The sequence below is a fragment of the Comamonas sp. SY3 genome (assembly GCF_041730275.1).
Taxonomy (GTDB): domain Bacteria; phylum Pseudomonadota; class Gammaproteobacteria; order Burkholderiales; family Burkholderiaceae_C; genus Comamonas; species Comamonas sediminis.
Window position 1 is genome coordinate 1 of sequence record NZ_JBGTYN010000023.1, and the last position, 55,728, is coordinate 55,728.

Annotated in this window: 56 protein-coding genes (1 of these 56 only partly in view); 10 read left to right on the forward strand and 46 right to left on the reverse strand. The window is 62.9% G+C overall.

Annotated elements, in window-relative coordinates; genetic code table 11:
* Positions 1-221: 221 nt before the first annotated feature.
* The 18 genes from rplQ to ACCQ08_RS21380 all read right to left on the reverse strand — a co-directional run bounded on the left by rplQ (position 222) and on the right by ACCQ08_RS21380 (position 10,808).
* Positions 222-608, reverse strand: coding sequence for a 50S ribosomal protein L17 (gene rplQ, locus ACCQ08_RS21295; RefSeq protein ID WP_021028321.1), 387 nt, complete (start codon positions 606-608; stop codon positions 222-224).
* 104 nt (positions 609-712) lie between these two features.
* Positions 713-1,708 (reverse strand): DNA-directed RNA polymerase subunit alpha, encoded by a 996-nt coding sequence (locus ACCQ08_RS21300; RefSeq protein ID WP_021028320.1) that lies wholly within the window; start codon positions 1,706-1,708, stop codon positions 713-715.
* A 119-nt stretch (positions 1,709-1,827) separates the two neighbouring features.
* Positions 1,828-2,451, reverse strand: a complete 624-nt coding sequence (gene rpsD, locus ACCQ08_RS21305) for a 30S ribosomal protein S4 (RefSeq protein ID WP_133855831.1) — start codon at positions 2,449-2,451, stop codon at positions 1,828-1,830.
* A gap of 82 nt (positions 2,452-2,533) precedes the next feature.
* On the reverse strand, positions 2,534-2,935 hold the full coding sequence (gene rpsK / locus ACCQ08_RS21310; RefSeq protein ID WP_021028318.1) for a 30S ribosomal protein S11: 402 nt from the start codon (positions 2,933-2,935) through the stop codon (positions 2,534-2,536).
* Between the two features lie 18 nt (positions 2,936-2,953).
* Complete coding sequence (gene rpsM / locus ACCQ08_RS21315) at positions 2,954-3,319, reverse strand: 30S ribosomal protein S13 (protein WP_239810520.1); 366 nt, start codon at positions 3,317-3,319, stop codon at positions 2,954-2,956.
* 22 nt (positions 3,320-3,341) lie between these two features.
* On the reverse strand, positions 3,342-3,455 hold the full coding sequence (gene rpmJ / locus ACCQ08_RS21320; RefSeq protein ID WP_003050535.1) for a 50S ribosomal protein L36: 114 nt from the start codon (positions 3,453-3,455) through the stop codon (positions 3,342-3,344).
* A gap of 93 nt (positions 3,456-3,548) precedes the next feature.
* Complete coding sequence (gene secY, locus ACCQ08_RS21325) at positions 3,549-4,868, reverse strand: preprotein translocase subunit SecY (RefSeq protein WP_239810519.1); 1,320 nt, start codon at positions 4,866-4,868, stop codon at positions 3,549-3,551.
* A gap of 21 nt (positions 4,869-4,889) precedes the next feature.
* Positions 4,890-5,321 carry a 50S ribosomal protein L15 gene (gene rplO, locus ACCQ08_RS21330; protein WP_239810518.1) on the reverse strand — a complete coding sequence of 144 codons (432 nt, stop codon included), beginning with the start codon at positions 5,319-5,321 and terminating at the stop codon, positions 4,890-4,892.
* A gap of 11 nt (positions 5,322-5,332) precedes the next feature.
* Complete coding sequence (gene rpmD, locus ACCQ08_RS21335; RefSeq protein WP_066475638.1) at positions 5,333-5,515, reverse strand: 50S ribosomal protein L30; 183 nt, start codon at positions 5,513-5,515, stop codon at positions 5,333-5,335.
* A gap of 11 nt (positions 5,516-5,526) precedes the next feature.
* Positions 5,527-6,045: a 30S ribosomal protein S5 gene (gene rpsE / locus ACCQ08_RS21340; RefSeq protein ID WP_239810517.1), complete on the reverse strand. Its 519-nt coding sequence runs from the start codon at positions 6,043-6,045 to the stop codon at positions 5,527-5,529.
* Positions 6,046-6,060: 15 nt separating this feature from the next.
* Complete coding sequence (gene rplR, locus ACCQ08_RS21345; protein ID WP_021028312.1) at positions 6,061-6,426, reverse strand: 50S ribosomal protein L18; 366 nt, start codon at positions 6,424-6,426, stop codon at positions 6,061-6,063.
* Positions 6,427-6,437: 11 nt separating this feature from the next.
* Positions 6,438-6,971 carry a 50S ribosomal protein L6 gene (gene rplF, locus ACCQ08_RS21350; RefSeq protein ID WP_027011216.1) on the reverse strand — a complete coding sequence of 178 codons (534 nt, stop codon included), beginning with the start codon at positions 6,969-6,971 and terminating at the stop codon, positions 6,438-6,440.
* 26 nt (positions 6,972-6,997) lie between these two features.
* Positions 6,998-7,393 carry a 30S ribosomal protein S8 gene (gene rpsH, locus ACCQ08_RS21355; RefSeq protein ID WP_021028310.1) on the reverse strand — a complete coding sequence of 132 codons (396 nt, stop codon included), beginning with the start codon at positions 7,391-7,393 and terminating at the stop codon, positions 6,998-7,000.
* An 18-nt stretch (positions 7,394-7,411) separates the two neighbouring features.
* Entirely contained in the window at positions 7,412-7,717 is a 306-nt protein-coding gene (rpsN, locus tag ACCQ08_RS21360) for a 30S ribosomal protein S14 (protein ID WP_021028309.1), read from the reverse strand.
* An 8-nt stretch (positions 7,718-7,725) separates the two neighbouring features.
* Positions 7,726-8,274: a 50S ribosomal protein L5 gene (gene rplE, locus ACCQ08_RS21365; protein ID WP_133855838.1), complete on the reverse strand. Its 549-nt coding sequence runs from the start codon at positions 8,272-8,274 to the stop codon at positions 7,726-7,728.
* A 10-nt stretch (positions 8,275-8,284) separates the two neighbouring features.
* Positions 8,285-8,602 (reverse strand): 50S ribosomal protein L24, encoded by a 318-nt coding sequence (gene rplX, locus ACCQ08_RS21370; protein WP_133855839.1) that lies wholly within the window; start codon positions 8,600-8,602, stop codon positions 8,285-8,287.
* Between the two features lie 12 nt (positions 8,603-8,614).
* Positions 8,615-8,983, reverse strand: a complete 369-nt coding sequence (gene rplN / locus ACCQ08_RS21375) for a 50S ribosomal protein L14 (protein WP_027016133.1) — start codon at positions 8,981-8,983, stop codon at positions 8,615-8,617.
* Between the two features lie 226 nt (positions 8,984-9,209).
* Positions 9,210-10,808 (reverse strand): glycerol-3-phosphate dehydrogenase/oxidase, encoded by a 1,599-nt coding sequence (locus ACCQ08_RS21380; protein ID WP_239810516.1) that lies wholly within the window; start codon positions 10,806-10,808, stop codon positions 9,210-9,212.
* Between the two features lie 346 nt (positions 10,809-11,154).
* Here ACCQ08_RS21380 and ACCQ08_RS21385 point away from each other — a divergent pair, with 346 nt between their 5' ends.
* Both ACCQ08_RS21385 and glpK read left to right on the forward strand, forming a co-directional pair.
* A complete protein-coding gene (locus ACCQ08_RS21385; protein WP_239810515.1) occupies positions 11,155-11,928 on the forward strand; it encodes a DeoR/GlpR family DNA-binding transcription regulator in 774 nt (257 codons plus the stop codon).
* 67 nt (positions 11,929-11,995) lie between these two features.
* The gene (glpK, locus tag ACCQ08_RS21390; RefSeq protein WP_239810514.1) at positions 11,996-13,489 is read left to right on the forward strand and encodes a glycerol kinase GlpK; all 1,494 of its coding nucleotides are present in this window, start codon (positions 11,996-11,998) and stop codon (positions 13,487-13,489) included.
* Between the two features lie 70 nt (positions 13,490-13,559).
* On the opposite strand, the gene aqpZ is transcribed toward glpK, so the two are convergent.
* Entirely contained in the window at positions 13,560-14,261 is a 702-nt protein-coding gene (gene aqpZ / locus ACCQ08_RS21395; protein WP_239810513.1) for an aquaporin Z, read from the reverse strand.
* Between the two features lie 146 nt (positions 14,262-14,407).
* Between aqpZ and ACCQ08_RS21400 the strand changes: the two genes are divergently transcribed.
* The 3 genes from ACCQ08_RS21400 (at position 14,408) to ACCQ08_RS21410 (ending at position 18,236) form a co-directional block, all read left to right on the forward strand.
* Complete coding sequence (locus ACCQ08_RS21400; RefSeq protein WP_373450925.1) at positions 14,408-15,670, forward strand: esterase-like activity of phytase family protein; 1,263 nt, start codon at positions 14,408-14,410, stop codon at positions 15,668-15,670.
* A gap of 136 nt (positions 15,671-15,806) precedes the next feature.
* A complete protein-coding gene (gene proC / locus ACCQ08_RS21405; RefSeq protein ID WP_312416895.1) occupies positions 15,807-16,640 on the forward strand; it encodes a pyrroline-5-carboxylate reductase in 834 nt (277 codons plus the stop codon).
* Positions 16,641-16,955: 315 nt separating this feature from the next.
* Positions 16,956-18,236 (forward strand): aspartate carbamoyltransferase, encoded by a 1,281-nt coding sequence (locus tag ACCQ08_RS21410; RefSeq protein ID WP_133855846.1) that lies wholly within the window; start codon positions 16,956-16,958, stop codon positions 18,234-18,236.
* Between the two features lie 258 nt (positions 18,237-18,494).
* On the opposite strand, the gene ACCQ08_RS21415 is transcribed toward ACCQ08_RS21410, so the two are convergent.
* The 6 genes from ACCQ08_RS21415 to ACCQ08_RS21440 form a co-directional block, all read right to left on the reverse strand.
* The gene (locus tag ACCQ08_RS21415) at positions 18,495-23,558 is read right to left on the reverse strand and encodes an ExeM/NucH family extracellular endonuclease (protein ID WP_373450926.1); all 5,064 of its coding nucleotides are present in this window, start codon (positions 23,556-23,558) and stop codon (positions 18,495-18,497) included.
* 118 nt (positions 23,559-23,676) lie between these two features.
* Positions 23,677-24,561: a 4-hydroxybenzoate octaprenyltransferase gene (gene ubiA, locus ACCQ08_RS21420; protein ID WP_312416890.1), complete on the reverse strand. Its 885-nt coding sequence runs from the start codon at positions 24,559-24,561 to the stop codon at positions 23,677-23,679.
* 45 nt (positions 24,562-24,606) lie between these two features.
* On the reverse strand, positions 24,607-25,425 hold the full coding sequence (locus ACCQ08_RS21425) for a phosphatase PAP2 family protein (RefSeq protein WP_373450927.1): 819 nt from the start codon (positions 25,423-25,425) through the stop codon (positions 24,607-24,609).
* A 176-nt stretch (positions 25,426-25,601) separates the two neighbouring features.
* Positions 25,602-26,570: a LysR substrate-binding domain-containing protein gene (locus ACCQ08_RS21430; protein WP_021028298.1), complete on the reverse strand. Its 969-nt coding sequence runs from the start codon at positions 26,568-26,570 to the stop codon at positions 25,602-25,604.
* A 501-nt stretch (positions 26,571-27,071) separates the two neighbouring features.
* Positions 27,072-29,267 carry an ATP-dependent DNA helicase RecG gene (recG, locus tag ACCQ08_RS21435; RefSeq protein ID WP_373450957.1) on the reverse strand — a complete coding sequence of 732 codons (2,196 nt, stop codon included), beginning with the start codon at positions 29,265-29,267 and terminating at the stop codon, positions 27,072-27,074.
* Positions 29,268-29,423: 156 nt separating this feature from the next.
* Positions 29,424-30,980, reverse strand: a complete 1,557-nt coding sequence (locus ACCQ08_RS21440; RefSeq protein ID WP_373450928.1) for a glycine betaine ABC transporter substrate-binding protein — start codon at positions 30,978-30,980, stop codon at positions 29,424-29,426.
* A 158-nt stretch (positions 30,981-31,138) separates the two neighbouring features.
* Here ACCQ08_RS21440 and queA point away from each other — a divergent pair, with 158 nt between their 5' ends.
* Positions 31,139-32,284: a tRNA preQ1(34) S-adenosylmethionine ribosyltransferase-isomerase QueA gene (gene queA, locus ACCQ08_RS21445; protein ID WP_373450929.1), complete on the forward strand. Its 1,146-nt coding sequence runs from the start codon at positions 31,139-31,141 to the stop codon at positions 32,282-32,284.
* Between the two features lie 97 nt (positions 32,285-32,381).
* Here queA and ACCQ08_RS21450 read toward each other — a convergent pair whose 3' ends face one another.
* From ACCQ08_RS21450 to ACCQ08_RS21465, 4 genes are read right to left on the reverse strand one after another with little or no spacing between them, the layout of a single operon-like run.
* The gene (locus tag ACCQ08_RS21450) at positions 32,382-33,137 is read right to left on the reverse strand and encodes an ABC transporter ATP-binding protein (protein WP_373450930.1); all 756 of its coding nucleotides are present in this window, start codon (positions 33,135-33,137) and stop codon (positions 32,382-32,384) included.
* A gap of 15 nt (positions 33,138-33,152) precedes the next feature.
* A complete protein-coding gene (locus tag ACCQ08_RS21455; protein WP_230778754.1) occupies positions 33,153-34,151 on the reverse strand; it encodes an iron chelate uptake ABC transporter family permease subunit in 999 nt (332 codons plus the stop codon).
* Between the two features lie 10 nt (positions 34,152-34,161).
* On the reverse strand, positions 34,162-35,193 hold the full coding sequence (locus ACCQ08_RS21460; RefSeq protein ID WP_373450931.1) for an ABC transporter permease: 1,032 nt from the start codon (positions 35,191-35,193) through the stop codon (positions 34,162-34,164).
* 36 nt (positions 35,194-35,229) lie between these two features.
* Positions 35,230-36,180, reverse strand: coding sequence for a siderophore ABC transporter substrate-binding protein (locus ACCQ08_RS21465; protein WP_239810505.1), 951 nt, complete (start codon positions 36,178-36,180; stop codon positions 35,230-35,232).
* A 470-nt stretch (positions 36,181-36,650) separates the two neighbouring features.
* Here ACCQ08_RS21465 and ACCQ08_RS21470 point away from each other — a divergent pair, with 470 nt between their 5' ends.
* The gene (locus tag ACCQ08_RS21470) at positions 36,651-37,595 is read left to right on the forward strand and encodes a DMT family transporter (protein ID WP_373450932.1); all 945 of its coding nucleotides are present in this window, start codon (positions 36,651-36,653) and stop codon (positions 37,593-37,595) included.
* A gap of 83 nt (positions 37,596-37,678) precedes the next feature.
* On the opposite strand, the gene ACCQ08_RS21475 is transcribed toward ACCQ08_RS21470, so the two are convergent.
* Both ACCQ08_RS21475 and ACCQ08_RS21480 read right to left on the reverse strand, forming a co-directional pair.
* The gene (locus ACCQ08_RS21475; protein ID WP_373450933.1) at positions 37,679-39,280 is read right to left on the reverse strand and encodes a gamma-glutamyltransferase family protein; all 1,602 of its coding nucleotides are present in this window, start codon (positions 39,278-39,280) and stop codon (positions 37,679-37,681) included.
* A 74-nt stretch (positions 39,281-39,354) separates the two neighbouring features.
* Entirely contained in the window at positions 39,355-40,374 is a 1,020-nt protein-coding gene (locus tag ACCQ08_RS21480; protein WP_373450934.1) for a Bug family tripartite tricarboxylate transporter substrate binding protein, read from the reverse strand.
* A gap of 238 nt (positions 40,375-40,612) precedes the next feature.
* On the opposite strand from ACCQ08_RS21480, the gene ACCQ08_RS21485 reads away from it, so the two are divergent.
* Complete coding sequence (locus tag ACCQ08_RS21485; RefSeq protein ID WP_373450935.1) at positions 40,613-41,542, forward strand: LysR family transcriptional regulator; 930 nt, start codon at positions 40,613-40,615, stop codon at positions 41,540-41,542.
* An 8-nt stretch (positions 41,543-41,550) separates the two neighbouring features.
* Here the strand turns inward: ACCQ08_RS21485 and ACCQ08_RS21490 are convergent, their stop codons facing one another.
* Both ACCQ08_RS21490 and ACCQ08_RS21495 read right to left on the reverse strand, forming a co-directional pair.
* On the reverse strand, positions 41,551-42,243 hold the full coding sequence (locus ACCQ08_RS21490; RefSeq protein WP_239810502.1) for a uracil-DNA glycosylase: 693 nt from the start codon (positions 42,241-42,243) through the stop codon (positions 41,551-41,553).
* A gap of 34 nt (positions 42,244-42,277) precedes the next feature.
* Positions 42,278-44,059 (reverse strand): enterochelin esterase domain-containing protein, encoded by a 1,782-nt coding sequence (locus ACCQ08_RS21495; RefSeq protein WP_373450936.1) that lies wholly within the window; start codon positions 44,057-44,059, stop codon positions 42,278-42,280.
* Between the two features lie 174 nt (positions 44,060-44,233).
* On the opposite strand from ACCQ08_RS21495, the gene ACCQ08_RS21500 reads away from it, so the two are divergent.
* Complete coding sequence (locus ACCQ08_RS21500; protein ID WP_373450937.1) at positions 44,234-44,626, forward strand: DUF5329 domain-containing protein; 393 nt, start codon at positions 44,234-44,236, stop codon at positions 44,624-44,626.
* 40 nt (positions 44,627-44,666) lie between these two features.
* Here the strand turns inward: ACCQ08_RS21500 and trpC are convergent, their stop codons facing one another.
* The 10 genes from trpC to ACCQ08_RS21550 form a co-directional block, all read right to left on the reverse strand.
* Positions 44,667-45,467, reverse strand: coding sequence for an indole-3-glycerol phosphate synthase TrpC (trpC, locus tag ACCQ08_RS21505; RefSeq protein WP_239810494.1), 801 nt, complete (start codon positions 45,465-45,467; stop codon positions 44,667-44,669).
* 26 nt (positions 45,468-45,493) lie between these two features.
* Positions 45,494-46,525, reverse strand: coding sequence for an anthranilate phosphoribosyltransferase (gene trpD / locus ACCQ08_RS21510; RefSeq protein ID WP_239810493.1), 1,032 nt, complete (start codon positions 46,523-46,525; stop codon positions 45,494-45,496).
* A gap of 23 nt (positions 46,526-46,548) precedes the next feature.
* The gene (locus tag ACCQ08_RS21515) at positions 46,549-47,208 is read right to left on the reverse strand and encodes a LysE family translocator (protein WP_373450938.1); all 660 of its coding nucleotides are present in this window, start codon (positions 47,206-47,208) and stop codon (positions 46,549-46,551) included.
* Positions 47,208-47,780, reverse strand: a complete 573-nt coding sequence (locus ACCQ08_RS21520) for an aminodeoxychorismate/anthranilate synthase component II (RefSeq protein ID WP_373450939.1) — start codon at positions 47,778-47,780, stop codon at positions 47,208-47,210. The genes ACCQ08_RS21515 and ACCQ08_RS21520 overlap by 1 nt, the downstream gene beginning before the upstream one ends.
* A gap of 2 nt (positions 47,781-47,782) precedes the next feature.
* Positions 47,783-48,112 (reverse strand): chorismate mutase, encoded by a 330-nt coding sequence (locus tag ACCQ08_RS21525; protein ID WP_239810490.1) that lies wholly within the window; start codon positions 48,110-48,112, stop codon positions 47,783-47,785.
* Positions 48,109-49,608, reverse strand: coding sequence for an anthranilate synthase component I (gene trpE, locus ACCQ08_RS21530; protein ID WP_239810489.1), 1,500 nt, complete (start codon positions 49,606-49,608; stop codon positions 48,109-48,111). Before trpE ends, ACCQ08_RS21525 begins: the two co-directional genes overlap by 4 nt.
* A 273-nt stretch (positions 49,609-49,881) precedes the next feature.
* Positions 49,882-50,292: an adenosylmethionine decarboxylase gene (gene speD / locus ACCQ08_RS21535; RefSeq protein ID WP_373450940.1), complete on the reverse strand. Its 411-nt coding sequence runs from the start codon at positions 50,290-50,292 to the stop codon at positions 49,882-49,884.
* 11 nt (positions 50,293-50,303) lie between these two features.
* Entirely contained in the window at positions 50,304-51,020 is a 717-nt protein-coding gene (gene gph, locus ACCQ08_RS21540) for a phosphoglycolate phosphatase (RefSeq protein ID WP_373450941.1), read from the reverse strand.
* 197 nt (positions 51,021-51,217) lie between these two features.
* Positions 51,218-51,568 (reverse strand): hypothetical protein, encoded by a 351-nt coding sequence (locus tag ACCQ08_RS21545; protein ID WP_339520158.1) that lies wholly within the window; start codon positions 51,566-51,568, stop codon positions 51,218-51,220.
* A 160-nt stretch (positions 51,569-51,728) separates the two neighbouring features.
* Positions 51,729-52,061: a transposase gene (locus ACCQ08_RS21550; RefSeq protein ID WP_373450942.1), complete on the reverse strand. Its 333-nt coding sequence runs from the start codon at positions 52,059-52,061 to the stop codon at positions 51,729-51,731.
* A gap of 236 nt (positions 52,062-52,297) precedes the next feature.
* Here ACCQ08_RS21550 and ACCQ08_RS21555 point away from each other — a divergent pair, with 236 nt between their 5' ends.
* Positions 52,298-52,513 (forward strand): helix-turn-helix domain-containing protein, encoded by a 216-nt coding sequence (locus tag ACCQ08_RS21555; protein ID WP_373450958.1) that lies wholly within the window; start codon positions 52,298-52,300, stop codon positions 52,511-52,513.
* Between the two features lie 146 nt (positions 52,514-52,659).
* Here ACCQ08_RS21555 and ACCQ08_RS21560 read toward each other — a convergent pair whose 3' ends face one another.
* From ACCQ08_RS21560 to ACCQ08_RS21570, 3 genes are all read right to left on the reverse strand, one after another.
* A complete protein-coding gene (locus ACCQ08_RS21560) occupies positions 52,660-52,857 on the reverse strand; it encodes an antitoxin Xre/MbcA/ParS toxin-binding domain-containing protein (RefSeq protein WP_373450943.1) in 198 nt (65 codons plus the stop codon).
* Positions 52,858-53,356: 499 nt separating this feature from the next.
* Entirely contained in the window at positions 53,357-55,246 is a 1,890-nt protein-coding gene (locus tag ACCQ08_RS21565) for a UvrD-helicase domain-containing protein (protein ID WP_373450944.1), read from the reverse strand.
* On the reverse strand, positions 55,243-55,728 hold the end of the coding sequence (locus tag ACCQ08_RS21570) for an ATP-dependent endonuclease (RefSeq protein ID WP_373450945.1). 1,845 nt of this gene lie beyond the right edge of the window; 486 of the gene's 2,331 nt are visible here — the last part of the coding sequence; the start codon falls outside the window, past its right edge; the stop codon is at positions 55,243-55,245. The genes ACCQ08_RS21565 and ACCQ08_RS21570 overlap by 4 nt, the downstream gene beginning before the upstream one ends.

Here is a 55,728-nt window from a genome sequence, read left to right on the forward strand (position 1 = left end):
CCTCCGACCTTTGGGTTATGAGCCCAACGAGCTACCAGACTGCTCCATCGCGCACTAGCATTATAGCGCGGGTTTTCCTTAATACGAAGCGCTTTGTCATCATTTGGAAAACTATTTGTGCAATCTGGCCTGGGGAGGGGTGTGGCAACGGCGGCCAAGGCCTCGCGAGCATAGAAAAAGCCCACCGAAGTGGGCTTTCTCAATGTGAACCTGCAGAGGGCTTATTCAGCTGCGGCATCACCGGCTTCTTCAGCGCGGTCCACCAGTTCAACATAGGCCATAGGCGCGTTGTCGCCCACGCGGAAACCCATCTTCAGGATACGGGTGTAGCCGCCAGGACGGTTGGCCGAGCGAGGACCCAGCACATTGAACAGCTTGGTCACGCTGTCGCGGCTGCGCAGACGGTCGAATGCCAGACGGCGGTTGGCAACGGTGTCCACCTTGGCCAGCGTGATCATGGGCTCGATCACCTTGCGCAGTTCCTTGGCTTTAGGAACGGTGGTCTTGATGGCTTCGTGCTCGATGAGCGAATTCATCATGTTTTGCAGCATCGCCTTACGGTGAGACGAGGTGCGGTTCAGTTTGCGGAGGCCGTGTCCGTGACGCATGGTGCTTTTCCTTTTAGATTGGTTCAATCAAACAGCCGTATCAGGTACTGTTCGACGCACTACGATTGAGCTCCCCCACCATTGGGAGAGCTCTCCATTATAACTTAACGCTTTTCCAAACCGGCTGGTGGCCAGTTTTCAAGCTTCATACCCAGGGTCAGACCACGGGAAGCCAGAACTTCCTTGATCTCGTTGAGCGACTTGCGACCCAGATTCGGGGTCTTGAGCAACTCATTTTCGGTGCGCTGGATCAGGTCACCGATGTAGTAGATGTTTTCGGCCTTCAGGCAGTTGGCAGAACGCACGGTCAACTCCAGCTCGTCCACAGGACGCAGCAGGATCGGGTCGAACGTGGCGTTGTTGCGCGCCTGGCCGCCTGGCTGGTCGAACACATCCAATGCGCCGCCTTCGAGCTGCGCAAACACGGCGAGCTGTTCCACCAGGATCTTGGCCGACGAGCGCACTGCATCTTCTGCAGCGATGGCGCCGTTGGTTTCAATCTCGAGAACCAGCTTGTCCAGATCGGTACGCTGCTCCACACGGGCGGATTCGACCGTGTAGCTGACGCGCTTGATCGGCGAGAACGATGCGTCCAGCACAATGCGGCCGATCGACTTGGTCGACTCGTCACCGTAGCGGCGCACGTTACCGGGCACATAGCCACGGCCTTTTTCCACCTTGATCTGCATGTCCAGCTTGCCGCCTTGCGACAGGTTGGCGATGACATGATCAGGGTTGATGATTTCTACATCGTGAGGCGTCTGAATGTCAGCTGCCGTCACTACGCCTTCGCCATCCTTGCGCAGGCTCAGCGTCACTTCGTCACGGTTGTGGAGCTTGAACACCACGCCCTTGAGGTTCAGCAAGATGTTGACCACATCTTCCTGGACGCCGTCGATAGACGAGTACTCGTGCAGCACACCTGCAATGGTCACTTCCGTCGCTGCATAACCCACCATCGAGGACAGCAGAACACGACGCAGCGCATTGCCCAGCGTGTGCCCGTAACCGCGTTCAAACGGCTCCAGCTCTACCTTGGCGCGATTGTGGCCCAGCTGTTCTACGTTAATTGTCTTGGGTTTCAGCAAATTGGTCTGCATGCAAACTTCCTCTCAATACCCCCGGCTCGTTACACCGGTAAGGCTGGTGAAGCACCAGAACCGCGATGCCTCGCGGTTCTGGGACGGATACACTTTCGCAGTCGAAAACGACCGGGAAATTAACGAGAATACAATTCGACGATCAGCGATTCGTTGATGTCAGCACCGAATTCATCGCGGTCTGGGGACTTCTTGAAGACGCCTTCAGCCTTGTCAGCCGACACATCCACCCAAGCGGGGAAGCCCACTTGACCGGCCAGTTGCAGCGACTCGATGATACGGGCTTGCTTCTTCGACTTTTCGCGCACAGCAACCACGTCGCCTTCCTTCACGGAGTACGAAGGGATGTTGACGGATTGGCCGTTCACGGTGATGGCCTTGTGGGACACCAGCTGACGCGCTTCGGAGCGGGTCGAGCCAAAGCCCATGCGGTACACCACGTTGTCCAGACGGCTTTCCAGCAGGCTCAGCAGGTTCGCGCCGGTGTTGCCACGGCGACGATCGGCTTCAGCGAAGTAACGGCGGAATTGCTTCTCCAGCACACCGTAGGTGCGCTTGACCTTTTGCTTTTCACGCAGTTGCAGACCGTAGTCCGAGGTACGTGTGCCGGAAGTACGGCCGTGTTGACCTGGCTTGGTGTCCAGCTTGACCTTATCCGCGATCGAGCGACGTGCGCTCTTGAGGAACAGGTCTACGCCTTCGCGGCGGGAAAGTTTGCCCTTGGGGCCAATAAAACGTGCCACTTGAATATCCTTTTTTCAGCTACCGCAAAAATGCGGGAGCCGCCAGAGCACCATGCACTGGCGGCGGTGGGCTTATGGTGAGTTAGATGCGACGACGCTTTTGAGGGCGGCAGCCGTTGTGCGGGACAGGCGTCACGTCGGAGATCGACGTGATGCGGATGCCCAATGCACCCAGAGCACGCACCGAAGACTCGCGACCTGGGCCTGGGCCCTTGATCTCGACGTCCAGGTTCTTGATGCCCTGTTCCATGGCAGCACGGCCGGCCACTTCGGAAGCAACCTGGGCTGCGAAAGGCGTCGACTTGCGCGAGCCCTTGAAACCCTGGCCACCCGACGAAGCCCAAGACAGGGAATTGCCTTGGCGGTCGGTGATCGTGATGATGGTGTTGTTGAACGAAGCGTGAACGTGTGCAATGCCGTCAGAAATGTTCTTGCGAACTTTCTTACGTACACGTGCAGCTGCATTGTTCTGAGACTTAGCCATTGTGTACCTTCAATCTCTTTATTTCTTCAAAGCCGCTGCGCCTTTGCGCGGACCCTTGCGGGTACGGGCATTGGTGCGGGTACGCTGACCACGCATGGGCAGACCACGACGATGACGGAAACCGCGGTAGCAGCCGATGTCCATCAAACGCTTGATGTTCATCGTGGTTTCACGGCGCAGGTCACCTTCCAGGGTCAGGTGAGCGATGGCGTCGCGGATCTTTTCCAGATCAGCGTCCGAGAAATCCTTGACTTTCTTGGCGTAGTCGATACCAGCAGCTTCGCAGATCTTGCGAGCGGTGGTGCGACCGATGCCATAGATAGCGGTCAGGCCGATCTCCGCATGCTTGTGCGGAGGGATGTTAATACCAGCAATACGTGCCATTTGTGTCCTCTAATACTTTAGATTAACCTTGGCGCTGCTTATGGCGCTGGTCGGTGCAGATCACGCGTACGACACCCTTGCGACGGATGATCTTGCAGTTACGGCAAATCTTCTTTACCGAAGCTGAAACTCTCATTTCATTCTCCTAAAACTTCCATCCGCTCCAGTCTGTGACGGCATTTCAAATATTTAGCCCGAACAGACTGGAGGGCACACTTTCCTGTCGATCTCAGTTTTTGGCTGAGGCCTTGAAGTTCGCCTTCTTCAGAAGCGACTCATACTGCTGAGACATCATGTAATTCTGGACCTGGGACATGAAGTCCATGGTCACCACCACGATGATCAACAAGGAAGTGCCACCGAAATAGAACGGAACGTTGTACTTCAGGATCAAGAACTCTGGCAGCAGACACACGAAGGTGATGTAAACAGCACCCGCAAGCGTCAAACGCACCAAAATCTTATCAATATAACGTGCTGTCTGATCCCCTGGTCGAATCCCGGGAATAAAGGCACCACTCTTCTTCAGGTTATCGGCCGTCTCGCGGCTGTTGAAAACCAAGGCCGTATAGAAGAAGCAGAAAAAGATGATCGCTGCGGCATAGAACATCACATAGATCGGCTGACCGGGGGTCAACGTGCTAGCAATGTCCCTGAGCCAACGCATCGATTCGCCAGCGCTGAACCAGTTCACAACAGTGGCAGGCAGCAAGATGATCGACGAAGCGAAGATGGGAGGAATCACACCAGCCATGTTCAGCTTCAGTGGCAAGTGCGAAGACTGACCACCATACACCTTGTTTCCAACCTGACGGCGCGCATAGTTCACCAGGATCTTGCGCTGTCCACGCTCGACAAACACGACGAAGTACGTCACGGCTGCCACTACGAGAACAATGAAGATCGCGGCAATGATGCTCATCGCACCAGTACGCACCAATTCGAGCAATCCACCGATGGAGCTGGGGAGACCCGCAGCGATACCGGCGAAGATCAGGATCGAGATCCCGTTGCCCAAACCACGCTCGGTGATCTGTTCACCCAGCCACATCAGGAACATCGTACCGGCGGTCAGGCTGACCACAGCGGTAAGACGGAACCCGAAACCAGGGCTGAGGACCAAACCGGCAGTGCCTTCCAGTGCCACGGCAATGCCGAGCGACTGAAACAGCGCAAGCGCCAGGGCACCGTAACGGGTGTACTGGGTAATCTTGCGACGGCCGGCTTCGCCCTCTTTCTTCATCTGTTCGAATGTCGGGACGACGTAGGTCATCAATTGCATGATGATCGATGCCGAGATGTACGGCATGATCCCCAGTGCAAACACGGTGAAGCGCGAGAGCGCTCCGCCCGAGAACATGTTGAACAGGTTGAGGATGCCACCCTGTTGGCTATTGAACAGCTGCTGCAACTGGTTGGGATCGATACCAGGCACCGGAATGTGAGCTCCGATGCGGTAGACGATCAGCGCCAGCAACAGAAAAACCAAACGACGACGCAGATCGCCGTATTTACCGGTCTTTGCAATAGTTGCGGTGTTCGTAGCCACTGATGAATCTTTCAGAAAGGGTTAGGCGAGGCTACCGCCAGCAGCTTCGATCGCAGCCTTGGCACCAGCGGTGGCGCCAATGCCGTTCAGCTTGACAGCCTTGGACAGTGCACCGGTGTTGATCACCTTGACGACCTTGGCGCGTTGGCCAACCAGACCAGCTTGCTTGAGCACTGCCAGATCCACTTCCGCAGCACCCAGCAGCTCGAGAGCAGCCAGGGACACTTCGGCGTTGAACTTCAACGTGGTGGACTTGAAACCGCGCTTGGGCAGGCGACGCTGCAAAGGCATCTGACCGCCTTCGAAGCCTACCTTGTGGTAGCCACCCGAACGCGACTTCTGACCCTTGTGACCACGGCCGGCGGTCTTACCCAGACCCGAACCGATACCGCGACCTACGCGACGCTTGGCGTGCTTGGCACCTGCTGCAGGCTTGATGCTATTGAGTTCCATCATCAATCCTTTCAGAGAACCTTCACCAGGTAGGCGATCTTGTTAATCATACCGCGCACTTCGGGGGTGTCCTTCAGTTCGCTGATGCTGTTCAGCTTGCGCAGACCCAGACCACGCACAGTGGCGCGGTGGTCTTGCTTGGTACCAATCGGGCTACGCACCAGTTGGACCTTCACAGTTTGTTGCGTTGTCATAGTGACTCCGATCAGACGAACAGGTCTTCAACCGACTTGCCACGCTTTGCAGCCACTTCCGCAGGGGTCGTGGAATTGTTCAAAGCGTCGAAAGTGGCGCGAACCATGTTGTAGGGATTCGACGAACCATGGCTCTTGGCCACGATGTCGGTGATGCCCAGAACTTCGAAAACGGCGCGCATGGGGCCGCCGGCGATGATACCGGTACCCTTGGGAGCAGGAGCCAACATCACGTTGGCAGCGCCATGGTGACCCATCACGGTGTGATGCAGGGTGCCGTTCTTCAGCGACACCTTGATCATGTTGCGACGGGCTTCTTCCATAGCCTTCTGCACGGCAGCAGGCACTTCCTTGGACTTGCCCTTGCCCATGCCAACGCGGCCGTCACCGTCGCCAACCACGGTCAGTGCAGCGAAGCCGAGAATACGACCACCCTTCACAACCTTGGTGACGCGGTTGACCGCGATCATTTTTTCGCGCAAACCGTCGTCACGACCTTCGTCTTGCACTTTGGGGGAAAATTTAGCCATTTCTATCCACTCCGCTTAGAACTGCAGGCCGGCTTCGCGGGCTGCATCAGCCAGAGCCTTGACGCGGCCGTGGTAGGCAAAACCTGCACGGTCGAATGCAACCTTCTCAACGCCAGCTGCCTTCGCCTTTTCAGCGATGCGCTTGCCGATGAGAGTAGCTGCGGCGGTGTTGCCACCCTTGCCAGCTGCGCCCAGGTTGCTGCGCACTTCGGCTTCTGCCGTAGATGCGGTTGCAATCACCTTGGTGCCGTCGCCGGAAATGATCGTGGCATAGATATGGAGGTTCGTACGGTTCACCGTCAAACGCGCAACGCCTTGGTTGGCAATGCGGATACGGGTTTGCAGGGAACGACGAAGACGCTGCTGTTTCTTGTTCAACATGATGCAGCTCCTTATTTCTTCTTAGTCTCTTTGATCGTGACCTTCTCATCCGCATAACGGATGCCCTTGCCCTTGTAAGGCTCGGGAGGACGAACGGCACGAATCTCGGCTGCCAGCTGACCAACGCGTTGGCGGTCAGCACCCTTGATCACCACTTCCGTAGGGGTAGGGGTGGCCACGGTGATGCCAGCAGGCATTTCAAAGTTGACTGGGTGGGAATAACCAACGCTCAGGTTCAGCTTGCTGCCAGAAGCAGCGGCCTTGTAACCCACGCCGACGAGCGACAGCTTCTTCTCGAAGCCCTTGCTCACACCAACCACCATGTTGTTCACCAGCTGACGCATGGTGCCGCTCATGGCATTGGCTTCACGGGAGTCATTCACCGGCTCGAAAGCCAGCTTACCGTCGTTGTTGGAAACCTTGACCAGGGCGTTGGGGGTCAGCAGCAGCGTGCCGCCGGCGCCCTTGACGCTGATTTGGTCTTCCTTGATGGAGACATCCACACCTTGGGGGATGCTCACAGGCATTTTTGCTACACGGGACATGTCAGTATTTCTCCTTCAATGCCGCGTTAAGCCACATAGCAAAGCACTTCACCGCCGACACCGGCAGCGCGCGCTTTACGATCGGTCATCACACCCTTAGGCGTGGTCACGATTGCAACACCCAGACCGTTCTGGACTTGAGGAATTGCAGTGCAGCCCTTGTACACACGCAGGCCAGGACGGCTCACGCGCTCGATACGCTCGATCACTGGGCGACCAGCGTAGTACTTCAAGGTAATTGCGAGTTCAGACTTGCCATCTTCGGTCTTCACTTCGAAGCCATCGATGTAACCCTCGTCCTTCAAAACCTGTGCAATGGCAACCTTCACTTTGGAGGAAGGAACCAGCACGGTGGCTTTGGACACCATTTGTGCGTTACGGATACGGGTCAGCAAGTCAGCGATTGGATCACTCATGCTCATGTTTAATCTCCTGACTGCTTACCAGCTGGCCTTGGTCACGCCAGGGATGGCGCCGACGAATGCCAGTTCACGAATCTTGGCGCGGCCCAGACCGAATTGACGGAAAGTGCCACGGGGACGACCCGTGATTTCGCAACGTGCACGTTGACGAGTGGGGTTTGCATTGCGAGGCAGCTTTTGCAGGCCCAGACGGGCTGCATCACGCTCTTCGTCGGAACGCTTTGCGTCGCCGGCGATGGCCTTCAGTTCTGCATACTTGGCTGCGTACTTGGCAGCCAGCTTTTCACGCTTCAGTTCGCGTTGGATCAGTGCTTGTTTAGCCATGCATCACCTCAGTTCTTGAACGGGAAGCGGAAAGCCTGCAACAGTGCCTTGCACTCGTCGTCATTCTTCGCAGTCGTCGTAATGCTGATGTTGAGACCACGCAGTGCGTCGACTTTGTCGTACTCAATTTCAGGGAAGATGATTTGTTCTTTGACGCCGATGTTGTAGTTGCCACGGCCATCAAAGGCGCGGCCAGAAATACCACGGAAGTCACGCACGCGGGGCAGAGCCACGGTCACGAAACGGTCCAGGAATTCATACATCTGAACGCCACGCAGGGTCACCATGCAGCCGATAGCTTGGCCTTCGCGGATCTTGAAACCGGCGATAGCCTTCTTGGCCTTGGTCACCACAGGCTTCTGACCAGCAATCTTGGTCAGGTCAGCCACGGCGTTGTCCATCACCTTCTTGTCGGAAACGGCTTCGCTCACACCCATGTTCAGGGTGATCTTGGTCAGGCGAGGCACTTCCATCGAGGAGGTGTAGCCGAACTTCTTCATCAGTTCGGGAGCAATTTGCTCACGGTATTGTTTTTGCAGTCGTGCAACGTTTGCCATGTCTTACTCCTTAGGCTGCGATATCAGCGCCATTGGACTTGAACACGCGAACACGTGCGCCGTCGGCGTTCACCTTGATGCCCACGCGATCAGCCTTGCCGGTTGCCGCATTGAAGATAGCCACGTTGGATTGGTGGATAGGCATGGCCTTTTCCACGATACCGCCGTTGGTGCCCTTCATGGGGTTTGGCTTGACGTGCTTCTTCACCATGTTGATGCCTTCGATCACCAGGTGGGAGTCGTCCGCACGCAGCGTCACAACGCCACGCTTGCCCTTGTCACGGCCGGTCAGCACGATAACTTCGTCGCCCTTGCGAATCTTGTTCATAGTGCTATTCCTTTAGAGAACTTCGGGGGCCAGCGACACGATCTTCATGAACTTTTCGGTACGCAGTTCACGGGTCACGGGGCCAAAGATGCGGGTGCCGATAGGCTCCAGCTTGGCGTTGAGCAACACAGCGGCGTTGCCATCGAATTTGACGAGCGAACCGTCAGCACGGCGAATACCCTTTGCGGTACGCACCACCACAGCACTGTAAACCTCGCCTTTTTTGACGCGGCCACGTGGAGCAGCTTCTTTCACGCTCACCTTGATAATGTCACCAACGCTCGCATAGCGACGGTGCGAACCACCCAGCACTTTGATGCACTGGACAGACTTCGCGCCGGTATTGTCGGCAACCTCGAGTCGAGATTCTGTCTGGATCATTTCAATATTCCCAACTTGCACCAGCAGACCAGACAGCCCAATAAGAATTAATCTTCATGGACAGCCAAGCAGCCAGTCAGTCTTGGGCCCGTCGTCCACACCGCAACCATTTACGATGCTTCTCCTGGGCAGAAACCTCGCGCATTAAACGCGAAGCCCTCTATTCTGGCAGAGCTAGCACACTCCGTCAAGAGTGCGCAACCAAACCAGTGGTAAATTGGTATTTTTACGCCACTTTTTCGCCGGCGTACTGCTGCGCCAGCACCAGGAAGGCCGTCAGCGCCGTATCCGACCCCAATTCTTCCTGCAGGATGGCAGCCACGCGCGGTGCCAGCTTGGCCGCCAGGCGCGCATCCAGAAACAGCAACCGGCTGCGGCGGGCCAGCACGTCTTCCACCGTGCGCGCATATTCATAGCGTGCAGCAAAGCGCACCATCGCCTCGCTCAGGCCATTGGCCAGCCAGACATCGGCGCCTGGCAAGGCTGCAACGAATTCCGCCTCGCTGCCATAGGAATGCATGCCCTGGGCCATGTGCATGCTGTGCTGGGCGCGGCCCGACGCTGGCGTGCCGACCAGCGGCAGCTTGACCGTCACCCCACCGGGCTTGCGGGGCAAGCGCTGGGCATCAAAGCAGGCCTCCAGCACGTCTTCGGCCATCGCGCGGTACGTGGTCCACTTGCCGCCGGTCACCGTCACCATGCCGGACTTGCTGGTCAGCACCGTGTGCTCCCGGCTGATGCCCTTGGTGTTCTCGCCATCGTCATCCTGCGGCTTGACCAGCGGGCGCAGGCCGGCCCACATGCTGCGCACATCGGCCATGGTCGGCGCACGGCTGAGGTACTTGCCGGCTTCGCTGAGAATGAACTTCAGCTCTTCGTCAAACGGACGGGGTTCGCGCGCCAAGTCATGGCGCGGGGTGTCGGTCGTGCCCAGGATCACCTTGCCCAGCCACGGCACCGCGAACAGCACGCGCCCATCGGCGGTCTTGGGCACCAGCAGCGCGTGGTCGGACGGCAGGAAATCCCGGTCCACCACCAGATGCACCCCTTGGCTGGGCGCCACCATGGGCTTGACGGGCTTGCCCATCAGCTCCGCATCCTGCTGGCGCAGGTGGTCGACCCAGGGCCCGGTGGCATTGACCACGCAGCGGGCGCGCACGGTATAGCGCTGGCCGGACTCCGCATCCTTGCAAATGACGCCGGCGACGCGGCCGTCCTCCTGGATCAACTCCGTCACCGGACAGTAGTTGACCAGCAAGGCCCCCTTGGCCGCAGCGGTGCGGGCCAACGCAAGGGCCAGGCGGGCATCGTCGAACTGGCCATCCCAGTATTTGACCCCGCCCTTGAGGCCCTTGTCCTGCACGGTCGGCAACAGGCGGCGCGTGGCGCCTGCCGAGAGGAACTGGGTGGAGCCCAGGCCCGCCTTGCCTGCCAGCGCGTCATACATCTTGAGGCCGACGCCATAGAACGGCGTATCCAGCAGCTTGTACGAGGGCATCACAAAGGCCAGCGGCTGGGCGATATGCGGCGCATTGTTCAGCAAGGTGGTGCGCTCGTGCAGCGCCTCACGCACCAGCGCGATATTGCCCTGGGCCAGGTAACGCACGCCGCCATGCACCAGCTTGGTAGCCCGCGACGAGGTGCCCTTGGCGAAGTCCATCGCCTCGAGCAGCGCCACCTTGAAGCCGCGCGCAGCGGCATCCAGCGCCACCCCCAGGCCGGTGGCCCCTCCTCCGACCACCACCAGGTCAAACACCGGCGTGGCGCCCAGACGGGCCAGCAGATCGGTACGGTGAACGGACAGCGGTGCAGCAGCAGTGGACATGCGATATAGAAATGTAGGTCTGAGAGTTGCCCCGCTCCTGAACCGGCCAGGCCTGAGGCAAGGTGCCAAAGCCTGGAAGCGAGATTCGCTTTTGCGCTTTTGTCTCTCAATTTTATTCGTTTTTGATCTTTTTTGTTCGTTATCGCCAAATTTGCTGGCGCGGAACGCCCGGATATCAGCGCTGCAGCATGCCAGCGTGTCGTGCCAGCTTGATGACAAAACCTCGCGCCAGCCATGGGCTGCTGCGGTAGCTCCACACGGTGCAGGCGGCCGCCCTGCTGCGGAACTGTTGCGTTTTGCACTATATTGGCGGGAGTTTTCGTTTTCATTCGTTTCGGATCCCGCCATGACGGAGCTCAACAACAGCAACCCCCGCCAACTGCTGCTCTTGCAGGAAGTGCAACGCCGCAGCGCGGCCACCGTCGAGGAGCTGGCCGCTTTCCTGGGGGTGACCTTGCAGACCGTGCGCCGCGATGTGCAGCGGCTGTCCGAGGCAGGGGTGCTCACCCGTTTTCATGGCGGCGTGCGCGTCCCCAACTCCACCACCGAGAACCTGGCCCACCAGCAGCGCGAAGCCCTCAACGCCGATGGCAAGACCCGCATTGCGCAGGCCGTCGCTGCCCAGGTGCCGCACAACTGTTCGCTGATCCTGAACATCGGCACCACCACCGAGGCCATTGCCCGCGCGCTGATGCAGCACCGGGGTCTGCGCATCATCACCAACAACCTCAATGTGGCAGCCACGCTCAGCAGCAACCCCGATTGCGAAGTCATCGTCGCCGGCGGCGTGGTGCGCGGCCGGGACCGGGGCATCATTGGCGAGGCGGCGGTGGACTTCATCCGCCAGTTCCGCGTGGACATCGCATTGATCGGCATATCCGGCATTGAATCCGATGGCAGCCTGCGCGACTATGACTTCCGCGAAGTGAAAGTGGCCCAGACCATCATGGACCAGGCACGCGAAGTCTGGATGGCCGCCGACCACAGCAAGTTTGGCCGCCCGGCGATGGTGGAAGTCGGCCCGCTGTCGCGCATCGACCGGCTGTTTACCGATGCGCCGCCGCCCGATCCCTTCCCCCGGCTGCTGCAGGAAGCCCATGTGCGCTGCACCGTCGCCTGACGGCCAGGCACCTTCCGAAGCATTTTATTGAACTGACTGATCTACCGGCTCAGACCGGCTTTGAGACATGACCTATCTGCTCGCTCTGGACCAGGGCACCTCCAGCTCCCGCACCATTGTGTTTGATCGCCACGGCGCCATCGTGGCCCAGGCGCAGCGCGAGCTGCCGCAAATCTACCCGCGCCCCGGCCATGTGGAGCACGACCCGATGCAGATCTGGGGCACACAGCTGGCGACGGCGCAGGAAGCGCTGAAAACCGCAGGCATCAGCGCCAGCCAGGTGACCAGCCTGGGCATCACCAACCAGCGCGAGACCACCATCGTCTGGAACCGCAAGACCGGCCAGCCCATCCACAACGCCCTGGTCTGGCAGGACCGCCGTGCCGAGCCCGTCTGTGCCCAGCTGCGCGCCGATGGCCATGCCGAGCGCATCCAGCAAAAGACCGGCCTGCTGGTCGATGCCTATTTCTCGGGCACCAAGCTGCAGTGGCTGCTGGACCATGTACCGGGCGCCCGCGCCGCTGCCGAGCGTGGCGAGCTGGCTTTCGGCACGGTCGACACCTGGCTGGTCTGGCAGCTGACGCAGGGCCAGCGCCACGTCACCGACGTGAGCAATGCCAGCCGGACCATGCTCTTCAATGTGCACAGCAACACCTGGGACCAGGATCTGCTCGATCTGCTGAACATCCCGCGCTCGCTGATGCCCGAGGTGCAGCCCTCCGCCAGCCATTTTGGCGATACCGCCGCCCAGGTGCTGGGCGCGGCGATACACATCGGCGGCATGGCCGGCGACCAGCAAAGCGCGCTGTTCGGCCAGGCCTGCTTTGCGCCGGGCATGGCCAAGAACACCTATGGCACCGGCTGCTTCATGCTGATGCATACCGGCACCCAGTTCCACCCCTCGCGCAATGGCCTGCTGAGCACCAGCGCCGCGCAGACGGACCGCCAGCCCCAGTTCGCGCTCGAAGGCAGTGTCTTTGTCGGCGGCGCGGTCGTGCAATGGCTGCGCGATGGCCTGCGCGCGATCGAGCACAGCGGTCAGGTGCAACAGCTGGCCGAGAGCGTGCCTGACAGCGGCGGCGTGATGATGGTGCCCGCCTTTACCGGCCTGGGCGCCCCCTACTGGGATGCCGATGCCCGCGGCACCATCACCGGCCTGACCCGGGGCACCACGGTGGCCCATATTGCGCGGGCTGCGCTGGAATCCATTGCCTACCAAAGCGCGGCACTGCTGCAGGCGATGAGCCTGGATGCCGTCGCCAACGGCGGCCAGCCGGTGAGCGAGTTGCGGGTCGATGGTGGCGCCAGCGTCAACAACCTGCTGATGCAGTTCCAGGCCGATTTGCTGGGCATTCCGGTGGTACGCCCCGCCTGTGTGGAGACGACGGCCCTCGGCGCCGCCTACCTGGCAGGCCTGACCACCGGCATCTACCAGAACAGCGAAGAGCTGTCGGCGCTGTGGAAGGCCGAACGCCGCTTCATGCCCACGCAGGACAAGGCGCGCGCCGATGCGCTGATGGCACGCTGGGAGCAGGCAGTGCGCCAGACCACGGCACGATAAAGCCGCCGCGCTTCAAAACGACAACAGGGGCCGCAGCCCCTGTTTCTGTCTATGCCTTCAAGGCGTTGGCTCAGTCCTCATCGCCACGCAGCAAGGCGCGGTGGATCAGTGCACCAATCACGGCACCCACGATCGGGGCCAGCCAGAACAGCCACAGCTGCTCCAGTGCAATCGACGGGCCAAACAGCGCCGGGCCCGTGCTGCGCGCGGGGTTGACCGAGGTATTGGTGACCGGAATCGAGATCAGGTGGATCAAGGTCAGGCACAGGCCAATGCTCATGCCGGCAAAGCCCACGGCAGCCTTCTTCGTGGTCGAGCCGAGAATCACCAGCAGAAACACGGCCGTCAGCACCACTTCGGTCAGCAGCGCTGCCAGCATCGAGAACTTGCCTGGCGAGTGCTCACCAAAGCCATTGGTCGCCAGATCGGTCACCTGGGCACCCGCCTTGCCGCTGGCAATCAGGTACAGCAGGCCAGCGGCCACGATGGCGCCCAGCACCTGGGCAATGATGTAGCCCGGCAGATCTGATGCCTTGAAGCGCCCGGCCACCGTCAGGCCCACCGAGACTGCCGGGTTGAAATGGCCACCCGAAATCGGACCAAAGGCATAGGCACCCGTCAGCACCGTCAGACCAAAGGCCAGCGACACGCCCAGCAGGCCAATACCCACCTCGGGAAAGGCAGCGGCCAGCACGGCGCTGCCGCAACCACCAAACGTCAGCCAGAACGTACCCAGGCACTCCGCCGACCATTTCTGCAGGTTGGATGTCATTGTGTTTACCCCTTCATCAGTCAGACCCGCGGCATGCAACGCACACACATACAGGTCTCAGTAGCCGAGATGATAAGGAGCGAGTCGCGTTTGAAAATGTCAACAATTGCCGGTGCAACAGGCGCGCTACACTTGCAAAAAATGCTATGAAAATCAATATCCAAATACATTATTCGTTCGGTCTATTCAAGGCCCTGTCACTCTCCGCTCTGGTGCTGTTGGTAGCGGGCTGCAAGACCTCTCCGGAACCCGCCCAGGCACCGCTCTCCCCCTCGATCCCGTCCACCGGCGCCGCCGCCTGCCACACCCCGGACCGCCCGGCCCTGCAACTGCTGGGCGAGCAGCGCTGGCCGCTGGATACGCTTTGGGCCGGCACACAGGTCGGAGGCCTTTCGTCGATTGACTACCGTCCGGCCGATGACAGCTACTATCTGGTGAGCGACGACCGCTCGGCCAAGGACAGCGCCCGTTGGTACCGGGCCCGCATCCGCTATGACGCCAGTGGCCTGCAGCAGGTCAGCATCGTCGAGCAGCAGTACCTGCGCACGCCGGCGGGCGCGCCCTACCCCAGCAGCCGCACTGCCACGGCCGATACGCCGGTGCCTGACCCCGAGGCACTGCGGCTGCTGCCCGGCGGGCGCAGTGTGGTCTGGAGCAGCGAAGGCGACTTTGCGCGGGGCTTTGGCCCCTCCTTGCAGCAAGCAGGGCTGGATGGCAGCTGGCAGCACACCTGGCCCCTACCCGCGCAGCTGCAAGGCCCGCTCCAGCCAGAGACGGGCCGGGGCCCGCGCAACAACATGACCTTGGAAGGCATCGCGATCAGCGAGGACCAGCGCAGCCTGTGGCTATCGATGGAGGGTGCGTTGCGCCAGGACGGCCCGCTACCGCGCCGTGGCCAGATCGGCGGGCCGCTGCGCATCACCCAGTACGACCTCGCCAGCCAGCAGCCGATTCGGCAGATTGCCTACATCCCCGACGCGCTGCCCAAGGACAACCTGCTGCTGCCGCTCATTGCCATCAATGGCGTCAGCGAGATCCTGGCCGATGGGCCCGACCATTTGCTGGTGCTGGAGCGCGCCTATGTGCTGGGAGCCGGTTTTTCCGCGCGCCTCTACCGCATCAACACCCAGGAGGCCAGCGACACCTTGGCGATCGATGCGCTACACAACGCCGCATACACTCCCGCCCACAAAGAACTGCTGCTGGATTTTGCGCAGCTGGGGCTGCGAACGGTGGACAACCTCGAAGGCATGACCTGGGGGCCGCGCCTGGCCAGTGGCGAGCGGGTGCTGCTGCTGGTCAGCGACAACAACTTCAACCCGGCCCAGGTCACGCAGTTCCTGGCGCTGGTCGAAACACCGGCCTGCGCGGCCCCTGCGGGCAGCGCAGGCCAATCGCATCGCAATTGAAATTGATAGCAAAACCTGTGCGCCCCGCATGGCTTGCCATGCAACCGGTTTGAGCTTTGGGCAGGCCCCCGCTATAGTGGCAGCCACGCCAGCCGCGCTGGCTCTGCCCACCCTTTCTTTGCTTGCACCTGCCGCCATGTCCACTACCGATCTGTCCCAATTCCCCGCCATCGCCTTCATCGGCGGGGGCAACATGGCCAGCGCCATCATCGGCGGCCTGATTCGCCAGGGCCTGCCCAAAGACCGCATCCAGGTGGTCGAACCCTACGAACCCCAGCGCCAGACCCTGCAGCAGCAGTTTGGCATCACCGCGCTGCCGGCCGCCGACAGCAGCCTGGCGCAGGCCCAGGTGGTCGTCTGGGCCGTGAAGCCGCAAACCTTCGCCCAGGCAGCGGCCGCCGTCGCCGACCACAGCCGCCATGCGCTGCACCTGAGCGTGGCCGCCGGCATCCGCAGCGACAGCATTGCCCAGTGGCTGGGCAATGACCAGATCGTGCGCGCCATGCCCAACACCCCGGCCCTGGTCGGCCAGGGCATGACGGGCTTGTTTGCCCGTCCACAGGTCAGCGCCGCCCAGCAGCAGCTGGCCGAGCAGATCATCACCACCACGGGCCAGCTGGTCTGGGTGCAGCAAGAGTCGCAGCTCGATGCAGTCACGGCCCTGTCGGGTTCGGGCCCCGCCTACGTCTTCTATTTCCTCGAAGCCATGCAGCAAGCCGGTGTCGAGATGGGGCTGCCCGCCGAGCAGGCACTGCAGTTGGCGATTGGCACCTTCAGCGGCGCCTCCGCGCTGGCGGCGCAGTCGGGCGAAGCGCCAGCGGTGCTGCGTGAGCGCGTCACCAGCAAGGGCGGCACCACCTTTGCCGCGCTGGAGCATATGCGCGGCGCCGATATCGCCGCCCACTTCATCGGCGCGATGCACGCTGCCGAGCGCCGCGCCAAGGCCCTTGGCGACGAGTTCGGCGGCTAAGAGCCAGCGCCTTTGCGGCCGCCCGGGCAGGGGCGGTCTGCGTTGTTGCAGCGCTTGCCAATAGCTGGCTATTGGCTGCGCACTGCGCGGCTGGGCGCCCCCCCTAGCAACCCATCCGCAAAGACACTGTCGCGGTCCGAGGAGAACAGATTTTCAAACTCCTGGAGCGGCAGTCTCAAGCTAAATACGAGTGCGCCCCACCTGCGGCTGCAACTTTGCACAAATGCAATCACGCATTGCGTATATTTCACACAAAAGTCAAACGCAAAGCGTATAATTCGGCCGCATTCATTCCTCTGCATCGGAGCACGGCCCATGGACAGCCAACAGGATTTTCTTCGCGACGCAATGCGCCGTTTGAACTTGACGCGCGACGCCTTTGCCGAGCGCCTGGGCGTGCGCCGCCGCACCCTGGATACCTGGTTGCTGCCGGAGGCTTCTGGCGAAGCGCGCGCCATGCCCGATATGGCGCAGAAGTTCGTCTCCGAGATTCTGTACCGTGAAGCCGCAGGTCATGATGCCCAGAAACACCACCGTCCGCTGGCCGAGCGCATGTCTGCCGATGGCCGTCCGCAACTGCTGTCGGTGGCCCAGCTGGAGCGCGAAAGCCTTGAAGAGCTGTTCCGCATCGCCGATGTGATGCAACCCATTGCCCGCCGCCACAAGGTCTGCCGCGTGCTCGAAGGCGCCGTCATGGGCAGCCTGTTCTTTGAAGCCAGCACCCGCACCCGCGTGAGCTTTGGCGCCGCCTTCAGCCGCCTGGGCGGCTCGGTTTGCGATACCACCGGCTTTACCTTCTCGTCGATGGCCAAGGGCGAATCGATCTATGACACCAGCCGCGTGATGGCCGGCTATGTCGATGCGCTGGTCATCCGCCACCCCGAACAAGGCTCGGTGGCCGAATTTGCGCGTGCGACGAATATCCCCGTCATCAATGCGGGCGACGGCCCCGGTGAGCACCCCAGCCAGGCGATCCTGGACATGTACACGATCCAGCGCGAGTTCTCCCGCTTGGGCAAGCTGATGGACGGCGCGCATATCGCCATGGTCGGCGACCTCAAATATGGCCGCACGGTGCACTCGCTGATCCGCCTGCTGTCGCTCTACAAGGGCATGAAGTTCACCCTGATCTCGCCCAGCTCGCTGGAGATGCCTGCCTACCTGATCGAGCTGGCCTCGACCAACGGCCATGTGGTGGAGGTTTCCACCTCGCTGCAGGACCTCAAGGGCGCCGACGTGGTCTATGCCACGCGCATCCAGAAAGAGCGCTTTGCCGGTGAGAACATCGAGGGCTACACGCCGGAGTTCCAGGTGCAGAAATCGCTGGTCGATGCCGTCTGCAAACCCGACACCATCATCATGCACCCGCTGCCGCGCGATGCCCGGGCCGGCGCCAATGATCTGTCGACCGATCTGAACCTCGATCCACGCCTGGCCATCTTCCGCCAGACCGACAATGGCATCCCTGTGCGCATGGCTTTGTTTGCCGTTTTGATGGGTGTGGAGAACCAGATTGCCCGCAATTTGCGCGATGTCACCTGGCGCTCTCCGGCTTTTGTAGGCCCGGATGATGCAGTGTTTGACACTTTGGATTAAACTCTACCTTACACAACACCATGATTTGAGACATTTTTTCGAAGCAGTCCACCCTGCTTCGGAAAATTGAACGTTTTTTTCCTGCGACTCCAGTGTTAGCGGCCATCTATCGATGGCCGCTTTTTTGTGTGCCGCTCTCCCGCTGCACCCCGGCCTCCGCCTCACACAGGCCTGCAAACGGGCATCAAAAAAGGACCTGCAAGCAGGTCCTGGAAGGAGAGCAGCGTCCCTGCTCCGCGCCGCAACGGCGCGCTGCGCTTAACGCGCCAGACCGAGACGGCGGCGGCCGGCAGCCAGCCAACCCAGCAGCCCGCTCAGACCCAGCAGGCTCCACAGGCCCATCGCCGGCACGGGCCGTGCCTGGCCCACGCCCGGAGTGCCTGGATCCACCGGCACATCGGCCAGCCAGCCGGCGCCACCGGGATCGCTGATCTGGCCGTTGGCGACCATGTCGTCATCCCCATCCCCACCGTCTACGATCTGCACGGACAGCGTATTGCCGTTCACGGTCGATGGCAGGCTGTACCAATGTGGAGTCGTGTTGGCCTTGGTGGGGCCGAACTTCCAGTACTTGGCATGGGCCGGCAGGGCCGATGGGTAACGGATGCGCATCGTGCCACTGCCACCCATGGCGCAGCCCGTGGCTGTCCACTGCAGAGCGCCGTAAGGCACGCTCAGCCCTTGGGGCAGCGCACCCAGCGATGCAGCAGCCACGGCCACGGGCGCCTGGGCCAGACGGCAGGCATCGGCACTGCTCCACTGCACTGCAGCACTGCCGCCACCGCCGGACGCTGGCAGCGCCACATCAAAGTTCTGCTCCGGCTCCGGACCGACCGGCGCGCCTTCCAGGTTCAGGCCCAGCACAATCGGATTGTGGTCGCTGGAGCGGTAGGCATCGGCCGCATAGAACGACGAGACCTGCGCGGCGCTCTTGAAGTTGGTGTTGTAGTCGAGGACCGGCGGCTCTTCTGCGTTGATCTGCCACTTCACCACCTGGCCCACCTGGCTGGCGAGCGCCGAGCTGACCAGCACATGGTCCAGCGATCCCCACAGGGTCTGGAAGCCGTAGGAATACTGGCCGGCGCCCAGCTTCTGGTAGCCATGGCTTTCCAGGAAGGAGATCGGCTCTTCCTTGGCATAGGCGTTGAAGTCGCCCATCAGCACGTTCTTGCCATTGCCCGCTTGCGTCGGGTTGCCCGCCAGCCAGGTTTGCAGTTGCTCGACGGCACGCTTGCGCGACTGGTTGTTGGCACCCTGGCCGTCACCGATGTCCGGGTCGTTGACGCTGCCCTTGGACTTCAGGTGGTTGACCACCACGGTGAACTGGTCCTTGCCGCCGCTAGCCAGCGTCTTCTCGAAGGTCTGGGCCAGCGGCACACGGTTGCCATAGGTGGCATTGAAGGCATCGTACTGCGCCTCATCAGGCACCGCAGGCACGCCCACGGGATTGACACGGTCCTTGCGGTAGATGACAGCCACCGAGATGGCATCATGGCCAGCCGCCACGGCCGTCTTGGCACCACCGGCATTGAAGGGGCCCTTCACATAGTCATAGACCTCGCTGCCATGCTTGGCGTTCAGGGCCCGGGTCAAGGTCGCCAGCGCGCTGGTCGTGTCAAAGCCATTGTTCTGGATTTCCATCAGGCCGTAGACATCGGCGTCCAGACCCAGCAGGTTGCTGACGATCTTGTCGGTCTGGCGGGTCAGCTCGGCCGCATTGTCGGCACCACGGCCTTCCAGCGAATCGCCATAGGGGTTGTTGAACTTGGCCGTGCCCAGGGTGCTGAAGAAGTTCAGCACATTGGCCGAAGCAATCTTGACCGTCGGGCTGCCAATGGCCTGCTGGAGGTCAGCCACCGTCGGGCGCGCTGCACCGGTAAAGATCGGCTTTTGCAGCGGTTGCACGCGGTAGCTGGTCTGGTGTGCGCCAGCCGCCGTATCGATGAATTGGTCCAGAATGCCTTCGATCGCGGCGGTGCTGTCACCTGCCCGCAAGGTGTTGCCGGCACTCAGGTCCAGGCCGCCCCGGCCCAGCAAGGCGTCCGGGTTTTGCTTGCTGCTGCCATCGTCGAGAATGATCTGGCTGCGCTTGACGGTGTCCAGGTAGGCGGCATTACCCGTCATGCTGGGCACATGCAGTTCGGTGTACTGCACCAGCTTGTCCTTGTCACTCAAGGTGACCATGCCATAGCGGCCGAGGTAGTAGTTGTCCGTCACCACCAGCGGGCCGGTGCTGCCGGTGATGCGCACACGCATGCCTTCGTAGCGTTCCCAGTTCGCATAGGCGGGCATCGGCAGGCTCAGCGCCACCACGGCAGGCAGCGCCTGCTTGGCGCCACCATGGAGCACGCTGAAGTTCAGGATGCTGCCGCCCAGCTGGGTCAAGCCCTTGTACTCGCTGACCGTGGCGGTCAGCTGCACAGCCTGGCCCACGCTGTCGGCACTGATGCCGGCAATGGGCGTGCTGCCGTAGTACACAAACACGGCCTCGGAAGTCTCGGCGTTGTGGTCGTCGTCTTCGGGCAGCGACTGGATGTAGAAACCGCTGAGGTCCGGAAGGTAGGCGGTCACGATGCCGCGCACCGTCACGCTCTGGCCCACCAGTGGCGAGGCGTCACCCGAACCCTGCACGGCCGAGATGGGGGTGGTAGCGACCGGTGCCAGGTTCTGCGCCAAGCCGGGCGAGCCGATATTGGCACCATTCGAGGGCTGGGCAAAGCCATCGAGCACACCGACCGCCGCAGCGGTGTAGCGCGGCTCTGCAGTGGACTTGCCATCCCAGACGGCGGACACGCCATTGCCCACGGTTGTGCCGGCATTGCGCACCGCAGCGCCCGCGTGGTCGCTGGTGGATACCGCTGTGCCGCTCGGGTTCTTCGCCGGCGCCACGGTCGAGCCATCGGTCGCCTTCAGCGCCTTGCTGCCATAGTTCATCGCCGCAGCCAGGTAGCCATTGGCGTCATACACCAGCACCGCATCGCCCTTGCCCAGGCCTTGGCCGGCCACCAGGATGACGGCAGTACTGGCCTGCAGACCCCAGGCCGTGCGGAAGGCTTCCGGCGTGGTCTCGTTCAGCACCACCAGACGTGCGCCTGCTGCCAGGCTGGTGCCCGCAGGGAAGGCGCTGGGCAGCGCGCCGCTGCTGTCGGTCCAGCCCCAGCCACTCAGGTCCACGGGGGTCGTGCCGTAGTTGAACAGCTCAAAGAAATCGCCGCCATCGGCGTTGGAGTTGACCTCGGAGACCAGCACCTTGGCGCTGGCTGCCACCGCGCTGCTGACGGTAAAGTCCAGCTTTTGCTCGGCCGCCAGTGCGTTTCCAGCCATGTCCAGCACCGCAGCGGCGGGCAGCACCAGGCTGTAGCGCTTGCCGGGTTGGTAGCCACCGCTGCGCGTAAAGCGCACTGCGCTGCCATCGATGGCCACTTGCGCATCGGTCATCGGCACGGTGGCGATCAGGTTGCCGTCTTCCAGCAGCGACAGGCTGCCGCTGCCGCGCTGCACCGTTTCGCTGAACTGCAGGCGCACCACGGCGGTCTTGCCGACGTCCACCGCATTCTGCAACGGGCTGCTGCTTTGCAGCACGGGGGCGGTGGTGTCGGCAGCGGCGGGGCCACCGAGCTTGACGGTATTGCCCTGGAACTGCTGGTCCGCAAAAGGCAGGTCCTTGGACACCGAGCCCTTGCCAGGCCAGATGGTGTCGCCGTTGTCCTGCAGCAGCTGGACGGTCGTGCCCTTGGCCGTGCTGAGGGGGCTGACCAGGGTCTCGAAGCTGCCACCGGTGGTGCGCAGCAGGTTGTCCAGCACATTGTCCAGTTGCTGCACCTCGGTGGTACCCGGACCGTTCCAGACAAAGAAGGCAAAGTTGGTGTTCACGGCCGCATCGGCCTTGCCGGGTGGGCCCGCCAGGATCAGGAACTTGCCATCCTCGGTGCGCTGCATGTCGCGAATGCCGCGCCCGCCCAGGTTCAGCTCAATGGCGGCACCCAGCACCGGCGCGGTGCCCGCCACCATCGCAGCAGGGTTGGTGATCGGGATGACGAGCGCGCGGTTGCGCAGCTGCGCGCTGGCCAGCGGCGCACGGAAACCCAGCAGCAGCTGGCCGTCTGCGGTCGCCGCCATGCCTTCGATCGAGAAGCCGGCTGGCGACTCGGGCGGCACCTTGTCCGCCGACGAGGCGACGAAGCCGTAGTAGTTGGCACCTTTGCCATGGGCATTGCTGCTGTCCCAGGTGTTCAGCAAGCCCTCCAGACCGCCGTAAGACCCCTTGAAGCTGAATTCCGTCGTGGCGCCGGTGCCCGCCACATCGACGGCAAACAGGTGCTCGCGGTTGTCTGCCTCGCTGCCATCGGACTTGTTGCTGTGCGAACCGGTGAAATACAAGGTGTTGCCAATGCGGGTGCCCGCCTCCAGGTCGAGCTCCTTGCTCAAACCCAGCAGGCTGCCAAATTCCCATTCCTTGACCGCCACGCCGCCGCCGCGGGGGTAGACGCGCAGCACATTGCCTTCGTCATCGCCGACGACCATGTAGCGGTCGTCGAGCGCGATGGCGGCAGAGGCGTCCGAGCTGCCCGCCTGGGTCGCCGGCAGCGGGGTGAACATCGCCGTCTCGCCGGCACCTGGATCGATGACGGTCAGGGCCGCCGGTGCGGTGCCATTGCCCGTCCAGTTGGCGGCTTGGCTGATCGCAGCCAGCAGCTCGGCCGCCGTGCCCTCGATGGCGCCCTTGGTGCTGTCGTAGGCCACATTGTTTTGCTTGACCAGCGCAATGGCGGTACTGCCGTTGACCAAGCCAGGCGGCAACGCCGAGGTGTTGGAGTTGCTGGCATTGCTGTCCCAGCTGCCAGCGGTCACATTGTTCAGCGCGAACACGAACTGCGGTGCCGCTTCTGAGCCCTGGTAGACCAGCACACTGTCGCCGCCGGCGGCCAGATTGAAGCTGCCCGAGGCGCTGACCGTTCCATGGTTGGCCGCAGGCTTGGTGTCAGCCGCGCTGATCTTAACGACCGTACCGGCAGACAGCGCCTCCGTGGCCTGCCAGATCAGCACACCTTCACCGGTGCGAAACGCGCCCGCATTCGTCCAGCCATTGTCGGTGACGCGAATCTCGGTGCCCGCTTCGATATCGCGCAGCAACACCAGGCTGACGGAGTCCGGCGTGTCCGAGGCAAAGCCGACGACAGCGACGTCTCCGGCCGCCAGCGTGGTCTGGGCCGACGCGGGCAGCACGCTGGCCGCCAGCAGCAAGGCAGCTGCCAGTGACAGACCCTGGAACGCCCGCACGCTGGCGCGGCAGGCAGACGAAATGGAGCGAAGAGCAAACATGGCAGCAATAGAGGGAGTGGCAAACAACCCCTCTTTGTCGCCGCTGGCGATGAAAGCTCCGTGTCAGAATCTGTAAGCGTTCCCAAAAACTGACACCGCCGCCACTGTCACAGCCCGGTCACAACGCAAAGGCAAGCGCCACACCGGCAAACAGGCTCACGCCAATCCAGTGGCTTTTGCTGAACGCAGTAAAACAGCCTTCGCGCGTGCGCTGGCGGATGAGGCTGTAGTGCCACAGCATCTGCGCTGCAGCCGCAGCCACGCCCAGCCACCAGGGCCAGGCCAGCTGCAGCGGCGCCAGCGCCAGCACCGTCAGAACCAGGCACACCCCAAAGAAAGCCATGATCGCGGCAACATCAAAACGGCCCAAGGTGATGGCCGAGGTCTTCATGCCGATCTTCAGATCGTCATCGCGGTCCACCATTGCGTACTCGGTGTCATAGGCCAGCACCATGCACATATTAGCCAGCCACAGCAGCCAGGCCATCATCGGCACCTGGCCCTGCACCGCGGCAAATGCAATCAGCACACCAAAGTTGAACGCAATGCCCAAAAACGCCTGCGGCATCGCAAAGAAGCGCTTGGTAAAGGGGTAGAGGATGGTGAACAGCACGGCCGGTACCGACCAAGCCACCGCCTCCCAGCGCGTGGTCAGCACCAGCGCCAGCGACAGCAAGGTCAGAACCACGCCGACCATCGCCGCCTCGAACACCGAAATCTTGCCCGTCGTGATGGGGCGCTGCGCGGTGCGTTTGACATGGCGGTCGAACTTGCGGTCGGCAATGTCATTGATGCAGCAGCCGGCGCTGCGCATCAAAAAGGTACCCAGCACAAACACCAGCACCAGGTGCCAGCCCGGAAAGCCCCCCGACGCCGCCCACAGCGCCACCAGGGTGGGCCAGACCAGCACCAGCCAGCCGGCAGGCCGGTTGAAGCGAATCAGATCCAGGTACAGCGCAAAGCGCTCGGACAGAGAGAGGGAGGGATGGGCAGCAGCTGACATGGCAGCAAGCATAGCGTCACAGCGCTACCCTGTGCCCTCTCTTTGTCAATTTGCGCGCCCGCCCCGCCCCAGCACCAGGGCCGCCAGTGCACACCAGGCCAGGCCCAGCAGCGCGCCGGCCAGCACATCGCTGGCAAAGTGCGCCTGCAGCAGGATGCGGCTGAGCGCAATGACGGCGACCAGTCCCCCACAAAGCCAGGCGAGGACGCGGCGCGCAGCGGGCGAGAGCCGGCCGCGCAGCACCAGCCATAGCAGGCCATAGACAACGACGGCCCCAGAGGTGTGGCCGCTGGGGAAACTGGCACCCGACGTCAGCATCTCATGCAGCACCTCGGGGCGGGCGCGGTCCAGCAGATTCTTCAGCAGGCGTACCGCCAGGCCATTGAGGCCGATAAAGAACACCCAGGCCCACAAGGCCTGCCACCGCCCACCCAGCGCCAACCCGCCCGCCACGAGCAGCACCAGGACCGCCAGCCAGCGCACATCGCCGGCAGCGGTCAGCACATGCAGCAGCTCCCGCCCCGGCGCCGAGACATGGTCTTGCGCCCATTGCTGGGCCGCTGCATCGGCGGCCAACAAGCGGGCATGGCCCGAATGCTCCGGGTAGACGACCACCCAGGCCAGCATCGCAAACAGCAGCAAGCAGCCGGCAGCCACAACCAACGGCACCCCCACAGGCTGCCTGGTGGCATACAGCACCGCCGTCTGCCTGCGCGGCAGCCAGCGCCAAACCACCGCGCCGGCCAGCAACCAGACAAGCAGCAGCACCGGCATCCAGGCATCCAGCATGGCCAAGGCTTGAAAGACGATGCGCGATCCCCCAGCCAGGTCCCGGCTTTGCGCCAGCGCTTGTTCCGTACCCAAAAGCCCCAGCACAACCCAGCACAGACTCTGGCGGCACAGGTCCCGGCCCGCCGCCAACGGCGGCAGCCGCCGCAGCGGCAACAACACAGACAACACGTCACAACACCCCAAAAAAATACAAAACCCCATGCAGGCATGCCATGCATGGGGTCCAAAAAGAAACCTTGCAGCGAGACTTAGGCTTGCAGCATCGTCACGCCGGGCAGGTTGCAGGCGAAGATCGCATTGCGCAATGCGGCGATGGCTTCGTAGCGGGTAAAGCTGCGGCGCCATACCAGCACCACGCGGCGCTTCGGTGCTTCGTCGTTGATCTCGTCGGTCAGCGGAATGTAGCGGATGTGGGTCTCGTCCGACTTGCGGCGGCGCACACCCTTTTCCAGCGCATCCTTGGGCACCGACAGGCGGGGCACCAGGGTCACACCCATGCCGGCGGCCACCATGTGCTTGATGGTCTCGAGCGACGAGCCTTCAAAGGTGCGGCGGATGCCTTCAGTGTTGCTGGAGTAGCGGGCGAACTCGGGGCAGACTTCGAGCACATGGTCACGGAAGCAGTGGCCAGCGCCCAGCAGCAGCATGGTTTCGTTCTTCAGCTCGCTGGCCGAGATGCTGTCACGCGTGGCCAGCGGGTGCACGCTGGGCACGGCCGCAAAGAAGGGCTCGTCATACAGAGGGGCCATCGCCAGACCGGTATCGGGGAAAGGCTCGGCCACGATGGCGCAGTCGATCTCACCGGTACGCAACATCTCCAGCAGCTTGGCGGTCATGTTCTCGTTGATCATCAACGGCATCTGCGGCGTGCGCTCGATCGACTGGCGCACCAGCTCAGGCAGCAGATAGGGACCGATGGTATAGATCACACCCAGGGTCAGCACACCTGCCAGCGGGTCCTTGCCGCGCTTGGCAATTTCCTTGATCGCAGCGGCCTGGTCCAGCACGATTTGCGCCTGGCGCACGATCTGGTCACCCAGACTGGTGACCGACACTTCCGAGGCACTGCGTTCAAACAGCTTGACCTCGAGTTCTTCCTCCAGCTTTTTGATGGCGACAGACAAGGTAGGTTGCGACACGTAGCAGGCATCAGCGGCGCGGCCGAAATGCCTTTCACGGGCGACAGCAACAATATATTTGAGCTCTGTAAGTGTCATGTCAGTTTTTAGTGCGAATCGCGTATTGTGCATGGCCTGTGGACCACCTGGCTATAGCGCCAGAGGCCAAAGTGCCACACTGTGTTTCATCAGAACCGCAAGCTATGAGTTGTACTCTATTCCGAAGCACCATGGGTGCCAATGCGCGACTACAAAAATAGGATTAATCTATTATGCGTCAAATGCAAGCGCTCGCTCACCGGGAATGTAGGTAAATATGGATGCGAGCATTTACACAAAGCTACATAATTATCGACGCCTCACTCCGCTACCTCCCTGTTAAATAAGGCTTATTTGCCATTGGAGTGGCCGCAACAAGCTATAAATCTAGTTACAGAATGCGTTTTATATCCTCTATTTGAACAACACGATTAACATTCTGCGCAACAGCCATAGCACGAATCAATCGATATTTACCAAGATTTCGTATCATTTTTGCAACTTTTAAATCTTGTTTGCAATGCTGCCATGCAACGTGGCGGTGAGCTATGCGCTAGTTTTTCAGGCCTTGAGGTATTCCGCCTTGCCGCCCAGCCAGCGCAGCACATGGCTGGCAGCCAGGTCTGGCCAGCGGTCCAGCATCGGCGGAGCCAACTCACGCGCCCATTCCAGCAGGTGCTTGTCGGCTTCCAGATCCGCAAATCGCAACAGCGCCGCACCCGACTGCCGCGCCCCCAGAAACTCGCCGGGCCCCCGAATTTCCAGATCGCGCCGGGCGATCTCGAAACCATCGGAGGTCTCGGCCATCGCCCGCAGCCGCTCCTTGGCCGTCTCGCCGAGCTTGCCGTTGTCACCTACCGCATACAGCATCACACAAGCCGATGCCGCAGCGCCCCGCCCCACCCGGCCGCGCAACTGGTGCAGCTGGCTCAGACCAAAACGTTCGGCATGCTCGATCACCATCAGGCTGGCATTGGGCACATCAACGCCCACTTCAATCACCGTGGTGGAGACCAGCACGCCCATCACCCCTTCGGTGAACAAGGCCATGACGGCCTTTTTCTCAGCCGTGGGCATGCGCGAGTGCAGAAGACCGACCATGACCCCGGGCAGCGCCTCGCTCAGGTCCGTATGGGTGGCCGTGGCGTTGGACAGATCCAGCGCCTCGCTCTCCTCGATCAGCGGACAGACCCAGTACACCTGGCGCCCCTGGGCGATCTGGTCGGCAATGCGCGAGACCACCTCATCGCGCCGGCTGTCACTGATGAGCTTGGTCACCACCGGCGTGCGTCCCGGCGGCAACTCGTCGATGGTGGAGACATCCAGGTCGGCGTAGTAGCTCATCGCCAAGGTACGCGGGATCGGCGTGGCGCTCATCATCAGCATATGCGGCTCCATGCCGGTGGAGAGCAGCTTTTGCCGCAGCGCCAGGCGCTGGGCCACACCAAAGCGGTGCTGCTCATCGATAACGGCCAGCCCCAGCTGCTTGAACTGCACCTGGTCCTGGATGACCGCATGCGTGCCGACCACCAGCGCGGCCTCGCCACTCTCGACCAGCGCCAGCATCTCGGTGCGCTGCTTCTTCTTTTGCGCACCGGCCAGCCAGGCGACCTTGAGGCCGCGCGGCGCCAGCAACGGCTCCAGCCAGCCCACCAGCTTGGCAAAGTGCTGCTCGGCCAGAATTTCGGTCGGCGCCATCAGCGCGCACTGCCAGCCCGCATCAATGGCGATCACCGCCGACAGCGCCGCCACGATGGTCTTGCCCGAGCCCACATCGCCCTGCAGCAGGCGGTGCATCGGTATATGGCGCCCCAGATCCCTGGCAATTTCCTCGCAGACCCGGCGCTGCGCCCCGGTCAGCGCAAAAGGCAGGGCGGCCAGAAACTGCTCATGCAGGTTCAGGCTGCCGTCGGGATGGCGCTGCGCTGCCAGCGCGGGCGCGCGCAGGCTGTCGCGCTCGCGCTTGGCCGTCAGCTGCGACAGCTGCTGGGCCAGCAGCTCTTCGGCCTTGAGGCGCTGCCAGGCCGGGTGGCTGTGGTCTTCCAAGGTGGCTACCGCGACATCGGGCGTGGGGTGGTGCAGAAACTGCAGCGCTTCGCGCAAGGTGTAGGCCCTGCCCAGGCCGCCCGCTCCCAGGTACCGGGCATAGGGCAAGTCCACGCCGGGTGGCAGGGTTTCGCTCAGATCAGCACGCTGCAAACCGCCGATCACCGCGCGGCGCAGATAGGGCTGGGGCAGCCCGGCGGTGGTGGGATACACCGGCGTCAACGACTGGGGCAGTTCGCCACCCGCCAGCCGGAAGGCCGGGTGCAGCATTTGCCGCCCCCAGAAGCCGCCCTTGACCTCACCGCGAATGCGCAAGGTGTTGCCCACGGACAGGGTCTTCTGGTGGGAAGGGTAGAAGCTGAAGAAGCGCAGTTCGCAGCCGTCTCCGTTGGCATCTTCGACCCGCACCACCAGTTGCCGGCGAGGCCGCAGCTGCACATCGGCAGACACCACGGTGGCTTCGATCTGCGCCACCTCGCCATCGCGCGCATTGCGCAGCGCAATGATGCGCGTCTCATCTTCATAGCGCAGCGGCAGATGCAGCGCCAGATCGATGTCGCGCGTCAGCCCCAGTTTGACCAGCGCTTGCTGGGCCGGGTTCTTGGCGGCAGTCTTTGCTGGCGCGGGGGGGGCGCCAGCGGCAGGGGCCGCGCCCGTTGCTGCCCCGCTCGCCTTGCGCGGGCGGCCAGGTTTGCGCCCCTTCGAGGGCATCGCATCATCAGCAGAAGAAGCAGGCGTGGCAGCAGACATGGAGGCAGTTTCAGCAATGCTGCATTCTGGCATGCTTTGCCGCACGACTGGTTAAAAAGACAGTGCCTGCCAAAACCTGTCCAGCCTCTCTACGCAGCCGCGCTGGAGTCCGCCGCATCAGCGTCGCACGCGGCGCCGGCGCAGATAGCGCTCCCAGAGCTCAAACAGCAGCTCGGACAGCAGTGCCAGCGCGGCTGCCGGCAACGCGCCCGCCAGCATCAGCGCGCTGTCGTTCAGCGCCAGACCGGTCACAATGCGCTCGCCCAGGCCTCCTGCGCCGATGAATGCGGCAATCGTCGCGGTGCCGATGCCAATGGCGCAGGCCGTGCGGATACCAGCGACCACGGTGGGCATCGCAATCGGCAGCTCCACCCAGCGCATGCGCTGGGGCCGGGTCATGCCCAGCGCAGAGCCGGCGCTGCGCAAGCCCGGCGACACCTCGGCCAGGCCCGCACAGGTATTGCTCAGAATCGGCAGGATCGAATAGGCCGTCAGCGCCACCAGGGCCGGCAGCCGGCCGATCACGCCGAACCAGGCAATCAGCACCGCCAGCAGGGCGAGGGACGGAATCGTCTGCAGCACGCCGGCCGCGCCCAGTGCCAGCGCCCGCGAGCGAGGATGCGGAAAGAGCAGAATGCCGGCAGGCACTGCGATCAGCGCCGCCACACCGACGGAGACCAGCACCAGCGCCAGGTGCTGCGCAGTCAGCCGCCACAGGTCAGGCGCCACCAGGCGCGTCCACAGCCGCGCGCCCAAGCTCGGCTGGCCCGCTGCCTTCGCGTCCACTGCGGCCTTGCCATGGGTCTGCGCAGCCCCGCCTGCCAGAAATTGCTTGGCAATCTCGGCAAAGCCCTGGCCCTGCAGCTCGGCCTGGGCATTCATGCCAATCATTGCCGCTTCGCTGATGCGGCCCTGCAGCTGTTGCAAAGCGGCCCAGGCCACCGGTTTCTGTGTGGGCAGGTCCTGCCGGTAGAGCAGCAGCGCGTCATAGCGCGGAAAATAGGCCTGGTCATCCTCGAGCACCCACAGCCCCAGGTGGTCGATCTTGGCATCGGTGGTGTAGATGTCCATCACATCGATGTGCTGCTGGGTGATGGCCTCATAGGCCAGCCCATGGTCCAGCCCCTGGGGCTTGGCCTGCAGGTTGTAGCGCTTGGCCAGGCCGGGCCAGCCATCGCCCCGGCCGATGAATTCGTTCGACAGGCCAAAGCGCAGTTCGCTGTGGCGCGCCAGGTCGCTGAGGCTGCGAATGCCCAGCGCCTCGGCCTGCTGGCGGCGCATCGCCAGCGCATAGCCGTCGTTGAAGCCCAAGGGCACACCGACGGCCAGGCCCAACGGCGCCAGCGCCGCATTCAGCGATGCCAGATCGCTGCCCTGGGCATGTTTGGCAATCTCCAGCGCAATGGTGCCGCTGTATTCGGCATAGACATCGATCTGGCCGGATCGCAACGCTTCATAGACGATGGCCGTGTTGCCCAGGCCCTGGCGCACCTGGGTCTTGACCCCGGCGGCCTGTGCTTGCTGCGCCATGATCTCGGCCAGCACATAGGATTCGGTGAAACGCTTGGAGCCCACGCGCAGGGTTTCCTCCTGCGCGGCCCCGGCAGCAGAGGCGGCCAAGAGGCCCAGAACCCAGACCAACGCGAAGCGCATCAAGTGGTGAAGACGTAGCATCGGGCCACTATAGCAACTGCGCTTCCCAGGCACGTAGGAGGCGGCCCCCAACCGCGCCAAGCCCGCGCGGCCTGCTGCGCCTCTGCCACAGTGGCACAATCGCCCCCTTGTTTTGATCCCTGTGAGCTGCAGGTGTGTTCCGCCTGCATGAGCCAACGATGACTGCCTTCTCCGGTGCCCGCCGTACTTTTCAACTGAGCGATTTCGATTTCGAACTGCCCGAAGCACTGATTGCCCAACACCCGGCTGCCGAGCGCAGTGGCTCGCGCCTGCTGGATGCGCGGGAGCCACATCTGGCAGACCGCCGCTTCCACGAGCTCCCCGATCTGCTGCAAGCAGGCGACCTGTTGGTCTTCAACGACACCCAGGTGATCAAGGCACGCGTCTTCGGCGAAAAATCGAGCGGCGGCAAGATCGAGCTGCTGATCGAGCGCGTGCTGCAGGACAACGAAGTCGTCGCCCATATGAAGGTCAGCAAGAAGCCGGCCGTGGGCGGCGTGCTGCACATGGCCGGCGGCAGGAAGGCCGGTGGCTTTGACGCCACCTTGCTGGGCCGCTGGCCCAATGAGACGGGCGCGTTGTTTCGCCTGCGCCTGACAGGCCCCCAGGGGGAGTCACCGTGGGAGTTGATGCAGCAGCACGGCCACATCCCCCTGCCCCCCTATATTGAGCGCGAGCAGCAGACCGGCCAGGACCCCAACCAGGCGGAAGACGAGCAGCGCTACCAGACCGTGTTTGCCAAGAACCCCGGCGCCGTGGCGGCGCCGACCGCCGCGCTGCATTTTGACGAGAAGGTGCTGGCTGCGCTGGAGGCCAAGGGCGTGGAGCGCGCCAGCGTGACCTTGCATGTGGGTGCAGGCACGTTTCAGCCTGTCAAGACCGAGAACCTCAAAGACCACCAGATGCACAGCGAGTGGTACAACATCCCGCTGCCCACCCTGGCCGCGCTGGAGCGCTGCCGCCTGCGCGGCGGCCGGGTCATTGCGGTGGGTACCACCACCGTGCGCACGTTGGAATCCTGGGCCCGCACCGGCCAGCTCTCGGACGACACGAACATCTTCATCACCCCCGGCTTCCCGTTCCGCGTGGTGGACATGCTGGTGACCAATTTCCACCTGCCCAAAAGCAGCCTGATGATGCTGGTCAGCGCCTTCGCCGGCTACGAGCACATCATGGGTCTGTACCAGCATGCCATTGCGCAGGGGTACCGCTTCTTCAGCTATGGAGACTCGATGCTGCTGCAGCGCCTGAAGGAGCCGGCCGCAGCCGATGTGGCGACCGACCAGCCAATGGCCGCGTCCTGAGGCTTTCGCCGGTGCCGGCACTGCATAGTTGCTCGGGGCAATGGCAGCGCACAGGCAGGCGGCAGGCGGCCGCCCGCCTCAGCCAACCAACCAGCGATCAGAAATAGTCGCAGAAGCGCCGGCCGCCCACCTCGTGCACCTGTACGGGAATTTCATACAGGTCGCTGAGGACCTCATCGCGCACCACCACCTCGGGCGGGCCTTCGCAGTACAGCGCGCCGGCCTTCATCGCGATGATGTGGTCGGCATAGCTGGCGGCAAAGTTGATGTCGTGCAGCACCACCACCACGGTCTTGCCGGCATCGTGCACTGCCTGGCGCAACAGCTTCATCATGCCCACGGCATGGGCCATGTCGAGGTTGTTGAGCGGCTCGTCAAACAGGATGTAGCGCGTGTTCTGGCACAGCACCATGGCGATATAGGCGCGCTGGCGCTGGCCGCCAGACAGTTCGTCGAGAAAGCGCTCGCTGAGCGGCTGGAGCTTCAAGTAGTTCAGTGCCGCATCCACCTGCACACGGTCCTCTTCGGTCAGCCTGCCCTTGGAATGCGGGAAGCGTCCAAAGGCCACCAGATCGCGCACCGTCAGGCGCAGCGCACTTTGGTTGTCCTGGCGCAGGATCGCCATCACGCGCGCCAGCGCATCGCTGGCCGTGGTGGTGATGTCCTGGCCCTCGATGCGCACCGTGCCGGAGGTCATCGGCATCAGCCGGCTGATCAGGGACAGCGCCGTCGATTTGCCCGCGCCGTTGGGGCCGATGATGGCGGTCAGCCGGCCCTGGGGAATGCGCAGGCTCACGTCATGCAGCACCGTCGTGGTGCCGTGGGTCTTGCGCAGCTTGTCGGTTTCAATCATGGCTGGTCACCGCGCTCAGCTCTTGGCCTTGCGCACTAGAAGATAGATAAAGGTCAGTCCGCCCAGGAACTCCACGACGATGGACAGCGAGGTGTTGAAGCCGAACAGGCGCTCCAGCACCATCTGGCCGCCCACCAGCAGCAAGCCCCCCAGCAGCACCGAGCCGGCCAGGGTGTAGCGGTGCTGGTGGCTGTGCATCAGCTGGTAGGCCATGTTGCTCACCAGCAGGCCGAAAAAGGTCACCGGCCCGACCAGCGCGGTCGAGATCGACACCAGAATGGCCACCACCACCAGCACGCCCATCACCGAGCGCTGGTAGTTCACCCCCAGGTTGATGGCCACCTCGCGGCCCAGCGCCAGCACATCGAGCAGATGGCGCTGGCGCCAGACCCAGACGCCCACCAGCGCAATAGCGGGCAGCGACAGCAGCAGCAACGGCAGCGAGACGGTGTTGAAGTTCGCGAACAAGCGGTCCTGCAGCACGGTGAACTCGTTGGGGTCCATCACGCGCCAGACAAAGTTGTTGAGGCTGCGAAAAAAGATGCCCGCGACAATGCCCACCAGCAGCAACAGATGCAGGTTGCTGGCCTGGCCCCGGAACAGCCAGACAAACAGGCTCGTCGACAGCAGCACCATCAGCCCCACATTCATGCCAAAGCGCGACAGCTCAGGGATCTGCATCGCCGCCACCCCCAACGTAAAGGCCAGCACCGACTGGATCAGTTGAAACAGCGCATCGAACCCCATCACCGCCGGCGTCAGGATGCGGTTGTTGGTCACCGTCTGGAACAGCACGGTGGACACGCCGATCGCAAAGGCCACCGTCCACATGGTTGCCAGCTTCTTGCCGCGCAACGGCAGCACAAAGCTCCACTCGGCCTGCACCTGGCTGGTCATGAAGTAGAGGCTGGCCAGCAGCGCCAGCGCCAGCAGCAGCCACAGGCGCCGCGCCGGTGTGCCCAGCCAGGAGACGGGTGCAGGTGCAGGCGCCGCTGCGGAGGGCGAGGTCGACAAAGTGTTCATCTCAGCCCCCCATGCGCTTGCGGCGCGACAGCAGCAGCGCCAGGAACATCGCACTGCCCAGCACCCCCATCACCGTACCAATGGGTATCTCGTACGGGGCGATCACCACGCGCCCGATCAGGTCGCAGGCCAGCGCCATCAAGGCCCCCGCCCAGGCCACCCACAGCACCGATTTGCGCACGTTGTCGCCTACCACCAGGCGCACCAGGTTGGGCACGATCAGCCCGACAAAGGGAATGATGCCGACGGTGACGATCACCGAGGCGGTGACGACCGCCACCACCAACACGCCCTGCGCCACCAGGCGCTTGTAGTTGAGCCCCAGGTTGGTGGCAAATTCCTGCCCCATGCCGGCCACCGTGAAGCGGTCGGCCGCCAGCATCGCCAGCACCGTGATGCCCAGCGACAGCCAGAGCATTTCATAGCGGCCCTGCACGATGGCCGAGAAATCGGCCGTCATCCAGGAGCGCGCCGCCTGCATCAGGTCAAAGCGGTAGGCGATGGACGTGGTGGCCGATTCGATCACGCCCGACAGCACCAGGCCGACCAGGGGCACGATCAGCGCCGAGCGCAGCCGTATGCGGCTGAGCACCGCCAGGAACAAGGCCGTGCCGGCCAGTGCAAACACTGCCGCCAGGCCCATCTTGCCGAACACCGGCATATCGGGCCACCACAGGATGCCGATCAGCATGCCCATGCCCGCCGATTCGGCCGTGCCCATCGTCGTGGGCTCGACATAGTGGTTGCGCGCCAGCATCTGCATCAGCAGGCCGGCCACCGCCATTGCGCTGCCAGCCAGCAGCAGCGCCAGGGTGCGCGGCACGCGGCTGGCCACCAGCACCTGGGTGGCCAGGTCATCGTCGTTGTGGGAGAAAAGGCGCAGCAAGGTCGTCACCGACACATCGCTGACGCCCACCAGCAGGCTGACAAAGCCCAGCAGCGCCAGCAAGGCGATGGCCGGCAGCACAAAAGCCAGCGGGCGCAGCGCAAGGCTGCGCCTGCCGCCTGGCACTTTCTCAATCATGGTCGTCATGCTGTGGCTCGCAACAGGGGCTGGCTCAGCAGCTCATTAAGCTTTGGAGAAGGCGTTGATCAGCTGCGTCACATCGTCATGCAGCGAGCCGGGGCTGGCATTGCCCAGCAGGTACCAGTTGGCCGAGTTCAGGTAGACGATCTGCTTTTTCTTGGCCGCCTTGGTGGCGTTGACCAGCGGGTTGTCCAGCAGCTTGGCGGCGGACGCGCCTTCGCGGCCAATGGCGGCATCGCGGTCCAGCACAAACAGCCAGTCCGGGTTGGTCTTGAGGATGAACTCGAACGAGATCGCCTGGCCATGGCCGGCCACCTTGATGTCCTTGTTGGCGGCCGGGATGCCATAGACATCGTGCAGCATGCCAAAGCGCGAGCCCGGGCCATAGGCGCTGAGCTTGCCGCCATTGGTCATCACCATCAGGCCGGTGCCCTTGTTGGCCGTCAGGCCCTTGAGCTTGTCGATATCGGCCTGCATCGCGGCCATCAGGGTCTGGGCCTGGGCTTCGTTGCCGACCATCTCGCCCAGGATCTTCAAATGCTTGAAGGCGCTGGCCACCGGCTGGGTATTGTCCACCGTCAGGTCCAGGGTAGGCGCAATCTTGGCCAGTTCGGCCACCTTGGCCGCCGAGCGGCCCCCGGCGACGATCACATCGGGCTTGAGGCCCTTCACCACCTCGTAGTTGGGCTCGAACAGGCTGCCGATGCGGGTGTAGTCCTTGCTGGCGTACTGCTCCAGCACCGGTGGGAACTTCACCACTTCGGGCACGCCCTTGACCTCGGCGCCCAGCGCGCGCAGGCAGTCGAGTGCGGCCAGATCGAACACCAGGATGGTCTTGGGCTTGACGGGGATCTGCACCGTGCCGCCCGCTTGCTGCACCGCCAGGGTCTGCTGCGCCAGTGCGGAGCCTGCCGCCCAGGGCAGGGTCACCAGGGCACCCAGTTGCAGCAGCGACTGGCGGCGGTTGACGGTGGAGCGAGCGGAGCGCGACATGGAACATCCTTTGGTCGGAAAGCTGGCAGCCCCTGCATGCACCCGACCCAAGACCGTATCGCTACATTCTTCTTGTGCCCGCAGCGGAAGCCCCAGCGGTTGATGGAATGGAAACTTCGCCTGATGGATGCCAGGCTGCAGCACCCGAAGGCTTTACAGAGCTGACACATTTGCGAATCGTTCTCATTTGAATGGTAACACGCAGCTTTGTTCCCCTCGGTAGCAGGCGGGTACAAATCCGGAGATGCCTCCAGCTGCCACCCGCCTGTCCCTGATCGGACAGCCGGGCAAAAAAACTGCAGCCGCCAAGCCACGCGGGGGCCTGCAAGCGGCTGCAGCTTTCTACAATGGAGCCACACCCCCGCCAGCCCTTCGACTCCGCAGGAGACCGGCCGCCGCAGGGTGACTTTGCCCGCGTGACTCCCCCGACAGCCCCTGACCCTGCCTTGGCCCTGCCCGCCAGAGGCCTGATGCATTCCCCTGCCCTTGCACCGGACAGCGCCAGCCGCGTGCCCGCGACTCCCAGCACCCCTGCTCCGCGCCGCCCCGGCCAAGGCTCGGCACTGACGGGCATTGTGCTGACGGTGCTGGCCTGTGCCTGCTTTTGCCTGCTCGATACCGGCTCCAAGTACGCGGGTGCGCTGTTGCCACTGCTGATGGCGCTGTGGCTGCGCTACATGCTGCAGTCGGTGTTCACCGTCGGCTGGGGCGTCTACCAGTACGGCGCCGGTGTGTTCCGCACCACGCATCCGCGGTTTCAGATGGCACGCGCCGCGCTGTTTTGCAGCAGCAATGCCTGCGCGATGATGAGCCTGCGCTACCTGCCGCTGGCCGAGTTCACCGCCGTCGTCGCGATGACGCCGCTGGCGATGACCCTGGTGGCGGCGCTCTGGCTCAAGCAGCCGGTCAGCCCGCTGCGCTGGGTGCTGGTGGCCATGGGCTTTCTGGGCACGGTGGTCATCATCCGCCCGGGCGGGGCCAATTTCAGCGGTGGCGCGCTGGTCTGGCCGCTGCTGCAGCTGGCGGCCAACACCGCCTACCAGATCGTCAGCAGCCAGATGGCCGGCAAGGAGCGGCCAGTGACCACGCAGATCTACACCAGCCTGCTGGCGCTGGTGCTGACCAGTGCCAGCCTGCCCTGGTTCTGGCAAATGCCCAGCACCATGGCCCTGTGGCTGGCGGCGCTGGCGATGGGCGTGGGCAGCACCATTGGCCACCTGATGCTGCTCAAGGCCTATGAGCATGCCAAGCCCGCCACGATCTCGCCGTTTCTCTACAGCCAGATCCCCTTTGCCGTGTTCTCGGGCTGGCTGCTCTATGGCCATATCCCCGACCACTGGGCCGTGCTCGGCATGATCTCGATTGCGGTGGGTGGTGCGCTGAGCGCCTGGCTGACGGTGCGCGAATCGCGCTGACCGGGCCGCTCGCAGACAGACGAAAAAAAGCGCCACCGGCACAAGTCCGGTGGCGCCCTGGGTGTGTTGGTTCGACCGGCGCGTCAGTAGGCGGCCGCCTGGCCATCCTTGCGCGGATCGGAGCCGGCCACATAGTGCCCGCCTTCACGCAAAATCAGCTGCGCACCGCCGAACGCAAACACGCCATGGCCTTCCTCAATGGTCACCTCATGGCCCAGCGCGCGCAATGCGGCAATCACCTGCGGGTCAAAACCCAGCTCGACGGAGACCTGGTTGCCACCCGTCACGCGCCAGCGCGGCGCGTCTGCAGCGGCTTGCGGGTTCTGGCCATAGCGCAGCACGCGCACGGCCATCTGCAGATGGCCCTGGCTTTGCATCGGGCCGCCCATCACGCCAAAGGCCATCTGCGGTGTGCCATCGGCATGCATCGCAAACGCGGGGATGATGGTGTGCGAAGGGCGCTTGCCCGGCGCCACCTGGTTGGCGTGGCCCGCCTCGGTGGTGAAGCCGGCGCCCCGGTTCTGCAGACTGATGCCGGTGCCCGGCACGACCACGCCCGAGCCAAAACCCATGTAGTTGGACTGGATGAAGGACACCATCATGCCGCTCTCGTCGCAGGCCGCCAGGTAGACCGTGCCGCCCGGCTTGGGCGCGCCGTAGCGGGCAACCTGGGCCTTGCTGCGGTCGATCAGCTGGGCACGCTCGGCCAGGTAGGAGGGGTTCAGCAGGTCTTGCTGGGGGTGGACGCGCATGTGGTCGATATCGGCGTTGTACTGGGCCAGGTCGGCCAGCGCCAGCTTCATCGCCTCAATCTGCAGGTGCACGGCCTCGGCACTGTCGAGCGGCTGGTCGCCAATGCCGATGGCATCGAGCAGACCCAGCGCGATCAGCGCGGCAATGCCCTGGCCATTGGGCGGAATCTCATGCACCACCGACGCGCCAAAAGGCTGGGCCACCGTGCCCACCCAGTCGCAGCGGTGGGCGGCCAGGTCCTCGGCCGTCATCACGCCGCCGTTGGCCTGGCTGTGGGCTGCCATCTTTTGCGCCAGTGCGCCCCGGTAAAAGGATTCGCCCAGGGTCTCGGCAATCTCTTCCAGGGTGCGGGCATGCGCCTCGCTTTGGAACCAGCTGCCCGCCTGCGGCGCCTGGCCCTCGGGGGCAAAGCATTCCTTGAAGCCGGGCTGGTCGCCCAGCTTGGCCAGGCCCAGCGCCCAGAGCTTGGCAATCGTCGGCGATACCGCAAAGCCATGGCGCGCATAGTCGATCGCCGGTTGCGCCACCTGCGCAAAAGGCAGCTTGCCAAAGCGCTTGGAGAGCTCCACCCAGCCCGAGACCGCACCGGGCACGGTGACCGCATTCCAGCCTTTTTCCGGGATGCCGCCGAGCTTGTCGAAGTACTCCGGCGTCCAGCCGGCCGGGGCGCGGCCCGAGGCGTTCAGACCATGCAACTCCTGGCCGTCCCAAACAATCGCGAAGGCATCGCTGCCAATGCCGCAGCCGGTGGGCTCCACCACCGTCAAGGTCATCGCCGCGGCCAGCGCCGCATCCACCGCATTGCCGCCCGCTTGCAGCATGCGCAGGCCCGCCTGCGCGGCCAGTGGTTGCGAGGTGCTCACCACATTGCGGCCCAGTACCGGCGAGCGCTGCGAGGCATAGGGCTGGGCCCAGTCTTTCACGGTAGTCATGTCTTGTCTTTCTGAATGCAATCGAGAGGGCAGCCGGGGCGGCAACGACCGCCCCGGTCTGGTGGTGGCAACGCTTATTCGAGCGTGATGTGGTTGTCCTGGATCACCTTGGCCCAGCGGGCGCTGTCGGCCTTCACCAGGTCCGCAAACTGCGCCGGCGTGCCGGGCTTGGCCACATCGGCGCCCAGCTTGGCCAGGCTGGCCACCACCTCGGGATTTTGCACGGCCTTGTTGAAGGCGGCATTGATCCTGGCGGTCAGCTCGGGCTTGAGGCCCGCAGGCGCGTAGACACCAAACCAGGTCACCGATGCGTAGCCGGGCAGGCCAGATTCGGCCACCGTGGGCAGCTGGGGCGCCAACTGGGTGCGCTCGGCGCTGGTCACCGCCAGCGCTCGCAGGCGGCCGCTGGCCACATGGGGCATGCCGGTGGGGATGGAATCAAACAGCATATGCACCTGGCCGGTGGCCAGATCACTGATCGACTGGGCCGTGCCCTTGTAGGGCACATGGGTCAAGGTGATGCCCGCCTGGGCCGCAAAGGCCGCGGTGTTCAGGTGCACGATGGTGCCATTGCCGCTGGTGGCGTAGTTCAGCTTGCCGGGGTTGGCCTTGGCATAGCTGATCAGCTCCTGCACGGTCTTGACCGGCAGCGCGTTCGTGACCAGCAGCACGCTGGCGGCATCGGCCACATGGGCGATCGGCGTGAAGTCCTTGTCCGCACGGTAGGCCAGCTTGGGCATCAGATGCGGCGAGATCGCGTGGGTGCTGCTGGTGGTGAACAGCAGGGTATAGCCATCGGCCCCGGCCTTCGCGGCCTCGGCGGTGCCGATGGTGCCGCCCGCGCCCGGGCGGTTGTCGATCACCAGCGACTGGCCCAGCTCCTGCGACACCTTTTGCGCCACGACGCGGGCCACCAGGTCGGTCGCGCCGCTGGGCGGGAAGGGCACGATGACACGGATCGCGCGCTCAGGCCATTGGCCGCCCTGCGCAGCAGCAAACGGGGACAGCATGGCCAGCGCCGTGCCAGCCACCAGGCCGGCGAGCAACGGCCGGCGGCCTGGCATGCGAGAAAGAAGAGAAGGGGTAGTTGGCATGGTGGTGAGCGAGTTGCATAACATCTGCGAAGCACTCTGCGCTTGTGGCGCGGGCCAGAACAAACCGGTTCTTGTGCGCCCACAGCGGGTGTGCCATGCGCGCGGGGGCAAAGGCGCCTGCGTGAAGCCTTGCATATTAAAAGCCTGTGACAGCAGGCGCCACCACCGATTTGGCAAGGTAGGTTTGCCGATACGGCAATGGGTTTATGCTTATGCGATTCTTTTGCGCAATACCACCATGCCCCACCGCCCTCCCACGCATCTGCAGGACACCGCGCTGCGCTACTTCCATGAGGTGGTGCAGTGCGGCTCGGTCAGCGCCGCATCGCAGCGCCTGCATGTGGCCAGCTCGGCCGTCAGCCGCCAGATCAGCGGGCTGGAGGCCCAGCTGGGCACGGCACTGTTCGAGCGCCATGCGCGGGGCATGCAGCCCACGGCGGCCGGGCAGATTCTGGCCGAGCTGGCGCGCCGCATCAGCCTCGATGCAGAGCAGGCCATCGATGCCATCCATGCGCTCGACAGCCTGCGCGCCGGCCTGGTGCGCATCGCCACCTCCGATGCCTTTGCCAATGAGCTGCTGCCCCAGGCCTGCGTGGCCTTCCAGCGCCAGCACCCGGGCCTGCGCTTTGAGGTGAGCATGGTGCCGACCTTGCAGGTCTCGGCCAAGCTGCTGGCCGGAGAGGCCGATATTGGCCTGCGTTTCAGCATGTCCCCGCTCAAGAACATTGCCGTGGTGCACCGCCAAAGCGCACCGGTGCTGGCCGTGTTGCCGCCCGGGCATGTGCTGGCGCGCCAGGCATCGCTCACGTTGGCCGAGCTGGCCCGGTATCCGCTGGCCCTACCGCCAGCCGAGACGGCGATCCGCCAGATGATCGACCTGGCCTGCAGCCGCCAGGGGCTGCAGCTGGACCCGGTGCTGACCACCAACCATGCCAAGACCTTGCTCCATTTTGTGGTGCATGGCGGCGGCGTCACCGTCTCCAGCGAAGTGGGGGTGCGCCATATGCTGGCAGCGGGCAGCCTGGTCGCGCGCCCCCTGACCGATGCCGGCCTGGACCTGCGCGATATCGAGGTGCAAACCCTGGCGGGCCGCCAGTTGCCTGCCGCGGCCCAGGCCTTTTTGGCGCTGCTGGTGCAGGAGCTGCAGGCGATGCCGGGCCCGTGCTGAGCGCTCTCTTACAGACCCAGCTGCTTGCGGAACGCCTGCGCCTGGCTGAAGTGCCCATTGCCGATGAACGGCACTGGCGGGCGCAGCGCTGACAGCGGCGAGGGGTGGTTGCTGGTCAGCACCAGATGGCCCCGGTCCTGTGGGATCAGCGCACGCTTGCTTTGCGCATGGCTGCCCCAGAGCATGAAGACCACCGGCTTGTCCCCCTCGGCCACCTGGCGGATGATCGCATCGGTGAGCAGCTCCCAGCCCTTGCCGCTGTGGCTGGCGGCCTGGCCCTCTTCCACCGTCAGGCAGGTGTTGAGCAGCAATACGCCATGCGTGGCCCATTTGACCAGGCTGCCACCTGGATCGGGGAAAGGCGGGAACGGCACGCCCAGGTCGCGCTGCATCTCCTTGAAGATGTTCTGCAGCGACGGGGGCAGGCGCACCCCCGGGGCGACGGAAAAAGCCAGGCCCTCGGCCTGCCCGCGCCCGTGGTAGGGGTCTTGCCCGAGGATGACCACGCGCACGCTCTCGGGCGGGGTCAGGCGCAAGGCGCGCAAAGGCTCGGGCGGGAAGATCACCGCCCCGGCGTCCAGGCGCTGCTGCAGGTACTGCGACAGCTGCTGGCCCTTGGGGCTGTCAAAGAATTGGTCCACCGTGGCTTGCCAGCCGGCAGCCACCTGGTGGTCATGGAGCGCTTCAGATGTCAGTTGCATGCCCGCATTGTGCACGCTGCGCGGCGCCGCTGGGCTATCGCCCTTTGCACTCGGCTTGCAGCGTAGACAGCGCTGCCGGGTTGAGCAGCGCCACCAGCCCACAGGCGAGGGCGCCCTGCCAGTGCACATAGTCATGCCCCGTGCTGTGCTCCCGCTGGGTCACCGGGTAGCCTTGGGTCCGCAGCACATCGCCCAGTTCACGGCTGGTCTCCAGAATGCCTACCTGCCCACCGCGTGCGCTTTCATAGCGGCCCGCATCCAGGTAAAAGCGAACGTTCTGGCGGGGCGCTGCCGCCCACCAGCGCGCCATCGCATTGGGCGCTTCGGCCTCCGGCGCCCACCAGTAGGAACCGGACAGGCTCAGCACATTGCCAAAGCGTTCCGGATGGCGCAGCGCCATATAGCTCGAAGCCAGGCCGCCATAGCTGGAGCCGGCAATCACCGTGCGTGCGGCGGGCACATCCAGCCTCTGCGTGGCCAACCAGGGCATCAGCTGCAGGCCCATGAAATCGGCAAATGCCGGGTTGGGCGGCAGCTCGGTATTGCGCAGCTCGCTGCTGGCATTGGCCACCAGCACCACGGCCGTGGCCGGGATCAAGCCCTGCGCCTGCAGCCGCTCCACGATCTGCGGCGTGGGCACCTGGCGCAGATAGGCATGGGCATCGAACAGCACCAGCAAGGCGCGCTGGTCCTGCGGGGTCTGGGCCCAGCCCGCAGGGCGGTAGATCCAGACATCGCGGCCATGGCCCAGGGCCGCCGAATGCAGCCAGTGGCGCTGCAGATCGCCCGGCAACGGCCCGTTGGCCGGCTGCGACCAGGGCTGCGCGGGCGCATCGGGCAGCTGCAGCACCGAGCGGCCCTGGTATGGGTCCACCGCTGCAGCGCCATCTTCCGACGCGGCCCAGCTGCGCGGGTTCAACGGGTCGCGCTGCAAGGTCGCCAGAATGCTGCGGCGCTGCTCGGTCGCCGTGCCGTCGATGCCGGGGACATCGGGCGCCATGCCATAGCTCAGGCGCGCATCGCTGGGCATCACAAAGCTGCTCCACCACACATCCGAGCGGCCCAGGCGCTGCAGCGATTCATGGCTGCCCGAGGGGCTGCCAAACAGGCGCACGCTGTGCTGCGCGCCGCGCCACAGAAAAGTCACCAGCCGCTCCTGGCCGCTCGAGGGCTCCACCAACGGCGTTCCGCGCTGGGCCATCTCCTGCCAGAAAGCATCAGTGGTGCCGCCACGTTCCAGATCGTGCGCCAAGGCCTGCAGGCGCGGGCTTTGCAGCGGCTTGTTGGGCAAGGCCACCGGTGGGCCGGCACGTGGGGCCCAGGCGCGTTGGATCTCTAGGCGGTAGTGGCCTGCGGCCGCCTGCGCAGGCAGCTGGCCGGCCTCTGCGCTGCTGCTGGCATAGGCCACCGCCGGCTGCGCATTCCAGTGCAACAGCAACTGCTCGCCCGCCTGGGCCTGCCAGGTGATGCCCTCGCCCACGCCATCACTGCGCAGCAGGCGGCGCAGATGCCGGCCTGCCGCATCTTGCAGATCCAGCTGCACACCACGGCCATCGACCTCCGCGCGCACCACGCTGCCGGCGGGCACCTGCAGCGCGTCGAGCTGCCAGCGCTGCTCTGCGCCAGGGGCCAACTGGCCTTGCACCGTTTGCCCAATGCGCAGCAACTGCGCGGGCGCTGGGCGCTCGGGTGCGCTGGCGCAGCCGCCCAGCACGGTCAGCCCCAGCGCTGCACTCGCAGCGAGCCCGCGCAGACGCGGTGGTGGCAGGACAAAGGCGCTGGGCGCTTGGGGGGCATGGCGATCATGGATACTCATGGACAACAACGGCAAACAGGCCGGCGACCCTTGCTGGGCGTGGGCCGCTAGCCGGGGAAGAAGGGAAAGAGGCGAAGAAAAAACCCACTTCTAAAATATAGAAATGGGAATTATTCGCAATTGATACTAGCACAGCGCCTGCGCTGCCAGACCCACCAACTTGCTTGACCAGCCATGCCCTACCAACGATACCCATGGACCCCGGCCCTCGCCGCGGCCTGTTTGCTGTGCAGCCTGGCCGCCGGCGCGCAGACCGCCAGCAGCGGAACCAGCACCACCGAGCGCGAGATTCAATCGCTGTTCAAGGCCTTGCAGCAGTCGGGCTGTGAATTTGCCCGCCATGGCCAGTGGTACAGCGCCAGCGAGGCCAGCGCGCATTTGCAGCGCAAGTACAGCTACCTGCAAAAAAGAGATTTGGCGCCCACGGCCGAGGCCTTTATTGCGCGCGCGGCCAGCCAAAGCAGCATGTCGGGCAAGCCCTATCTGGTGCGTTGCCCGGGCCAGCCGGAAGTGCGCAGCCAGCAATGGTTTGAGGCCCAGCTGGCCCAGGCACGCACGGCGCAGTAGCGGCATTGCGCCGCTACTCGTTTTTTCTTAGCTGCTTTGCTTAAGCGAACAGCTTGGCCAGTGCTTCGCCCGGTTCATCGGCGCGCATAAAGGCCTCGCCCACCAGGAAGGCGTGGATGCCGGCATCGCGCAAGGTCTTGACATCGTCCGGGCTGGCAATGCCCGACTCGGTCACCAGCAGGCGGTCGGCAGGCACCTGCTTTTGCAGATCCAAGGTGGTCTGGATGCTGACTTCAAACGTGCGCAGATCGCGGTTGTTGATGCCGATCAGCGGCGTCTTGAGCTTGAGCGCACGCGCCAGCTCGGCGCCGTCATGCACCTCGACGAGCACGGCCATGTCCAGGCTGCGTGCAATCTGTTCCATCTCGGCCATCTGGGCGTCGTCCAGGCAGGCGGCGATCAGCAGCACGCAGTCGGCGCCCATCGCGCGCGATTCATAGATCTGGTAGGGATCGACCATGAAATCCTTGCGCAGCACCGGCAGCAAGGTGCTGGCGCGGGCCTGCTTCAGAAAATCCGGCTCGCCCTGGAAGAACTGGCGGTCCGTCAGCACCGACAGGCAGGCGGCGCTGGTCTTGCCGTCGCCCACCATGTAGCTCTGGGCAATGTCGGCGGGGTCAAAATCGGCACGGATCACGCCCTTGCTGGGACTGGCCTTTTTCACCTCGGCGATCACCGCGGCCTGGCCTTGGGCGATCTTGGCGCGCAGCGCGCCGACAAAGTCACGGGTCAGCACACGGCTTTCGGCGTCGCGGCGCATCACCTCGAAGGGGCTGCGCTTCTTGGCCTCGGCCACTTCGATGCGCTTGGCCTCACAGATTTTTTTCAGAATATCGGACATGTGTTTTCCTTGGTTGGGAGGCCGGCTCAGGCGGCAAGCCGGCGCGTCAGGGCCACCAGGTCCTGCAGCTTTTGCAAGGCCGCGCCGCTGTCGATCGCAGCGCGGGCGCGCTGCAGGCCGTCTTCGATCGAACTGGCCACATTGGCCGCATAGAGTGCCGCACCGGCGTTGAGGCAGACGATATCGCGTGCGGGGCCTTGCTCGCCTTGCAGGATGCCCATCAGCATCGCCTTGGACTGTTCGGCATTGTCGACGCGGAACGCGCGCGTGCCCACCATTTGGATACCGAAGTCTTCCGGATGGATCTGGTACTCGCGCACCACGCCGTCCTTGAGCTCGCCCACCAGGGTGCTGGCGCCCAGGCTGATCTCGTCGAGGCCATCACGGCCATAGACGACGATCGCATGCTCGGCGCCCAGGCGCTGCAGTGCGCGCACCTGGATACCGACCAGGTCTTCGTGGAAGACGCCCATCAGGATATTGGGCGCGCTGGCCGGATTGGTCAGGGGCCCGAGGATATTGAAGATGGTGCGCACGCCCAGTTCCTTGCGGACCGGGGCCACGTTCTTCATCGCCGGGTGGTGGTTGGGCGCAAACATGAAGCCGATGCCCACCTCGGCAATGCTCTGGGCGATCTGCTCGGGGCTCAGCTGGATGTTGACACCCAGTGCTTCCATCGCATCGGCACTGCCCGATTTGCTGGAGACGCTGCGCCCGCCATGCTTGCTGACCTTGCCACCGGCAGCGGCAATGACAAACACGGAGCAGGTCGAGATGTTGAAGGTGTTGGCACCATCGCCACCGGTGCCGACGATATCGACCAGGTGCTGGCGATCGGCCACATGGACCTTGTTGGAGAACTCGCGCATCACCTGGGCGGCAGCGCTGATCTCGCCAATGGTTTCCTTCTTGACGCGCAGGCCGGTCAGAATGGCGGCAGTCATCACCGGGGAGAGCTCGCCCTGCATGATCATGCGCATCAGGTGCAGCATCTCGTCGTGGAAGATTTCGCGGTGCTCGATGGTGCGCTGCAGCGCTTCTTGGGGAGTAATCGACATGGAGTTTCTCGCTGTATCAGGGGTCAGGCGCCGGGCTTGTCGGTCAGCGCCAGCTTGAGGCCAAAGCCAATGAACATGGCGCCGGCCGCGCGGTCGAGCCAATGCAGCCGTTGGCGCAGCCAGCCGGCGCGCCGGGCCATTCCGGCACCCATCCCCACCCAGAGCATATTGACGGGGATGGCGTTCAGGTTGAAGAGCAGGCCCAGCGCGGCAAAGGCCAGGCTCTTGTGGGCATAGTCGGCAGCGATGAACTGCGGAATAAAGGCCAGAAAAAAGATCGCAACCTTGGGGTTGAGCACGTTGGTCCAGAAGCCGCCCCAGAAGATGCGCGCCAGAGGGGTGCCCGGCTCTGCCAGAGCCGGTGCGTTACCGGCAGGCGACAGCGGCTTGCTGTTGTTTTTGCTGCGCAGCATCTGCAGGCCCATCCACAGCAGGTAGGCCGCGCCCAGCCACTTGAGCACGCCAAAGGCGGTGGCCGAGGCGGCCAGCAATGCGCCAACACCCAGCGCAGCAGCCGTCACATGCACCATGCAGCCAGCGGTGATACCGGCGCTGGACACCAGGCCGGCACGCCAGCCCTGGCGCGCTGCATGGCTGAGCATGTAGAACACGTCCGGGCCCGGGGTGAGGTTGAGCAGCCAGCCAGCTGCGATGAACATCAGCAACTGGTGCGGCTCGGCCATCAGCGCTGCTCCAGAAAGTTCTTCAGCATCGCATGGCCATGCTCGGTGAGGATGCTCTCGGGATGGAACTGCACGCCCTGGATCGGCAGGCTCTTGTGGCGCACGCCCTGGATTTCGCCATCTTCACTGGTGGCGGTCACTTCCAGGCAATCGGGGCAGCTGCTGCGCTCGATCACCAGCGAGTGGTAGCGGTTGACGGTGAATTGCGCCGGCAGACCGGCAAACACGCCTTCTTGCTTGGTCGTGATCACGCTGGTCTTGCCATGCATTTGCTGCACGGCACGCACCACCTTGCCGCCAAAGGCCGCGCCAATGGCCTGGTGGCCCAGGCATACGCCCAAAATAGGCAGCTTGCCGGCAAAGTGCTGGATTGCCGCGATGGAGATACCGGCTTCGGCCGGCGAGCAGGGACCGGGCGAGATGACCAGCCAATCGGGCTGGTGGGCAGCGATGGCCTCGAGCGAGGTTTCGTCATTGCGCACCACCACGACCTCGACCCCCAACTCACCGAAGTACTGCACGATGTTGTAGGTGAAGCTGTCGTAGTTATCGACCATCAACAGTTTTTTCATCGTCACTCCCGGGGTTTGCCACCCGCTTGCAAGCGGGCCAGTTCGCGGTGTTCGTAGGCGATGTAGGCTTCCATCATCGCGCGGTAGATGGCCTCGATCACATCGGGTTGGCCGCCTTCGAGCGCCGCGCGTTCGCGCACGCGGCTGACGATGGTCTCGATGCGCTCTTCATCACGCACCAGCGCGGGGTTGTTCTTGACCTTGGCAGCCTGGGTCATGTAGCCACCGCGCTCCACCAGCAGGGGCACCAGGATGTCGTCGAGCGCATTCACATTGCGGCGCACGTCGGCCATGGTGTTGCAGTCTTCTACTTTGTCGATAGCGCGGGTCATTCCAGTCCTTCCTCAACGAGTTCGGCCGCGCGCAGCAGTGCGCGGGCCTTGTGTTCGGTCTCTTTCCATTCCAGCTCGGGCACCGAGTCGGCGACCACGCCGGCCGCCGCCTGCACATAGAGCATGCCGTCCTTGATAACGCCAGTGCGGATCGCAATGGCCAGGTCCATGTCGCCGGCAAAGCTCAGGTAGCCGCAGGCACCACCATAGATACCGCGCTTGACCGGCTCGAGCTGGTCGATGACTTCCATCGCATGCACCTTGGGCGCACCCGACAGGGTGCCGGCCGGAAACGTGGCCTTGAGCACGTCCATGCTGGTCATGCCGTCCTTCAAAATGCCCTCGACATTGCTGACGATGTGCATCACATGGCTGTAGCGCTCCACCGCGAAGGCCTCGGTCACCTTGACCGAGCCGGTCTTGGCAATGCGGCCGATGTCATTGCGCGCCAGGTCGATCAGCATCACGTGCTCGGCGCGCTCCTTGGGGTCGTTCACCAGCTCCTGCTCGGTGGCCTTGTCCTTTTCCGGCGTTGCAGCGCGCGGCCGCGTGCCGGCCAGCGGGCGGATGGTGATCTTCTGCCCTTCCTCGACCTGCTCCTGGCGCACCAGAATCTCGGGGCTGGCACCTACCACCTGGAAATCACCAAAGTGGTAGTAGTACATATAGGGGCTGGGGTTGAGCGAGCGCAGCGCGCGGTACAGCGACAGCGGGTTCTCGGTGTAGCGCTTCTGGATGCGCTGGCCCACCTGCACCTGCATGAAGTCGCCGGCGGCAATCATCTCCTTGGCCTCCAGCACAGCCTGGAGGTAATCGGCCTTGGCAAAGCTGCGCTCGGACGGGTAGCTGTCACCGGCCTTGATTTGCGGCACGCTGACCGAGTAGCGCAGCTGCTCCTTGAGCTGGCGCACGCGCTTCTTGGCCTTGGAATAGGCCTCGGCCTCGGCCGGGTTGGCGTAGACGATCAGGTAGAGCTTGCCCGAGAGGTTGTCGATGACGGCGACCTCTTCGCACTGCAGCAGCAGGATGTCGGGCGTGCCCAAGGTGTCGGGCGGGCAGCTGTTCTCGAGCTTTTTCTCGATGTAGCGCACCGCGTCATACCCGAAATACCCCGCCAGACCACCGCAAAAGCGCGGCAGACCGGGCGACAGCGCGACCTTGAAGCGCTTTTGGTAGTCGGCAATAAAATCCAGCGGATTGCCTGCATGGGTCTCGACCACCTGGCCATCGGTCACCACCTCGGTGCGGGCATCGGCACCAAAGCCGCTGGCGCGCAAGAGGCTGCGGGCAGGCAGGCCGATAAAGCTGTAACGGCCAAAACGCTCGCCTCCGACCACGGATTCGAGCAGAAAGCTGTGCTTGCCATCGTCATGCGTGTGGCAGAGCTTGAGGTACAGGGAGAGAGGGGTTTCCAGATCCGCAAACGCTTCTGCGACGAGAGGAATGCGGTTGTAGCCTTGGTTGGCCAGACTTTTGAATTCGAGTTCGGTGATCACGAAGAACCATCCCCAGCTTGAGCAGCGCACGCTGGATGTGTGCGTATCGTGCGCTGCAGTTCATCTTTGGTGGGCTGGCCTTGCAACCAGCCCTCGGGCGCACGCTGGGGCGTGTTACCCAGCGGCAATCAAACAGGCATAGATACAGGCTTACGCCAGGGCCAAGCTCCCCGGTCGGAACGACCTGTAATGACTGCGTGATGGATGAACATGGCGCCTAGTGTAGCAAACGAAACCACAAACGACGGTGTAAAAACCAGAAAACCGGGGATTTCAGCGTAGCAAGCCCGCCGCCGTCCCCTGCCCGGTCTGCAGACTGCCCCGCTGCAGCCGCTGGTGCTGGCAGCGCCTGGGCTGCAAAGCGCCCACCAAGGTATCGACGACCTGCTGCGCCTTGGCCGAGTTGTCGCCCGAGAAGTTGCAGACGTAGACATCGAGCGTGACATGGCCCAGCTCCGGCCAGGTGTGGATCGCCACATGCGACTCGGCCAGCAAAACCACGCCGGTCACACCACCGGGCTGGCCGTTGTGGCCGGGAAACGGCACCCAGCTGTCATGCATGCGCGTCAGCCCCGCATCGGCCACCGCCTGGTTGCACAGCGCAGCGAGCGCCTGCGCATCGACCAGCCAGGCCGCTGGGCACTGGCAGTCATACAGGTCGGCAGTCAGGTGCAGTCCGTCCACAGAAAACAGCCTCAGGCCTGCAGCTCGCTGAGCGCATCGACATAGCCGGCCGCTGCCACCTGGCGGATCGGCTGGCCGTGGTTGTAGCCATAGCTGACCAGCACCACCGGGCAGCCGGCGTTGTGCGCTGCCTCGGCATCGTTGCAGCTGTCACCCACCATCAAGGTCTGGGCCGGCTTGCTGCCCAGCGCCTCGCAGGTCTTGAGCAGCGGCAGCGGATCGGGCTTCTTGCGCTCGAACGAGTCACCGCCAAACACATGGTCAAAATAGTCGCGCAGCCCCTTGGCGCGCAGCAGCGGCTCGGCAAACGACAGCGGCTTGTTGGTCAGGCAGGCCATCTTCAGCCCCTTGGAGCGCCATTGCGCCAGCCCCTTCTCCACCCCGTCATACACGCGGGAGAAACGGCCATTGATCGCCAGGTAGTGGTGCTGGTAGCGCTCCCAGGCCTGGGCATAACGGTTGTCGATCTCGGTGGCCGGCACTGGCTGGCCGCTCGCTTGGTGCACCTGGGCCAGCACATGGGTCAGCACCGCGCGCAGCAGATGCTCCGACCCCTTGCCCACCATCGGCTCAATGGTCTGCACATCGATCGCCGGCAGCTGCAGATCCGCCAGCATGCGGTTGAGCGCCTCGGCAAAGTCCCCCATGGTGTCGACCATGGTGCCGTCCAGGTCGACAATGACGGCTTCGCAGCGCTGCTGGAGCAACGGAATAGAGATGGCAATCATGAAATAAAGTTCACAAATCCAAAGGAATTGATGTTATCCCTCAAGAAATAGGGTTGCAAAATCGAAGCCTTCTCTCGAGAACCTGAGGGGAGCCCCAATGGAACCTATCACCTGGCGCTGGCTCGAGATCTTTCCTAGGCCTGTAGATTTTTGAGCAAAGCTTCATGAGCCAAGCAAATTGTCTAGGAATCTAGCATTCAACCAGACTGATCGGAACCTGCTTGAGTTAGCACCAAGTTCACTGGCAACTTGTCATCCGCCAAAAGCCGCGCATAGCGCTTTTCCCACTCAGGGTTGCGATGCCCAATTAGTCGAACAGACTCTCGATAGAGCTGATCAACTAAATATATAGAGGCGCCCACTTCCCCAGCACAGCGCAAGATGAGATCACAGGAGACCTCAACGAACAAAGCGGAAAGTATGTCGTTTGCTTCTTTGGTACTTGCTGAAAAGTGACCATTTCGCAGCGACACAACAACATCCCGAGTAGACACAATCGGGCCGTAAGGTACATTCAAGTGTGTGGAAATCATGTAAGCGCCGGACATGCTAATTCCAATGTTGTGTAGGCGAGTGTCGCACCTTAGCAGTCTTGAGCAGCTAAGTTCCTTCATCTCAGGACTCACATGACCTTTTTCTTAAGTTCCGAGGAGAAAGGCCACGTACAAAGCTTAGAAGCCCAAGTTACCGATTTCTACCGATCTTAGCTTAACAGGCCTGCGTAGATGTTCGATCGCTGGCCACGGCCCCCAGCGCGTCGTTGAGCGCAGTGTTTTGCAGAGCAAGCTCAACATACATTCGCTTGAGACGTTCGTTCTCCAGCTTCAGATCCCGGATCTGAGGAAGGTGTTCTCGGTCGACTTGAGCGTATCGCGCTCGCCACCGATAGAAAGTGGTCTCACTGATGGAGTGTCGTTTGCAGACCTCCGATACCTTTCCACCCACTTCTACCTCTCGTAGGACGGCTAAAACGCCTGCCTCCTTCATTGTTCCTGCACTCACGACGCAACCCTTACTTGAACGCATCATTGCAGCTGGCATTTGCTCCCAGCTGTGACTCACACAAAATTAGCCTCTCTCCGCCAAGAGCAGAGAAGTCAATAGCACTAAATTGTTGCATATAAGTAGGCAACTTATAAAGAGTCGGCTTTTAAGGAGTCGACCTCTGACGAGGAGAATTAGAGACTCCTCGGATGCCGATTCCTAAGAAAGACAAGCCCAGACTGAAGATCTCTGGAAAGCAGTTACTTGCGAGCAACGTGCTGCGCCTTCGCCGCATGAAGCGTTGGACTCAAGAGGAGCTAAGCTATGAAGCTGGCTTGCACAGGACCATGGTGGGACAGATAGAGCGAGAACGCAGGAATGTCACCCTGGCTACGATGGAGTCCCTAGCCGCCGCATTAGAGGTGGACATAGGTGAACTGTTGGCCAAAGACGGAGGATGGTCTTCCCAGGGTCTTGCAATGCCGTCAACTGCGGCTGTTGAGGAGTGAAGCCCAGGGGAACTGAGACAGAATCTGTCGAGGCTCTTGAGTCAGTCTTGGCAGTCTGGCTGAGTGTCCGTTTTCGACACCCTAGGAACATCAAGATAGGCTGTTCGGCCAACTTCTTGCCAAGGCATCCACGCTCTCAGCCGATGTCAAGCAGTGACACCCGTGACCATGCGCCAAAGCACCTTTTCTACTTCTAATGCACCTTCGTCACTATCAAGAAGCTCTATAGGCTTCACATTGTTCAGGGCAGGACACTGTTGATCTATCCATTCAGATAGCCACTGCTGTGCGTCAATATTGTTCGGCTCTCCAAACTGGAGCACAATTTTTTCTGCAAGATGCATGAGCTTCTCGTAGCGGCTTGCCCTGACCGTCCCTGTCTGAAACCTAGTCATTGTGAGTGCTCCTTAATTAGTAGACCAGTTCGCCGCTAAACGAATGGCCAAGGATTTCGCAGAAGCCAGTGACAAGGATACCGCCAAGCATCAATTGCGGTTCGAGCGGTTCCAGAGATCATTTGCAGACAAGTCTAACGAACATCGGCAGGCTCCTGGTGTTATGCAAAGGCTGGTTGGCAGGAGGACGGCTATGACTCACATTGAAGTGGTGCTTTCGGCCAGTAGAGAACAGCCGCAAGGCACCTCAGATAGACGGCTTCAGGCTGATCTGCGACATTCGGCCGGCAAGGGCGAATGGCGGCGGCCGCGCCAAGCGGTCATTAAACCCGTTGCGCGCTGGCCGGCCGGTCTACATTGGAACCGGCCGTAACGTCCACGGTGAGCAGAGTGACGGCAGCGGTCTTCATTTCTGCCCACAGTTCGAGACGCCAGCATGCGTCTGGGATCAGACGGCAGCGAGATTGTGGACGTCTTCGGCCGGGAACAGTCCAAGGCCCGCGATGGCGGCATGCGCCGCCGCCGGATCGTCCGCGAAGAAAACCACAGCCAGATCTTTTCCGGCGCGTGAGCAGCACACATACAGCAGACGCCGTGTGCGGTCGAAAGTTGTCTCGTTGCCCTCACGCAGGTTGATCCGGTCCGTATCGGACGGCGGCGTGATGCCAAAGAGCTTTCCGTATGAGAACTGGTTGTGGCGGCCTTCCTCGTCATCGAGAACTGTCAGGACGCGGCTGAATTCGGCCCCCTTGACCCCCTGATGCGTCTCGAAGGGCGACTGCTCCTCGATGTAAGTACGGTAGCCCCAGAGCTCCTTCATCGGAGTGTGAAGCAGCTTTTGCAAAGCCGCTGCATCGCCAGTGTCCGTAGGTGGAGCGGATGGGTTGTATTCGGCCATAGCAGTTAGAAGGCGATCATCCAGCCTGAACATCCTGCCATCCCGAAGATGTCTCAGTGCTTCGAACGCAACGACGGTGGAGGTCGCGCCGCATGACTGGGCGAGGGCTTTCACCCGCTCGTCCAGCTCCTTGAGGAGCGCCGGCAACGCGTTCGCGCGCGCGTGCTCGCGCTGAAGCGAAGGAGCGAAGCGACGCAACAGATTCATCACCTCGAACTGATCGTCGGCCCCTTTGGCCAAGACGAGCGGCATCAGAAACTTCAGGAAGGGCTGTACCGACCAATTCGAGCCATCATCGAACCCATCCTTCAGTCCTTCAGATGTTTTGTCGTGGAAGGCCTCGTAGAGACCACCAAAGCCCAGACGGCTTGCGGCCATGCGGTGCGCGATCACCAACACCTTCACATCGGCTTCCGGCTCATCGCTGAGCCAGAGGGGATCGGCGTGTCGATCAGCCAGCCATTGACGAGCGGCAGCCAACCGCCTGCTCCTGTCATCCTTGGGAACGATGAGAAGTTTTGCTGTGCCCAGAACGGACGTTCGCTCTGCTCCAACGAGTTCAGTCTTGCCGCCTGTCTGGGTCAGACCGTCACCGCCAGCCCTGATGTTATTGATGACGTTCAGGACTGCCACAGGGCACCGGAAGTTTTCCGGCTTTTCGATGGACTTCCATCCAGCGAGAGGTTCAATCGCACCCGCGCCAGCTGTGTAAATCTTCTGCATTGGATCGCCGATGAAGCCGAGGCAGAACTTCGAACCAAGCGCTTTCGAAATTGCCTTGAGCGACTCAACCACGGCAGGAGCCGTGTCCTGGCTTTCGTCCACGAAAACGAACGGGAATTTCTGGCCGACGACCTTGGCGATGAGAGGTTGGGAACAGATCAGCTCGGTGGACAGTCTTACCACATCATCATGCCCCAAGATCCCTTTCGGGTAGTCACTACCGACGCCGTAGGTGAAACGGTCAACAGAGACGATTTTCCGCTTCTGCTCGTGGTAGCGCTCGATATCGGCCGCAGCCTGAACCCGCGTCTTGTCCTGCGTCCGGTTCGTGAAGGCAGCGATCTTCGCTTCAGTGTCGGCGATCTTCTGATCGAGGCGGCGATCTACCCAACTCGCGATGTCTGCCTGAAAAGGCTTGAGGGCGGTCCAGAGAAAGCTGTGAATGGTCGAAACGTGGAAGAGCGGATCGTTCCCGACGTCGCCCCATATCTCTCCGACAGCGACCTCGGTGTAGGTAATGCAGGCAATCTTCTTTGCTCGTTGGCGAAGGTAGGGTCCGCGTGTTATTCGCAGGTGATCGAGTGCCTTGACAATCGAAGTGGTTTTCCCCGATCCCGCGCCCGAGACCATGACGAATCCCGTCGAAGCGTCAGCGTCAAGAAGAGCCCGCAGCTCGATATCCGCCGGCGTATCCGGCTTGCCCGCACGGCTCGTCATTCGGCGGCCTCAATAGCGCTGACGGCTGCGTCAGGAGCAGGCTCCAGCTTCGCGGGAACGCTCTCGACCGTGCCGTCACCGATCACAACATGCGTCGTGAGCCAGTCAAGGCCATCCTGGATATAGGCAGGGACAACCCAGCTCGCATCGCTGCTAGCAAGAAGCCCTAGTGCGAAGTTCGTCTTCTTGAAGCTTTCGCCCTTAACCCTCTTGTGGATTTTGGCGGCAATCTCTTCGAGCGACATCGTGGACGATTTGGCCCAGCGCAGCCCGACCTCGTGATGCTCCTTCTTTTGGCACCAGACGAGATTTTCATATGCAAACGTCTCCTCAAGCGTACGACTCTTGAGTTCGAGCGTATCCTTGCCCCACGTCGCATTCACGGGGCACTGATAGGTGACCATCACATGCGCGCCGCCATCCGCCGTGGGAGCCTGAAGTCTGTCACTGGCCGGCGCAGCCAGGAGCTCATCGACCAATGA

Coding starts and splice junctions, on each gene's coding strand:
- ACCQ08_RS21380 (WP_239810516.1), bottom strand. CDS start 10,808: ATGTCCACTGCTGCTGCACCGCTGTCCGTTCACCGTACCGATCTGCTG.
- ACCQ08_RS21450 (WP_373450930.1), bottom strand. CDS start 33,137: ATGATTGAAACCGACAAGCTGCGCAAGACCCACGGCACCACGACGGTG.
- rpsK (WP_021028318.1), bottom strand. CDS start 2,935: ATGGCTAAGTCTCAGAACAATGCAGCTGCACGTGTACGTAAGAAAGTT.
- recG (WP_373450957.1), bottom strand. CDS start 29,267: ATGCCCTCGAAGGGGCGCAAACCTGGCCGCCCGCGCAAGGCGAGCGGG.
- ACCQ08_RS21385 (WP_239810515.1), top strand. CDS start 11,155: ATGACGGAGCTCAACAACAGCAACCCCCGCCAACTGCTGCTCTTGCAG.
- gph (WP_373450941.1), bottom strand. CDS start 51,020: ATGATTGCCATCTCTATTCCGTTGCTCCAGCAGCGCTGCGAAGCCGTC.
- ACCQ08_RS21300 (WP_021028320.1), bottom strand. CDS start 1,708: ATGCAGACCAATTTGCTGAAACCCAAGACAATTAACGTAGAACAGCTG.
- rpmD (WP_066475638.1), bottom strand. CDS start 5,515: ATGACAACGCAACAAACTGTGAAGGTCCAACTGGTGCGTAGCCCGATT.
- ACCQ08_RS21400 (WP_373450925.1), top strand. CDS start 14,408: ATGAAAATCAATATCCAAATACATTATTCGTTCGGTCTATTCAAGGCC.
- ACCQ08_RS21410 (WP_133855846.1), top strand. CDS start 16,956: ATGGACAGCCAACAGGATTTTCTTCGCGACGCAATGCGCCGTTTGAAC.
- trpC (WP_239810494.1), bottom strand. CDS start 45,467: ATGTCCGATATTCTGAAAAAAATCTGTGAGGCCAAGCGCATCGAAGTG.
- aqpZ (WP_239810513.1), bottom strand. CDS start 14,261: ATGACATCCAACCTGCAGAAATGGTCGGCGGAGTGCCTGGGTACGTTC.
- rplE (WP_133855838.1), bottom strand. CDS start 8,274: ATGGCAAACGTTGCACGACTGCAAAAACAATACCGTGAGCAAATTGCT.
- ACCQ08_RS21525 (WP_239810490.1), bottom strand. CDS start 48,112: ATGACCCGCGCTATCGACAAAGTAGAAGACTGCAACACCATGGCCGAC.
- trpD (WP_239810493.1), bottom strand. CDS start 46,525: ATGTCGATTACTCCCCAAGAAGCGCTGCAGCGCACCATCGAGCACCGC.
- ACCQ08_RS21430 (WP_021028298.1), bottom strand. CDS start 26,570: ATGACACTTACAGAGCTCAAATATATTGTTGCTGTCGCCCGTGAAAGG.
- ACCQ08_RS21480 (WP_373450934.1), bottom strand. CDS start 40,374: ATGCCAACTACCCCTTCTCTTCTTTCTCGCATGCCAGGCCGCCGGCCG.
- ACCQ08_RS21470 (WP_373450932.1), top strand. CDS start 36,651: ATGCATTCCCCTGCCCTTGCACCGGACAGCGCCAGCCGCGTGCCCGCG.
- rpsM (WP_239810520.1), bottom strand. CDS start 3,319: ATGGCACGTATTGCTGGTATTAACATCCCTCCGCACAAGCATGCGGAG.
- ACCQ08_RS21560 (WP_373450943.1), bottom strand. CDS start 52,857: ATGCATCTTGCAGAAAAAATTGTGCTCCAGTTTGGAGAGCCGAACAAT.
- rpsN (WP_021028309.1), bottom strand. CDS start 7,717: ATGGCTAAACAAGCACTGATCCAACGCGAACTGAAGCGTGAAAAGCTG.
- rpsE (WP_239810517.1), bottom strand. CDS start 6,045: ATGGCTAAATTTTCCCCCAAAGTGCAAGACGAAGGTCGTGACGACGGT.
- ACCQ08_RS21550 (WP_373450942.1), bottom strand. CDS start 52,061: ATGCCAGCTGCAATGATGCGTTCAAGTAAGGGTTGCGTCGTGAGTGCA.
- rplR (WP_021028312.1), bottom strand. CDS start 6,426: ATGTTGAACAAGAAACAGCAGCGTCTTCGTCGTTCCCTGCAAACCCGT.
- ACCQ08_RS21490 (WP_239810502.1), bottom strand. CDS start 42,243: ATGCAACTGACATCTGAAGCGCTCCATGACCACCAGGTGGCTGCCGGC.
- ACCQ08_RS21485 (WP_373450935.1), top strand. CDS start 40,613: ATGCCCCACCGCCCTCCCACGCATCTGCAGGACACCGCGCTGCGCTAC.
- glpK (WP_239810514.1), top strand. CDS start 11,996: ATGACCTATCTGCTCGCTCTGGACCAGGGCACCTCCAGCTCCCGCACC.
- ACCQ08_RS21565 (WP_373450944.1), bottom strand. CDS start 55,246: ATGACGAGCCGTGCGGGCAAGCCGGATACGCCGGCGGATATCGAGCTG.
- rplO (WP_239810518.1), bottom strand. CDS start 5,321: ATGGAACTCAATAGCATCAAGCCTGCAGCAGGTGCCAAGCACGCCAAG.
- ubiA (WP_312416890.1), bottom strand. CDS start 24,561: ATGTCAGCTGCTGCCCATCCCTCCCTCTCTCTGTCCGAGCGCTTTGCG.
- rpmJ (WP_003050535.1), bottom strand. CDS start 3,455: ATGAGAGTTTCAGCTTCGGTAAAGAAGATTTGCCGTAACTGCAAGATC.
- ACCQ08_RS21495 (WP_373450936.1), bottom strand. CDS start 44,059: ATGAGTATCCATGATCGCCATGCCCCCCAAGCGCCCAGCGCCTTTGTC.
- proC (WP_312416895.1), top strand. CDS start 15,807: ATGTCCACTACCGATCTGTCCCAATTCCCCGCCATCGCCTTCATCGGC.
- ACCQ08_RS21465 (WP_239810505.1), bottom strand. CDS start 36,180: ATGTCGCGCTCCGCTCGCTCCACCGTCAACCGCCGCCAGTCGCTGCTG.
- rplX (WP_133855839.1), bottom strand. CDS start 8,602: ATGAACAAGATTCGCAAGGGCGACGAAGTTATCGTGCTGACCGGCCGT.
- ACCQ08_RS21475 (WP_373450933.1), bottom strand. CDS start 39,280: ATGACTACCGTGAAAGACTGGGCCCAGCCCTATGCCTCGCAGCGCTCG.
- rpsH (WP_021028310.1), bottom strand. CDS start 7,393: ATGAGCATGAGTGATCCAATCGCTGACTTGCTGACCCGTATCCGTAAC.
- ACCQ08_RS21460 (WP_373450931.1), bottom strand. CDS start 35,193: ATGACGACCATGATTGAGAAAGTGCCAGGCGGCAGGCGCAGCCTTGCG.
- rplN (WP_027016133.1), bottom strand. CDS start 8,983: ATGATCCAGACAGAATCTCGACTCGAGGTTGCCGACAATACCGGCGCG.
- ACCQ08_RS21500 (WP_373450937.1), top strand. CDS start 44,234: ATGCCCTACCAACGATACCCATGGACCCCGGCCCTCGCCGCGGCCTGT.
- ACCQ08_RS21515 (WP_373450938.1), bottom strand. CDS start 47,208: ATGGCCGAGCCGCACCAGTTGCTGATGTTCATCGCAGCTGGCTGGCTG.
- ACCQ08_RS21415 (WP_373450926.1), bottom strand. CDS start 23,558: ATGTTTGCTCTTCGCTCCATTTCGTCTGCCTGCCGCGCCAGCGTGCGG.
- queA (WP_373450929.1), top strand. CDS start 31,139: ATGACTGCCTTCTCCGGTGCCCGCCGTACTTTTCAACTGAGCGATTTC.
- ACCQ08_RS21520 (WP_373450939.1), bottom strand. CDS start 47,780: ATGAAAAAACTGTTGATGGTCGATAACTACGACAGCTTCACCTACAAC.
- ACCQ08_RS21440 (WP_373450928.1), bottom strand. CDS start 30,980: ATGCTACGTCTTCACCACTTGATGCGCTTCGCGTTGGTCTGGGTTCTG.
- ACCQ08_RS21545 (WP_339520158.1), bottom strand. CDS start 51,568: ATGTCCGGCGCTTACATGATTTCCACACACTTGAATGTACCTTACGGC.
- ACCQ08_RS21555 (WP_373450958.1), top strand. CDS start 52,298: ATGAAGCGTTGGACTCAAGAGGAGCTAAGCTATGAAGCTGGCTTGCAC.
- rplF (WP_027011216.1), bottom strand. CDS start 6,971: ATGTCCCGTGTAGCAAAAATGCCTGTGAGCATCCCCCAAGGTGTGGAT.
- rplQ (WP_021028321.1), bottom strand. CDS start 608: ATGCGTCACGGACACGGCCTCCGCAAACTGAACCGCACCTCGTCTCAC.